The sequence below is a fragment of the Brevundimonas sp. UBA7506 genome (assembly GCF_002479495.1).
Lineage (GTDB): Bacteria > Pseudomonadota > Alphaproteobacteria > Caulobacterales > Caulobacteraceae > Brevundimonas.
The window spans coordinates 148,173-202,541 of record NZ_DLNQ01000008.1 but is presented as its reverse complement, the minus strand read 5'-3'; the positions used below and the strand labels follow the sequence as shown (position 1 = coordinate 202,541).

55 protein-coding genes (1 of these 55 cut by a window edge) are annotated in these 54,369 nt (G+C 68.7%); 20 read left to right on the top strand and 35 right to left on the bottom strand.

Going from position 1 to position 54,369, the window contains the following annotated elements; translation table 11 throughout:
- Positions 1–123: 123 nt before the first annotated feature.
- Complete coding sequence (locus B3K53_RS08440; protein WP_292083762.1) at positions 124–963, top strand: N-formylglutamate amidohydrolase; 840 nt, start codon at positions 124–126, stop codon at positions 961–963.
- A gap of 251 nt (positions 964–1,214) precedes the next feature.
- Here B3K53_RS08440 and B3K53_RS08435 read toward each other — a convergent pair whose 3' ends face one another.
- The gene (locus B3K53_RS08435) at positions 1,215–1,901 is read right to left on the bottom strand and encodes a DUF599 domain-containing protein (protein WP_292083761.1); all 687 of its coding nucleotides are present in this window, start codon (positions 1,899–1,901) and stop codon (positions 1,215–1,217) included.
- A gap of 137 nt (positions 1,902–2,038) precedes the next feature.
- Here B3K53_RS08435 and ppa point away from each other — a divergent pair, with 137 nt between their 5' ends.
- Complete coding sequence (ppa, locus tag B3K53_RS08430) at positions 2,039–2,596, top strand: inorganic diphosphatase (protein WP_292083760.1); 558 nt, start codon at positions 2,039–2,041, stop codon at positions 2,594–2,596.
- 267 nt (positions 2,597–2,863) lie between these two features.
- Here ppa and B3K53_RS08425 read toward each other — a convergent pair whose 3' ends face one another.
- Together B3K53_RS08425 and B3K53_RS08420 are read right to left on the bottom strand one after the other, a co-directional pair.
- Positions 2,864–3,535: a bifunctional 4-hydroxy-2-oxoglutarate aldolase/2-dehydro-3-deoxy-phosphogluconate aldolase gene (locus B3K53_RS08425; RefSeq protein ID WP_292083759.1), complete on the bottom strand. Its 672-nt coding sequence runs from the start codon at positions 3,533–3,535 to the stop codon at positions 2,864–2,866.
- 90 nt (positions 3,536–3,625) lie between these two features.
- Positions 3,626–4,456 (bottom strand): alpha/beta hydrolase, encoded by an 831-nt coding sequence (locus tag B3K53_RS08420; protein WP_292083758.1) that lies wholly within the window; start codon positions 4,454–4,456, stop codon positions 3,626–3,628.
- Positions 4,457–4,504: 48 nt separating this feature from the next.
- On the opposite strand from B3K53_RS08420, the gene B3K53_RS08415 reads away from it, so the two are divergent.
- Together B3K53_RS08415 and B3K53_RS08410 are read left to right on the top strand one after the other, a co-directional pair.
- Positions 4,505–4,762 (top strand): Lrp/AsnC ligand binding domain-containing protein, encoded by a 258-nt coding sequence (locus B3K53_RS08415; RefSeq protein WP_040347054.1) that lies wholly within the window; start codon positions 4,505–4,507, stop codon positions 4,760–4,762.
- On the top strand, positions 4,759–5,688 hold the full coding sequence (locus B3K53_RS08410) for a 2-hydroxyacid dehydrogenase (protein WP_292083757.1): 930 nt from the start codon (positions 4,759–4,761) through the stop codon (positions 5,686–5,688). The genes B3K53_RS08415 and B3K53_RS08410 overlap by 4 nt, the downstream gene beginning before the upstream one ends.
- On the opposite strand, the gene B3K53_RS08405 is transcribed toward B3K53_RS08410, so the two are convergent.
- Positions 5,672–6,196 (bottom strand): GNAT family acetyltransferase, encoded by a 525-nt coding sequence (locus tag B3K53_RS08405; protein ID WP_292083755.1) that lies wholly within the window; start codon positions 6,194–6,196, stop codon positions 5,672–5,674. The genes B3K53_RS08410 and B3K53_RS08405 overlap by 17 nt on opposite strands.
- 129 nt (positions 6,197–6,325) lie before the next feature.
- Here B3K53_RS08405 and B3K53_RS08400 point away from each other — a divergent pair, with 129 nt between their 5' ends.
- From B3K53_RS08400 to B3K53_RS08380, 5 genes are all read left to right on the top strand, one after another.
- Positions 6,326–7,510, top strand: a complete 1,185-nt coding sequence (locus B3K53_RS08400; RefSeq protein ID WP_292083754.1) for an acyl-CoA dehydrogenase family protein — start codon at positions 6,326–6,328, stop codon at positions 7,508–7,510.
- A gap of 4 nt (positions 7,511–7,514) precedes the next feature.
- The gene (locus B3K53_RS08395) at positions 7,515–8,633 is read left to right on the top strand and encodes an acyl-CoA dehydrogenase family protein (protein WP_292083753.1); all 1,119 of its coding nucleotides are present in this window, start codon (positions 7,515–7,517) and stop codon (positions 8,631–8,633) included.
- 74 nt (positions 8,634–8,707) lie between these two features.
- On the top strand, positions 8,708–9,154 hold the full coding sequence (locus B3K53_RS08390; protein ID WP_313101439.1) for an endonuclease domain-containing protein: 447 nt from the start codon (positions 8,708–8,710) through the stop codon (positions 9,152–9,154).
- Between the two features lie 45 nt (positions 9,155–9,199).
- Positions 9,200–10,507: a homogentisate 1,2-dioxygenase gene (gene hmgA / locus B3K53_RS08385; RefSeq protein ID WP_292083752.1), complete on the top strand. Its 1,308-nt coding sequence runs from the start codon at positions 9,200–9,202 to the stop codon at positions 10,505–10,507.
- On the top strand, positions 10,504–10,890 hold the full coding sequence (locus B3K53_RS08380) for a hypothetical protein (protein ID WP_292083751.1): 387 nt from the start codon (positions 10,504–10,506) through the stop codon (positions 10,888–10,890). The genes hmgA and B3K53_RS08380 overlap by 4 nt, the downstream gene beginning before the upstream one ends.
- 76 nt (positions 10,891–10,966) lie before the next feature.
- Here B3K53_RS08380 and B3K53_RS08375 read toward each other — a convergent pair whose 3' ends face one another.
- The 13 genes from B3K53_RS08375 to B3K53_RS08315 form a co-directional block, all read right to left on the bottom strand.
- On the bottom strand, positions 10,967–11,236 hold the full coding sequence (locus B3K53_RS08375; RefSeq protein ID WP_292083750.1) for a hypothetical protein: 270 nt from the start codon (positions 11,234–11,236) through the stop codon (positions 10,967–10,969).
- Between the two features lie 73 nt (positions 11,237–11,309).
- On the bottom strand, positions 11,310–12,278 hold the full coding sequence (gene glk / locus B3K53_RS08370; RefSeq protein WP_292083748.1) for a glucokinase: 969 nt from the start codon (positions 12,276–12,278) through the stop codon (positions 11,310–11,312).
- 30 nt (positions 12,279–12,308) lie between these two features.
- A complete protein-coding gene (gene edd, locus B3K53_RS08365) occupies positions 12,309–14,198 on the bottom strand; it encodes a phosphogluconate dehydratase (RefSeq protein WP_292083747.1) in 1,890 nt (629 codons plus the stop codon).
- Positions 14,198–14,905, bottom strand: coding sequence for a 6-phosphogluconolactonase (gene pgl / locus B3K53_RS08360; RefSeq protein ID WP_292083746.1), 708 nt, complete (start codon positions 14,903–14,905; stop codon positions 14,198–14,200). Before pgl ends, edd begins: the two co-directional genes overlap by 1 nt.
- 147 nt (positions 14,906–15,052) lie before the next feature.
- Positions 15,053–16,513, bottom strand: a complete 1,461-nt coding sequence (gene zwf / locus B3K53_RS08355; protein ID WP_292083745.1) for a glucose-6-phosphate dehydrogenase — start codon at positions 16,511–16,513, stop codon at positions 15,053–15,055.
- Positions 16,514–16,560: 47 nt separating this feature from the next.
- Positions 16,561–17,202 (bottom strand): bifunctional phosphoribosyl-AMP cyclohydrolase/phosphoribosyl-ATP diphosphatase HisIE, encoded by a 642-nt coding sequence (hisIE, locus tag B3K53_RS08350; protein WP_292083744.1) that lies wholly within the window; start codon positions 17,200–17,202, stop codon positions 16,561–16,563.
- Between the two features lie 148 nt (positions 17,203–17,350).
- On the bottom strand, positions 17,351–18,118 hold the full coding sequence (gene hisF, locus B3K53_RS08345) for an imidazole glycerol phosphate synthase subunit HisF (RefSeq protein WP_292083743.1): 768 nt from the start codon (positions 18,116–18,118) through the stop codon (positions 17,351–17,353).
- Positions 18,108–18,866, bottom strand: a complete 759-nt coding sequence (gene hisA, locus B3K53_RS08340) for a 1-(5-phosphoribosyl)-5-[(5-phosphoribosylamino)methylideneamino]imidazole-4-carboxamide isomerase (RefSeq protein ID WP_292083742.1) — start codon at positions 18,864–18,866, stop codon at positions 18,108–18,110. The genes hisF and hisA overlap by 11 nt, the downstream gene beginning before the upstream one ends.
- On the bottom strand, positions 18,863–19,465 hold the full coding sequence (gene hisH, locus B3K53_RS08335; RefSeq protein ID WP_292083741.1) for an imidazole glycerol phosphate synthase subunit HisH: 603 nt from the start codon (positions 19,463–19,465) through the stop codon (positions 18,863–18,865). Before hisH ends, hisA begins: the two co-directional genes overlap by 4 nt.
- Positions 19,466–19,631: 166 nt before the next feature.
- Positions 19,632–21,065: an imidazoleglycerol-phosphate dehydratase HisB gene (gene hisB / locus B3K53_RS08330; protein ID WP_292083740.1), complete on the bottom strand. Its 1,434-nt coding sequence runs from the start codon at positions 21,063–21,065 to the stop codon at positions 19,632–19,634.
- A gap of 175 nt (positions 21,066–21,240) precedes the next feature.
- Positions 21,241–22,548: a histidinol dehydrogenase gene (gene hisD / locus B3K53_RS08325; protein WP_292083739.1), complete on the bottom strand. Its 1,308-nt coding sequence runs from the start codon at positions 22,546–22,548 to the stop codon at positions 21,241–21,243.
- The gene (hisG, locus tag B3K53_RS08320; RefSeq protein ID WP_292083738.1) at positions 22,548–23,429 is read right to left on the bottom strand and encodes an ATP phosphoribosyltransferase; all 882 of its coding nucleotides are present in this window, start codon (positions 23,427–23,429) and stop codon (positions 22,548–22,550) included. The genes hisD and hisG overlap by 1 nt, the downstream gene beginning before the upstream one ends.
- A 9-nt stretch (positions 23,430–23,438) precedes the next feature.
- Positions 23,439–23,735: a YerC/YecD family TrpR-related protein gene (locus B3K53_RS08315; RefSeq protein ID WP_409515394.1), complete on the bottom strand. Its 297-nt coding sequence runs from the start codon at positions 23,733–23,735 to the stop codon at positions 23,439–23,441.
- Between the two features lie 98 nt (positions 23,736–23,833).
- Here B3K53_RS08315 and B3K53_RS08310 point away from each other — a divergent pair, with 98 nt between their 5' ends.
- The 3 genes from B3K53_RS08310 (at position 23,834) to B3K53_RS08300 (ending at position 28,214) form a co-directional block, all read left to right on the top strand.
- Positions 23,834–25,045 (top strand): NAD(P)/FAD-dependent oxidoreductase, encoded by a 1,212-nt coding sequence (locus B3K53_RS08310; RefSeq protein WP_292083736.1) that lies wholly within the window; start codon positions 23,834–23,836, stop codon positions 25,043–25,045.
- Positions 25,046–25,173: 128 nt separating this feature from the next.
- Positions 25,174–27,453, top strand: coding sequence for a TonB-dependent receptor (locus tag B3K53_RS08305; protein ID WP_292083735.1), 2,280 nt, complete (start codon positions 25,174–25,176; stop codon positions 27,451–27,453).
- Between the two features lie 83 nt (positions 27,454–27,536).
- Positions 27,537–28,214, top strand: coding sequence for a Fe2+-dependent dioxygenase (locus tag B3K53_RS08300; protein ID WP_292083734.1), 678 nt, complete (start codon positions 27,537–27,539; stop codon positions 28,212–28,214).
- Positions 28,215–28,385: 171 nt separating this feature from the next.
- Here the strand turns inward: B3K53_RS08300 and B3K53_RS08295 are convergent, their stop codons facing one another.
- The 8 genes from B3K53_RS08295 to B3K53_RS08260 all read right to left on the bottom strand — a co-directional run bounded on the left by B3K53_RS08295 (position 28,386) and on the right by B3K53_RS08260 (position 38,093).
- Positions 28,386–29,759 carry a sulfite reductase subunit alpha gene (locus tag B3K53_RS08295; RefSeq protein ID WP_292083733.1) on the bottom strand — a complete coding sequence of 458 codons (1,374 nt, stop codon included), beginning with the start codon at positions 29,757–29,759 and terminating at the stop codon, positions 28,386–28,388.
- Positions 29,760–29,761: 2 nt separating this feature from the next.
- A complete protein-coding gene (locus B3K53_RS08290; protein ID WP_292083732.1) occupies positions 29,762–30,868 on the bottom strand; it encodes an FAD:protein FMN transferase in 1,107 nt (368 codons plus the stop codon).
- Positions 30,838–31,632 carry a DUF4198 domain-containing protein gene (locus tag B3K53_RS08285; protein ID WP_292083731.1) on the bottom strand — a complete coding sequence of 265 codons (795 nt, stop codon included), beginning with the start codon at positions 31,630–31,632 and terminating at the stop codon, positions 30,838–30,840. The genes B3K53_RS08290 and B3K53_RS08285 overlap by 31 nt, the downstream gene beginning before the upstream one ends.
- 12 nt (positions 31,633–31,644) lie before the next feature.
- Positions 31,645–32,157: a DUF2271 domain-containing protein gene (locus B3K53_RS08280; RefSeq protein WP_292083730.1), complete on the bottom strand. Its 513-nt coding sequence runs from the start codon at positions 32,155–32,157 to the stop codon at positions 31,645–31,647.
- A gap of 13 nt (positions 32,158–32,170) precedes the next feature.
- A complete protein-coding gene (locus B3K53_RS08275; RefSeq protein ID WP_292083729.1) occupies positions 32,171–32,836 on the bottom strand; it encodes a PepSY-associated TM helix domain-containing protein in 666 nt (221 codons plus the stop codon).
- Between the two features lie 77 nt (positions 32,837–32,913).
- Positions 32,914–34,944 carry a TonB-dependent receptor gene (locus B3K53_RS08270; RefSeq protein ID WP_292083728.1) on the bottom strand — a complete coding sequence of 677 codons (2,031 nt, stop codon included), beginning with the start codon at positions 34,942–34,944 and terminating at the stop codon, positions 32,914–32,916.
- A 41-nt stretch (positions 34,945–34,985) separates the two neighbouring features.
- Positions 34,986–36,587 carry an ATP-binding protein gene (locus B3K53_RS08265; RefSeq protein ID WP_292083727.1) on the bottom strand — a complete coding sequence of 534 codons (1,602 nt, stop codon included), beginning with the start codon at positions 36,585–36,587 and terminating at the stop codon, positions 34,986–34,988.
- A gap of 117 nt (positions 36,588–36,704) precedes the next feature.
- Positions 36,705–38,093 carry a UDP-N-acetylmuramate--L-alanine ligase gene (locus tag B3K53_RS08260; RefSeq protein ID WP_292083725.1) on the bottom strand — a complete coding sequence of 463 codons (1,389 nt, stop codon included), beginning with the start codon at positions 38,091–38,093 and terminating at the stop codon, positions 36,705–36,707.
- Between the two features lie 80 nt (positions 38,094–38,173).
- On the opposite strand from B3K53_RS08260, the gene B3K53_RS08255 reads away from it, so the two are divergent.
- Entirely contained in the window at positions 38,174–39,013 is an 840-nt protein-coding gene (locus B3K53_RS08255; RefSeq protein WP_292083724.1) for an LD-carboxypeptidase, read from the top strand.
- Positions 39,014–39,016: 3 nt separating this feature from the next.
- On the opposite strand, the gene B3K53_RS08250 is transcribed toward B3K53_RS08255, so the two are convergent.
- Both B3K53_RS08250 and B3K53_RS08245 read right to left on the bottom strand, forming a co-directional pair.
- A complete protein-coding gene (locus B3K53_RS08250; RefSeq protein ID WP_292083722.1) occupies positions 39,017–39,499 on the bottom strand; it encodes a retropepsin-like aspartic protease family protein in 483 nt (160 codons plus the stop codon).
- Between the two features lie 128 nt (positions 39,500–39,627).
- Positions 39,628–39,855 (bottom strand): DUF1289 domain-containing protein, encoded by a 228-nt coding sequence (locus B3K53_RS08245; protein WP_292083721.1) that lies wholly within the window; start codon positions 39,853–39,855, stop codon positions 39,628–39,630.
- A 166-nt stretch (positions 39,856–40,021) separates the two neighbouring features.
- Here B3K53_RS08245 and B3K53_RS08240 point away from each other — a divergent pair, with 166 nt between their 5' ends.
- Complete coding sequence (locus tag B3K53_RS08240; RefSeq protein WP_292083720.1) at positions 40,022–40,180, top strand: hypothetical protein; 159 nt, start codon at positions 40,022–40,024, stop codon at positions 40,178–40,180.
- A 121-nt stretch (positions 40,181–40,301) separates the two neighbouring features.
- On the top strand, positions 40,302–41,099 hold the full coding sequence (locus B3K53_RS08235; protein WP_292083718.1) for a crotonase/enoyl-CoA hydratase family protein: 798 nt from the start codon (positions 40,302–40,304) through the stop codon (positions 41,097–41,099).
- A 196-nt stretch (positions 41,100–41,295) separates the two neighbouring features.
- Here the strand turns inward: B3K53_RS08235 and B3K53_RS08230 are convergent, their stop codons facing one another.
- From B3K53_RS08230 to B3K53_RS08220, 3 genes are read right to left on the bottom strand one after another with little or no spacing between them, the layout of a single operon-like run.
- On the bottom strand, positions 41,296–42,312 hold the full coding sequence (locus tag B3K53_RS08230) for an HlyD family secretion protein (protein WP_292083716.1): 1,017 nt from the start codon (positions 42,310–42,312) through the stop codon (positions 41,296–41,298).
- 24 nt (positions 42,313–42,336) lie between these two features.
- A complete protein-coding gene (locus tag B3K53_RS08225; protein WP_292083714.1) occupies positions 42,337–43,092 on the bottom strand; it encodes an ABC transporter ATP-binding protein in 756 nt (251 codons plus the stop codon).
- Positions 43,089–44,261: an ABC transporter permease gene (locus tag B3K53_RS08220; protein ID WP_292083713.1), complete on the bottom strand. Its 1,173-nt coding sequence runs from the start codon at positions 44,259–44,261 to the stop codon at positions 43,089–43,091. Before B3K53_RS08220 ends, B3K53_RS08225 begins: the two co-directional genes overlap by 4 nt.
- 193 nt (positions 44,262–44,454) lie before the next feature.
- Between B3K53_RS08220 and B3K53_RS08215 the strand changes: the two genes are divergently transcribed.
- The 3 genes from B3K53_RS08215 (at position 44,455) to B3K53_RS08205 (ending at position 49,475) form a co-directional block, all read left to right on the top strand.
- A complete protein-coding gene (locus B3K53_RS08215; RefSeq protein ID WP_292083712.1) occupies positions 44,455–46,548 on the top strand; it encodes a S46 family peptidase in 2,094 nt (697 codons plus the stop codon).
- Between the two features lie 294 nt (positions 46,549–46,842).
- The gene (locus tag B3K53_RS08210; RefSeq protein WP_292083711.1) at positions 46,843–48,951 is read left to right on the top strand and encodes a S46 family peptidase; all 2,109 of its coding nucleotides are present in this window, start codon (positions 46,843–46,845) and stop codon (positions 48,949–48,951) included.
- Positions 48,948–49,475 carry a GNAT family N-acetyltransferase gene (locus tag B3K53_RS08205; RefSeq protein WP_292083710.1) on the top strand — a complete coding sequence of 176 codons (528 nt, stop codon included), beginning with the start codon at positions 48,948–48,950 and terminating at the stop codon, positions 49,473–49,475. The genes B3K53_RS08210 and B3K53_RS08205 overlap by 4 nt, the downstream gene beginning before the upstream one ends.
- Positions 49,476–49,654: 179 nt before the next feature.
- Here B3K53_RS08205 and pgsA read toward each other — a convergent pair whose 3' ends face one another.
- The 5 genes from pgsA to B3K53_RS08180 form a co-directional block, all read right to left on the bottom strand.
- On the bottom strand, positions 49,655–50,287 hold the full coding sequence (gene pgsA / locus B3K53_RS08200; protein ID WP_292083709.1) for a CDP-diacylglycerol--glycerol-3-phosphate 3-phosphatidyltransferase: 633 nt from the start codon (positions 50,285–50,287) through the stop codon (positions 49,655–49,657).
- Between the two features lie 83 nt (positions 50,288–50,370).
- Entirely contained in the window at positions 50,371–50,985 is a 615-nt protein-coding gene (locus B3K53_RS08195; protein WP_292083708.1) for a carbonic anhydrase, read from the bottom strand.
- A 44-nt stretch (positions 50,986–51,029) separates the two neighbouring features.
- Positions 51,030–52,919, bottom strand: coding sequence for an excinuclease ABC subunit UvrC (gene uvrC, locus B3K53_RS08190; RefSeq protein ID WP_292083707.1), 1,890 nt, complete (start codon positions 52,917–52,919; stop codon positions 51,030–51,032).
- A gap of 16 nt (positions 52,920–52,935) precedes the next feature.
- On the bottom strand, positions 52,936–53,382 hold the full coding sequence (locus B3K53_RS08185) for a DMT family transporter (RefSeq protein ID WP_292083706.1): 447 nt from the start codon (positions 53,380–53,382) through the stop codon (positions 52,936–52,938).
- 9 nt (positions 53,383–53,391) lie between these two features.
- Positions 53,392–53,865: an NUDIX domain-containing protein gene (locus tag B3K53_RS08180; RefSeq protein ID WP_292083705.1), complete on the bottom strand. Its 474-nt coding sequence runs from the start codon at positions 53,863–53,865 to the stop codon at positions 53,392–53,394.
- A gap of 68 nt (positions 53,866–53,933) precedes the next feature.
- Here B3K53_RS08180 and B3K53_RS08175 point away from each other — a divergent pair, with 68 nt between their 5' ends.
- Both B3K53_RS08175 and B3K53_RS08170 read left to right on the top strand, forming a co-directional pair.
- Positions 53,934–54,221 carry a hypothetical protein gene (locus tag B3K53_RS08175; protein ID WP_292083704.1) on the top strand — a complete coding sequence of 96 codons (288 nt, stop codon included), beginning with the start codon at positions 53,934–53,936 and terminating at the stop codon, positions 54,219–54,221.
- Positions 54,222–54,356: 135 nt separating this feature from the next.
- Positions 54,357–54,369, top strand: the start of a protein-coding gene (locus B3K53_RS08170) for a dihydroneopterin aldolase (protein WP_292083703.1). The gene runs 401 nt beyond the window's last position; the window shows 13 of its 414 coding nt (coding positions 1–13); its start codon is at positions 54,357–54,359; its stop codon lies beyond the right edge, outside the window.

Sequence of the window (54,369 nt, the reverse complement as noted above, 5' to 3'; positions counted from 1 at the left end):
ATCTAGTCCTTGGAATATCAACGCGGAACCTAGGCGCCGATCTGTAAACTCGCGATGAAAATCCCGCTTGGGGCGAGCGCGTAGAGGGGCGCGGTCGGGGATAAAACAGTCTATGGCCAAGCCATGCGCCCCGCACTGACCGACGCGACCTTCGGCCTGACGCCTGCCCTGACGGGGCGGGCGACGCCTCTGGTGTTCGCCTCGCCCCATTCGGGCGCGGTCTATCCCGATGACATGCGTGCGGCCGAGGGCCTGTCCGAGGTTTCGCTGCGCAGCGCCGAGGACGCGGCGGTGGATCGGCTGCTGGACGCGAGCGCGGCGGCGGGGGCGGTCCTGATCGCGGGACGAATCGGCCGGGCCTATGTCGATCTGAACCGGGCGCCCGACGACCTCGATCCGGCCCTGATCCTGGATTGTCCCGAGAGGGCGCCGCCAGGGCTGAAGACCCTGGCCGGCTACGGCGTCGTGCCGCGTCTGGCGGGCGACGGGACGCCGCTCTACGACCGTCGCCTGACGCTGGAGGAGGCGAGGGGGCGCATCGCGCGGGTCCACGCCCCCTATCACGCCGCTCTGGGCGAGCTGATGCAGGCCGCGCATGACCGCCATGGACGGGCGGTGCTGATCGACTGGCATTCCATGCCTGCGCGGGCCACGGGGCCGAACGGACCGGACGTGGTGCTGGGCGACCGCCACGGGACCAGCTGCGCGGCGGGGCTGACGCGGCGTCTGCGGGGGCTGTTCGAGGCTCTGGGCTGGCGGGTGGCCCTGAACCGACCCTATGCGGGCGGCTATGCGACCCAGATCTGGGGGCGGCCGGACGAGGGTTTCGAGGCGATCCAGATCGAATTGAACCGGCGGCTTTACTGGGACGAGGCGGCGGGCGCGCCGTCGGTCGGCTGGGGTCGCTGCCAGTCGGGGCTGAACCGGGTGATCGCCGCCCTGGGCGCGGACTTCGCCGCCTGAGCCCGTCTCCAGACCAAAAAAAAGCCGCGCCCGGGGGCGCGGCATGAAAAGTCTATAGGGAGGAAACGCCCAGGAAGGGCATGACGCCCGGAGGCGTCGAAAGCCAAGTTAGGTTGCAGCGCACAAAATTTCAAGGTCCGATTATCCTTGTGCGATCACAGGCTGTTACGAAAATCCCTTTCGTCGTTACGCGACGGAAGGTCGGGCGACGACACGAATCGTTCGCGGCTGCAATAAGACCAAAGTCGGGCCTAGCTGCGTTCCAGCAGCCGTCTGGCCGTTCGCACGGCGCGCGCCGCCGGCGACCCGGCCTGGCGCCAGACCAGCAGGCCGAAGGCCGAGATCACGCCCAGAGCCAGCCAAAGCGGGCCGAACAGCCAGGCCGCCGCCGCCAGGGCGAAGTAGTAGCCGCGCACCCCTTGGCTGAAGCCGCCCAGCGCCGGGTTCAGCACTTGGGCCACGGCGTGGCCATAGGCGACCCGGTCGGTCTCGGTGTGGATCTCGGGCGCCGCGCCGATCAGGGCCAGGGCGTAGTTCATCTGGCGCAGCGACCAGATGAAGTCGAGGAAGCCGCGCGCCAGACAGACCAGAACCAGGGCCAGCTTGGCCTCCAGGATCTTCACCGGCACCGCCTCGGCGCCGACGGCGGCGAAGCCCTTCAGCGCGTTCTCGCCGCCGAACAGGATGCCGGCCACCGCTGCGATCAGCAGCAGGTTGGTTGAGGCGAAGAAGGAGGCGGAGTTGATCGAATGGCCCATCAGCTGGCTGTCGATCAGCCGAATCTCGCGATGGGTCATGGCTGTCATCCAGCTGTCGCGGACGATCAGCATGTCGTCGTTCAGCGACCCGCTGCGCCGTGCGATCAGCCCCAGGATCGGACCATAGCCGAGCCAGGCGACGAAGAAGAGGAACAGCGCGATCCAGTCGAACGGGGTCATGTCCTGTTGATGCCTTCAGTTCGGGCCATGGAGCAAGGGTGATCGCCCGCAAACAGCCCCTGAAGCTTGCTGTTCGGCGACGCAGAGCTTATCACGCGCCCCAATCTCCCCGTTCGCACCTGCAATAAGAGCGTAACATGAACATCGAAGCCATTCCGGTCGGCCCGAATGCGCCGTGGGACATCAACGTCATCATCGAGATCCCGCAAGGCGGCCTGCCGGTGAAGTACGAGATGGACAAGGAATCGGGCGCCCTGTTCGTCGACCGCTTCCTGCACACCGCCATGTACTATCCGGGCAACTACGGCTTCGTGCCGCACACCCTGTCGGACGACGGCGACCCCTGCGACGTCATCGTGCTGAACCCGACCCCGGTGGTGCCGGGCTGCGTCATCCGCTCGCGCCCCATCGGCGTGCTGAAGATGGTCGATGAAGCCGGCGGCGACGAAAAAATCCTGGCCGTGCCGGTCGACAAGCTGAACCCCTACTACACCGAGGTTTCCAGCTACCGTCAGCTGCCCGCCATCCTGATCGAGCAGATCGAGCACTTCTTCACCCGTTACAAGGATCTGGAGAAGGGCAAGTCGGTCACGGTCAAGGGTTGGGGCGACGCCGGCGAGGCCGCCGAGCTGATCGCCATCGGCATGAAGGCCCACCAGGACAAGCTGGCCAAGGCCGCCGCCGAAGCCGCCTGAGGCGACGGAGCGTCTGAATAGAAGAGGCCCCGCTGGTTCGACCGGCGGGGCCTTTCTTTTAGGGCGCTATCGCTCGCCGCGCGGCGGCTCGCTGCTTGAGCGCGATTTCTCCCTCCCCTTCATGGGGAGGGTGGCTGAGCCCGCAGGGCGAAGCCGGGTGGGGGCGGCAGGCAAATCAGCCGCCGCGCCCAGGTTCGCCACGCCCTCCCCACCCGGTCTCCGCTTTGCGTCGACCACCCTCCCCATGAAGGGGAGGGAGAGGCGTTGCTACTTGTTTCGGAACGCCGCGATGGCCTCGACGGTCTGGCGCACCTTGGCCTCGATGCCGGCCCAGTCCCTGGCCTGGATGGCCGCGTCGGTGATCAGCTTCGACCCCATGCCCGCCGCCACGATGCCCGAGCCGAACCACTTGGCGATGGAGGCCTCGTCGGGATCGACCCCGCCGGTCGGCATGATCTTGGTCCAGGGCATGGGGCCCAGCACCGCCTTGACGAAGTCCGGCCCGCCGACCGAGGCGCCGGGGAAGAGCTTCACGATCTCGCAGCCAAGGCTCTGCGCCTCCGAAATGTCGCGCACCGAGCCGCAGCCCGGCGAATAGGCGACCTGACGGCGGTTGCAGACCTGGGCCACCTCGGGAACCAGACAGGGGCTGATGACGAAACGCGCGCCCGACGCCAGATAGAGAGCCGCCGTCGGCGCATCCAGGATCGAGCCGACGCCCATGATGATGTCGGGATCAGTCTGGGCGAACTGCTTCGACAGGGCGGTGAAGGTCTCCCAGGCGAAGTCGCCGCGGTTGGTGAACTCGACGGCCTTCGCCCCGCCGCGGGCGCAGGCGCGGATCACCTCGGCGCAGATCTCCGGGTCGGCGTGATAGAAGACCGGGACGACGCCCTGGGTTTCGAGGGCGGTCAGCACGCTGAGGCGGTCGTGTCGCATGGGGTCTCCTTCAGGCCTTGAGGCCCGCAGATCGGCGGTTCCCGGCGCCCCCGTCAAGTGACACCGGGATCAACACTGGTAAGCGCCGCCTTATTCCGTCGTGGCCAGGGTCGCCAGCCGCTTGACCATGTGGCTGTCCTTGTCGGCCAGCGGGTCCAGCATGGTGAAGTGGTCCAGCCCATCCAGCACCTCGACATGGGTGTCGGCGCCCTTGCCGCCCCACTCGGCGGCCATGTGGCGGCTCTGGCGGATGAACTCGTTGCTCTCGGCCCCGCCGACCCAGCAGTCCAGCGTCCGCCCGCCCGGCGCTCCGCCGTTCGGCGCGGGCCAGTGGATCGGCGACAGGGCCCGCGCCGTCATGGCGTCCAGGCCCAGAGCCTCGTTCAGCGAGGTGTGGATCAGTGGCTCGATGTCGAACACGCCCGAGATCGCCAGCGCCGCCCGCGCCCGGCCCTCGGACAGCATGCAGGCCGCCATATGCCCGCCGACCGAATGACCAAAGACCAGGGGGCGTTTGCCGGTGCGGTCGCGCACCAGTTCGGTGGCACGACGCATCTGGCTGATGATGGCGCCGACCTTGACCGTCGGGGCCAGGTCATAGCCCGGAATGACCACGCTGATCCCGTGATCCAGCAGAGCAGGGGCGACCCAGGCGAACCAGGCCCGGTCCAGCGCCTGCCAGTAGCCGCCGTGGATGAAGACGGCGGTCGGCGCACCCGCGCCGGCGTCGAACCACTCCATCCTTTGCCGTTCGCTGGGACCGTATTCGACGGTTTCCGGTCTCAGGGCGTCGATGACGCGGGCCGAATCTTCTCGCCATCGTTTCAGGATCGCCGGGTGTCCCGGCACCCGTTCCCGATTGTTGTACGCCGCCTCGTAATCGACTGGAGGGGCCGTCAGTGTCGCCGGAGCCTTACCCATGCCGTTTCCATCCGCTATGCACCTCCGCTTGAACGGGAGGTTCCGACCATGATGACCGCCATTTTCGTCTTCATCAAATGCGAGTTGGGCTACGCCAACGACGTCGCCGCCGATCTGGTCGACAACGTTGAAAACGTGTCGGAAGTTTACTCGACCTCGGGTCAGCACGACCTGCTGGCCAAGTTCCAGCTGCCCAAGGACGCCGACATCGGCACCTTCGTCACCAAGCAGGTCCAGACGCGGCCGCACATCCGCGACACCTTCACCGTCATCACCTTCTCGCCCTTCCTGCCTTCGAAGAAATGACCGGCCTGGTCCTTCTGGCGCCGGGCCTGCCCGACAGCCTGCTGACGCCGCTGCGCGCCTCCGGCCTGACGCTTCAGACGCTGGAGGGCGCCCCCACCCCGGAACAAGCCGAGGCGGCGACCGCCTATGTGGTCTTCGGCGGCAGTCCGGCCTCCGCCGACCTGATCGATTCCCTGCCGAACCTGAAGATCATCGCTGTCCACGGCGTCGGCTATGACGGGGTGGACGTCGAGCACGCCCGTTCTCGCGACGTGGTCGTGAGCAACACCCCCGACGTCCTGACCGAGGACGTGGCCGATCTGGCCCTGGCCCTGACGCTGAACACCCTGCGCGCCCTGCCGACGGTCGAGCATCACCTGCGCAGCGGCCGCTGGGCGGCCGGCGAGCGTGCGCCCCTGACCCGCCGGGCCAGCGGTCGGCGTTACGGCATTCTCGGCCTCGGCCGCATCGGCGCCGCCATCGCACGACGGCTGGAGCCGCTGGGCGGATCGATCGCCTATCACAGCCGCCGTCCGGTGGCGGGCGCCCCCTACGCCTATCACGACAGCGCCCGGTCGCTGGCCGAGGCCGTGGACGTTCTGATCATCGCCACGCCGGGCGGGCCGACGACCGACAAACTGGTCGACGCCGAGGTTCTGGCCGCCCTCGGTCCCGACGGCGTCCTGGTCAATATCGCGCGCGGCGGGGTGGTGGACGAAGAGGCCCTGATCGCCGCCCTGACCGAGGATCGCCTGTTCGGCACCGGCCTCGACGTCTTCGCCCGTGAACCCCGCGTGCCTCAGGCCCTGCTGGACCATCCGCGCTGCGTCCTGACCCCCCATGTCGGCTCGGCAACGGTGGAGACCCGCGCCGCCATGGCCGGGCTGGTGGTCGAGAACCTGCTGGCCGTCCTGTCGGGCCGGCCTGCGATCACGCCGGTGGTTTGACGGCGGTCCTGCGCCGGGCGGCCTTGGCGGCGTCGGCCCGATCCGCCGCCTCGTCCTCGACCCCGACCTTTTCTTCCACCGCGGCCGAGAAGCGCTGAAAGGCGCCCAGGCCCACCAGCACGATCACCGCCGCCACCAGCAGGGCGGTCGGATAGATCAGCAGGGTCACGTCCTCGCGCGCCGTCTTGAACACCACCACCAGGGCTTCCAGAAAGACGGCGATGACGATGGTCGACAGGAACTTGGTCAGGCTGCGGCGGGCCTCGGCGGCGCTGCGCTTTTCCTTCTCGCGCTGGACCTCTTCCTCGAACAGGTACTTGGCCACGTCGAAGACGGCGATGGCGACGATGACATAGCCCAGCACGTCCAGCAGGGCGTCCACGCCCGAATGGTCGGGGCTGGCCACGGCGCGCGGGGCCTCGTCCATCCCCAGAAACACCAGGCCGAGCGCCAGGAGCAGCAGCAACAGGCTGGCGCCGCCGAAGACAATGCGGGTCAACAGGGTCATGGAACGGGCTCCCTCAGGTTTGAAGCAACGCTCGAACAGCCAAGGTGTTTCCGTCTCCAAGAGACCGTAGCCAATCGCAACGGATTGCTGTTAGCGTGGCGTCAGGGAAACGCAGCAAGGGCACGCTAGATGGCCGATCTGGAGACGTTCCGCGCCGAGACGCGCGCCTGGCTGGAAGCCAACTGTCCGCCTGAGGTGCGCGGGCCGCGCGACGGCGACGAGGACTATGTCTGGGGCGGCCGCAACGCCGTCTTCAAGACCCCGGCCCACAAGCTCTGGCTGGACCGGATGGCCGAACGCGGCTGGACCGCGCCGGAATGGCCCAGCGCCTACGGCGGCGGCGGGCTGAACCGCGAGGAGGCCAAGGTGCTGGCCTCCGAGATGCGCCGCATCAAGGCGCAGATGCCCCTGGCCAGCTTCGGCATCTGGATGCTGGGTCCGGCGCTTCTGGCCTTCGGCACCGAGGAGCAGAAGCAGCGCTTCCTGCCGCCCATCGTGCGCGGCGAAATTCGCTGGTGTCAGGGCTATTCCGAGCCGGGCTCCGGCTCCGACCTGGCCTCGATCCAAACCCGCGCCGAGGATCGCGGCGACCACTGGATTGTCAACGGCCAGAAGGTCTGGACCTCCTACGCCGACAAGGCCGACTGGATCTTCTGTCTGGTCCGCACCGACCCCGAGGCGCCCAAGCATCTGGGCATCAGCTTCGTCCTGTTCGACATGGCGACGCCGGGGGTCAGCACCCGCCCCATCACCCTGATCAGCGGCAAGTCGCCCTTCTGCGAGACCTTCTTCGACGACGTGCGCGTCGAGAAGGAGAACCTGGTCGGGACGCTGAACCGCGGTTGGGACGTGGCCAAGGCCCTTCTGGCCCATGAGCGCACCATGATCGGCGCCATGGGCGATGTCGGCGTCGGCCGACCCCTTGGCCAGGTGGCGACAGATGCGCTCGGCGTGGACGAGGCCGGGCGGCTGGATGAGCCGCTCTTGCGCGCCCGCATCGCCGATTACGACATCGACGCCGCCGCCTTCCGTCTGGCGATGGAGCGGGTGGGGGATCAGGTGAAGGCCAAGCAGGCCCATCCGGCCATCGCCTCCATGCTGAAATATTACGGCTCCGAACTGAACAAGCGCCGCCACGAACTGGTCATGGCGGCGGGCGGCGCGGACGCCCTGGAATGGGAGGGCGAACGCTCGAAGGACGGCACCGCCGCCCGCGACTGGCTGCGCACCAAGGCCAACTCCATCGAAGGCGGCACCAGCGAGATCCAGCTGAACATCATCGCCAAACACCTGCTGCAACTGCCGGGAGCCTGAGCCCATGCCCCTGATCCTGACCGAAGAGCAGACCATGCTTCAGGACGCCGCCGACGGCTTCCTGAACGAACACGCCCCCATCAATCATCTGCGCCAGCTGCGCGACAGCCGCGACCCCGACGGCGTCTCGCGCGACCTGTGGCGGGCCTTCGGCGAGATGGGCTTCGCGGGCGTCGTCATCCCCGAAGAAGACGGCGGCTCCGGCCTCGGCGCGGTCGAGGCGGGCGTGATCGCCGAAAGCCTGGGCCGCACCCTGACGCCCTCGCCCTTCATGGGCTCGTCGGTGCTGGCCGCGACGGTGCTGAAGGCGGCGGGTTCGGACTCGCAGAAAGCATGGCTGGGTCGGATCGCGGCGGGCGAGGCCGTCCTCAGCCTCGCCGTCGACGAAGGCCCCAAGCACGCGCCGGCGAAGATCACGACGCGCGCCGAACGCGCCGGCAACGGCTTCAAACTGAACGGCGCCAAGGGCTTCGTGCTGGACGGCCACATCGCCGACGCCCTGATCATCGCCGCTCAGACTGACGACGGCCTGACCCTCTTCCTGATCGACCCGCAGACCCCGGGCGTCGCCGTTGAGCGCACCGTCATGGTCGACGCCCACAACGCCGCGCGCGTCACCCTGACGGATGTGATGGTGGACGCCGACGCCGTCCTCGGCGCCGTGGGCGAGGGGCAGGGGCCGCTGGACACCGCCTTGATCCTGGGCCGGGCCTGCGCCGCCGCCTCCCTGGTCGGGGCCGGCGATCAGGCCTTCAGGATCACGCTGGACTACCTCAAGACCCGCCAGCAGTTCGGCAAGCTGATCGGCGAGTTCCAGGCCCTGCAGCACCGCGCCGCCCACCTCTTCACCGAACTGGAGCTGGCCAAGGCCGCAAGCCTGGCCGCCCTGCAAGCCATCGACGCGGGCCGCCCCGACGCCGAGCAGGCCGCAGGCATCGCCAAGGCCAAGGCTGGCCGGGTCGCCGAACTGGCGGTGCAGGAGGCGGTCCAGATGCACGGCGGCGTCGGCATGACCGACGAGTTCGACGTCGGCCTTTTCATGAAGCGCGTCCGCGTCCTCAACGAACTGCTAGGCGACGCCGGCTTCCACGCCGAACGCCTGGCGCGGGCGCAGGGGTTCTGACTTCCTTCTCCCCTTGAGGGAGAAGGTGGCCTGCGGAGCAGGTCGGATGAGGGGTGTCAGCGCAGAGGCTCGCCATGGAAAAACCGTCCGACCGAAACCGCGCCTTCGCTCGTCGTTCGCGCGGGGCGATGACCGACGCCGAGACCGAACTCTGGCGGTTGCTGCGCGACCGGCGACTGCACAGCATCAAGTTTCGACGCCAGGTCCCCATCGGCCCGTATGTGGCGGACTTCGCCTGTCATGCGTTGAAGTTGATTGTCGAGGCCGACGGCGGTGTCCATCGTCTGCGGGACGAAGTAGACGCGAACCGGGACGCCTGGTTGGCCGAGGCGGGCTATACGGTTCTGCGGTTCGACAACTCCATGATCCTGAGGAACCCCAACCTCGTGTTCGACGCGGTGCGCCGACATGTCGAAGGGCGCCGCTCACACCCCTCATCCGTCTCGCTGCGCGAGCCACCTTCTCCCTCAAGGGGAGAAGGGGAGTTTGATCCAGAACAAGGCTGGACGGGGCCGGGGTGACGCATCGGTCGCGCCCGGCTAAACCTCCCGCAAGGGAGAAACCACATGACGCGATCCAACGCGCCCGCCTATCAGACCGGCTTCGCCAACCACTTCGCCACCGAGGCCGTCGAGGGCGCGCTGCCGGTCGGCCGCAACTCGCCGCAGCGTCCAGCCCTGGGCCTCTATGCCGAGCAGTTGTCGGGCGCGGCCTTCACCGCCCCGCGCGACCATAATCTGCGCAGCTGGCTCTACCGTCTGCGGCCCTCGGCGCAACATGGACCTTATCAGCCGTTCGAGCAGGGCCGCGTCCGTTCCGGCCCCTTCACCGAGACTCCGCCCAATCCCAACCGCATGCGCTGGGACCCGCTGACCATGCCCGATCAGCCGACCGACTGGGTCGAGGGCCTGACCACCTACGGCGGCAATGGCGACGCCGATTCCGGGACGGGGGTGGGCATCCACCTCTATGTCGCCAACCGCTCGATGGTCGATCGCGTCTTCTATTCCGCCGACGGCGAGCTGCTGATCGTGCCGCAGCAGGGGAGCCACCGCTTCGTCACCGAGATGGGCGTCATCGAGGCGGCGCCGGGCCACGTGGTCGTCATCCCGCGCGGCGTCCGCTTCCGCGTCGAGGTGGATGGCCCCAATGGCAGCGAAGTGCGCGGCTATGTCTGCGAGAACTACGGCGCGCCCTTCCGCCTGCCGGACCTCGGCCCCATCGGCTCCAACGGCCTGGCCAATCCGCGTGACTTCGAGACCCCCGTCGCCTGGTTCGAGGACGTGGATCGTCCGACCCAGTGCGTGCAGAAATACGGCGGCCTGCTGTGGGCCACGACCTTCGATCACAGCCCGCTGGACGTGGTCGGCTGGCACGGCAACTACGCCCCCTATCGCTATGACACCGCGCGCTTCAACACCATTGGCACGGTCAGCTTCGATCACCCGGACCCGTCGATCTTCACCGTCCTGACCTCGCATTCGGACACGCCCGGCACGGCCAACTGCGACTTCGTCATCTTCCCGCCGCGCTGGATGGTGGCCGAGGACACCTTCCGTCCGCCCTGGTTCCACCGCAACGTCATGAGCGAGTTCATGGGGCTGATCTTCGGCGAATACGACGCCAAGGCGGGCGGCTTCGCCCCCGGCGGGGCCTCCCTGCACAACCGCATGAGCGGCCACGGCCCGGATCAGGCCAGCTGGAACGGGGCCACAAAGGCCGAGCTCAAGCCGATGAAGATCGAGAACACCCTGGCCTTCATGTTCGAGACGCGGATGCCGATCCGCACCACGGCCTGGGCCGAACAGACGCCCCTGATGCAGCTCGACTACGACGACTGCTGGACCGGGTTTGAAAAAGGACAGATCGCATGAAGCTGAAAGGCCTTCTCTTCGCCGCCGGTTTGGCCCTGGCCGCCTGTACGCCGACCCCTGCGCCGCAGCCGGTCGTGCCGACCGCCGAGGCGCCGGAGCCGCCGCCGACCATGAGCATCAGCACTTCGTCCTGCTCGTCGCGGGGCGGCGAGATGCGGCAGGTCGGTCGAGCCCAGACCTGGCAGTGCGTGGTCAAATACGCTGACGCCGGCAAGCGCTGCACCGACGCCTCGCAGTGCGAGGGTCAGTGCGAGATCGCAGGCAACAGCGGCCTTGCCCCCGGCGCCCGCGCGGTCGGTCAATGTCAGGTCGACAGCAACCGCTTCGGCTGCCGCACCACCGTCAAGGACGGCAAGGCCGAGGCGACGCTCTGCATCGACTGATGTCGGCGAAGACAAACACGGCGCATGAAAAAGCCCCCGTCGCGATCGCGGCGGGGGCTTAGTCGTTGCGGTCGGCTTAGTGGGCCGGCGCCGGCGGGGTGGTGCTCGGCGAGGTGTTCGGCGTGTTCGAGGTGGTCATGCCGCCGTCGGCGTTGCCGGCCTGCTGCTCGATGCGGTCGGCTTCGGCGTTCAGGGCCTGTTCCTGGGCTTCGTTCGGGGTCGCGGCGGCCTGGGCTTCCAGAGCGTCAGCCTTTTGCTCGGCGGCCTTGTCGGCGGCGCTTTCACCGCAGGCGGCCAGACCGGCGACGGCGACGATGGAAGCGGCGGCGAGAACGAGTTTACGCATGGTGTTCCTCCAAGTGATTGAACCGGACCAACGCCTCGGCCTCACTATCGGTTCACGCCGCCGTGATCATTTTTCAACCGGCCTCCTTGAAGGCCACCCGCGCCGCACCCAGAAGCGCCGCCTGCTTGTGCAGGATCACCTTGGTCGGGATGGCCTGCATATAGGGCTGGAACCGGCCCTTGCGCTCAAACCGTTCGCGGAAGGGGCTGGCCTTGAGGAAGGGCAGGATGCGCGGGGCTATGCCCCCGGCGATATAGATTCCGCCGCGCGCGCCCATGGTCAGGGCCACGTCTCCGGCCACGGCCCCGAGGATGGCGCAGAACCGCGCCAGGGTGGCGCCGCAGGGGCTGTTCATGTCCTCCAGCGCGGCTTGGGTGATCTCGGCCGGGTCGTCGATATGGGTTTCGCGCCCGTCGATCTCGGCGAGGGCGCGATGCATGTTCAGCAGGCCCGGTCCGCAGATCAGGCGCTCGATCGACACCCGGTCGTAGCGTCGACGCAGGATGCGCAGGATCTCGTCCTCGACCGCGTCGCCGGGCGCGAAACAGGCGTGGCCGCCCTCGCTGGGCAGGGCGATCTCGCGACCGTGGCTGTCGCGCGCCAGGGCCGAGACGCCGAAGCCGGTGCCGGGACCGAGCACGGCGATGGCGGCTTCATGCTGGCCTTCCGTCGGACCGCCCAGCGCCGCCAACTGGTCTTCCGGCACGACGGGGGCGCCCCAGGCCAGGGCCTCGAAGTCGTTGATCAGCCTGACCGGGTTCAGGCTCAGGGTCTGAAGCTCGCCCTCCGACACCCGCCACGGCGAATTGGTCAGATCGATGGCCCCGTCGGTCACCGGTCCGGCCACGGCGATGACCCCGCCCGACGGCTTGACGTCGCAACCGTCGAGAAAGGCCTTCACCCCGCCGAGGAAGGTCGGATGCTCAGAGGCCGGGAAGCTCTGGTGATGCTCCAGCTCCGGGCGGCCGTCGATCATGCGGGCCAGGGCGAAGCGGGCGTTGGTGCCGCCGACGTCTCCGACGAGAAGAATCTTGTCGTTCATGGGCGGTCTCCTGGTGATCAATGATGCGGATCAGGCGTCCACCGTCCGGTCCACGATATTGGGATTGGGCGGCGTGTCGGTGTGGCCGTCGGCGCCTATGGGAACAGTAAAGCAGACCGTCGCTCCCTGTTCCGCCGTGGTCACGACCTGGCGGAAGGCGCCGAACAGTTCGCGGCCATAACCCCAGGAAGCGCCCTCGGCGTGGGCCTGCGATCGCCGCGCCGCCGGGCGCGCCTTCAGATCGATCCCGCCGACGGTGGTCAGCATCCCGGCTTCGGGGTCCAGACGGATGATGTCGCCGTCCTTGACGTGGGCCAGAGGACCGCCCGCCAGGGCCTCGGGCGAGACGTGGATGGCGGCGGGGGTCTTGCCGCTGGCGCCGGACATGCGGCCGTCGGTGACGAAGGCGACCTTGAAGCCCTTGTCCTGCAAGACGCCCAGCGCCGGCGACAGGGAGTGCAGTTCCGGCATGCCGTTGGCCTTTGGCCCCTGGAAGCGCAGCACCACCACCACGTCGCGGTTCAGCTTGCCGTCCTTGAAGGCCTGCAGGGCGTCTTCCTGGGTCTCGAACACGGCGGCGGGGGCCTCGACGATGCGGTTCTCGGGCTTGACCGCCGAGATCTTGATCACCGCCCGGCCGAGGTCGCCCTGTACCAGCCTCAGGCCCCCCTCGCGGTCGAAGGGATCGGAGGCGGGACGCAGGATGTCGCGGTCCAGGCTTTCGGCGACCCCGTCGCGCCAGACCAGTTCGCCGTCCACCAGCGACGGCTCCTGGAAATAGGCCTCCAGGCCGTGACCCATGATGGTCACGACGTCCGTGTGCAGATTGCCCGCCTGCGCCAGTTCGCGCGTGACGAAGGCCACGCCGCCCGCCGCCTGGAAGGCGTTCACGTCGGCCGAGCCGTTGGGATAGACCCGCGCCAGCAGCGGCGTCACCGAGGACAGCTGGTCCATGTCGGTCCAGTCGATCAGCACCCCGGCGGCGCGCGCCATGGCGACCAGATGGATGGCGTGGTTGGTCGAGCCGCCGGTGGCCAGCAGGGCCACGATCATGTTGACGATCGACTTCTCGCTGATGACGTCGGCCATGCGGCCTTCGCCTGACCGGGCCAGCTCGACCGCGCGCTTCGCCGCCGCCGCCGTCAGGGCGTCGCGCAGGCCGGTGTCGGGGTGGACGAAGGCGGTCGAGGGCATGTGCAGGCCCGCGATCTCCATCATCATCTGGTTGGAGTTGGCCGTGCCGTAGAAGGTGCAGGTGCCGGGCGAGTGGTAGCTGCCGATCTCGCTTTGCAGCAGGGTGGTGCGGTCCACCAGGCCTTGGGCGTATTCGGCCCGGACGCGGGCCTTCTCGGCATTGGGAATGCCCGAGGGCATGGGCCCCGCAGGCGCGAACACGACCGGCAGATGGCCGAAGGCCAGCGCCCCCATGAAGAGGCCCGGCACGATCTTGTCGCAGACGCCCAGCATCATGGCGGCGTCAAAGGCGTCGTGGGTGAGGGCCACGCCCGTCGCCATGGCGATGGCGTCGCGGCTGAACAGCGACAACTCCATGCCGGGGCGGCCCTGGGTGACGCCGTCGCACATGGCCGGGGTGCCGCCCGCCACCTGGGCCGTGGCGCCCACCTCGCGCACCGCCTTGCGGATCACGTCGGGGAAGCGCTCGAACGGCTGATGCGCCGACAGCATGTCGTTGTAGGCGGTGACCACCCCGACATTGGGCTTCGATCCGTCCATGGCCGTCAGCTTGTCGGCGATGGTCTGGCCGGCAAACGCATGGGCCCAGTTGGCGCAGGACAGCTTGGCGCGCCCGGCGCCGCTGTCGCGAGCGGCGTCCATGCGACGCAGATAGTCGGCGCGGGTGGCGCGGCTGCGTTCGACGATGCGGGCGGTGACCTCGGCCACCACGGCGTTCAGGGCCATCAGACGGCCTCCGTCCAAAGCACTTCGAGGGGAACCCCGGCCGCGATCATGGCGGCGATGGGATGGATGCGCGGATCGCCCGCCGCCTCGCGCTCGAACACGGCGCGCTTCTTCGCTCCGGTCAGGGCCAGCACCACCCGTCCGGCCTCGGCCAGATAGGGCAGGTTGATCGACAGGCGTTCCTGCGGCGGCGCCATGCCGTCGCGGCCCGGCGGCACGCCATAGACGGCGGGCTTAAGGTCCGGCGTCAGCAGGGTCTTCAGCGTCGGGCTTTCGGGGAACATGGAACAGATGTGCCCGTCCTCGCCCATGCCCAGCAGGACGGCGTCCAGGCGACCGCCCTCAGCCGCCAGCGCTTTCGACGCCTCGGCGGCGGCGCGATCCACGGTGACCGAGGGGGCGTAGAGCGGCAGGAAACGCGCGGATGCGGCTAGGCCGTTCAGCAGGGTCCGCTTCATCAGCGCCGCGTTCGAGTCTGGAGAGGTCTCGGGCACATAGCGCTCGTCCACCAGCGTCGCCGTGACCTTCGACCAGTCCAGATCGGCTTCGGCCAATCGGGCGTAGATGGGCGAAGGGGTCGACCCGCCCGCGCCCGCGAAGACCGCACGACCCTCGGCGGCGACCCCCTTGGCCAGGGCTCCGCCCAGCCGCGCGGCGGCGGCCTCGGCCCAGGCGGCGGCGTCGGGGAAGGCTTCGATCGTGGTCATCAGATCCTCCCGCTCATCCCCGCGGAGGCGGGGACCCAGTGAGAGCCGCACGCACGACTCTTGAATCGAAACGGCGAGAGGCTCTTGCCGATGCGGACGGGGCCAAAGGACTGGGTCCCCGCTTCCGCGGGGATGAGCGGATGGTGATCATTCATCGCGCGTGTTCCACTTGCGCCCGGTCCGCGACAGCAGCAGGTCCGCCGCCTCCGGGCCCCAGGTTCCGGCCTCATAGGCCCGCGGCTTGAAGCCCGCGCCTTCCCAGGCCTCGGACACCTCGTCCACCCACTTCCACGCCTGCTCGGCCTCGTCGCGGCGCACGAACAGGGTGCTGTCGCCGTGCATGGCGTCCAGCAGCAGGCGCTCATAGGCGATGCGGCGACGCGGCGGCGCGGCGCCCTTGCCGTCCACGCCCCAGGACAGGCTCATCTTGATCGGCTGCAGCTGCATCCGCTGATCCAGCCCGGGCTTCTTGTTCATCACCGACAGCGAGATGTCTTCCTCGGGCTGCAACTCGATGACCAGGCGGTTGTCATAGATGTCGCCGCGCTCGCCGTGGCCGAAGATGGAGTGCGGCACGGGCTTGAACTGGATGACGATCTCGGTGCGCTTCTCGGGCAGGCGCTTGCCGGTGCGCATGAAGAAGGGCACGCCCGCCCAGCGCCAGTTGTCGATGTCGGCGCGGATGGCGACGAAGGTCTCGGTGTCCGACGCCTGGCCGCGCTCTTCCTGATAGGCCTTGGCCGGCTTGCCCTCGCTGGTCCCGGCTACGTACTGGCCGCGCACGGTGACGCGCTCGGCTTCTTCCGGCGTGATGGGGCGAAGGCTGCGCAGCACCTTGACCTTCTCGTTGCGCACCGAGTCCGGGTCGAGGTCGCTGGGCGGCTCCATGGCCACCAGGCACAGCAGCTGCAGCATGTGGTTCTGCAACATGTCCCGCAGGGCGCCGTACTCGTCGTAATAGGGCCAGCGGTCGCCGACCCCGACCGTCTCGCCGACCGTGATCTGGACGTGGTCGACCGTGAGGTTGTTCCACAGAGGCTCGAAGATGGTGTTGCCGAACCGCAGGGCGATCAGGTTCTGCACTGTCTCCTTGCCCAGGTAGTGGTCGATGCGGAACACCTGCCGCTCGTCAAAGGCGTGGGCCACGGCGTCGTCGATCTCGAGGAAGCTTTCCAGATCGCGTCCGACCGGCTTTTCCAGCACGATACGGCAGTTCTTCTCGGCCAGACCCGCCGCCTTCATCGCCGTGACGATGCGGCCATACAGGGACGGCGACACCGCCAGGAAGGAGGTCGTCTCGCCGTCGCCCGCCTTGGCCTTCAGCCCCCTCAGGCTCTCGGGATCGGTGGCGTCCACGGCCAGATAGTCGAGGCGTGATTTCATCCGCGCCCAGCTGGCTTCGTCCCAGGCGTCGTCGGCCTCGGCCTTGGCCTTCACCGCCTCATGGACCTTGGCCACATAGGCCTCGGCGCTTTCGGCCGAACGGGCCGCACCGATGATCTTCAGCCCCTCGGGCAGCAGGCCGTCGTGGTCGAGGAAATAGAGCGAAGGCAACAGCATCCGCATGGCGAGGTCGCCGCCTCCGCCGAACAGAATGAGAGCCGCCATGCGCGCTTTTCCTCCGTGGCCCCGGCCTGCGGGGGTTGTCCTAAGGTCTAGCTATCGTCCTTGGCCGGTTGCGCGCGGCGCGCCAAGACGTCGAGGACGTCCTGAAACACCATGTTACGCGCATGGAGCAGGACCAGCAGGTGATAGATCAAATCCGCCGACTCGCTGGCGAGTTCCGCCTCGTCGCCCGCCGCCCCGGCCAGGGCCGTCTCCACGCCCTCTTCGCCGACCTTCTGCGCGGCGCGTTTGGGGCCCTGGGCGATCAGGCGGGCGGTCCAGCTGTCATTGGGATCGGCCTGGGCGCGGACATGAATGGTGCGCTCCAGACGACCGATGCGGCCCAGCCCCGGCGCGTCCTCGTCGCCGAAGCAGCTGATCCGGTTCAGGTGGCAGGCGTTGCCGACGGGGCGGACCTTCACCACCACGGCGTCGCCGTCGCAATCTGGCGTCACCGACACCACATTCAGGAAGTCGCCCGAGGTCTCGCCCTTCCTCCACCGCCCGCCGCGTGAGCGCGAGAAGAAGGTGGCCTGTCCGCTGTCCAGCGTCTCGCGCAGCGCCGCCTCGTCCATATAGGCCAGGGTCAGCACCTGCAGGGTGTCAGCGTCCTGAACCACGGCGGGGATCAGGCCGTCGCCCTTCTTGAAGTCCAGTTGGGCGAAGTCGATCTTGGAAATATCGAGGGTCATGCGTTTGATCCGCTCATCCCCGCGGAGGCGGGGACCCAGGTTTGAGCCATCGGACGGACGGCGGCCTTGTTCGCGAAACCCAAGGCGTGGCGTTCGTCGCCAAAGCACTGGGTCCCCGCCTCCGCGGGGATGAGCGGAAGGAGGCAGGTCATATCCTCACCTCCACCCCGACCTGATCGAGGTAATGCTTGAGATCGGGAATCGCGATCGCGCCGGAGTGGAAGACGCTGGCGGCCAGGGCCCCCGACACGTCCGCCTGCTGGAACACGTCGCGGAAATGTTCGACCGCCCCGGCCCCGCCCGAGGCGACCAGCGGAATGGTCAGCCGCCGCCGCGCCTCGGCCAGTTGGGCGATGTCATAGCCGCGCCGCACCCCGTCCTGATCGATGCAGTTCAGCACGATCTCCCCGGCGCCGAGACCTTGCGCCTCGACGATCCAGTCCATGGTCAGCTTGCCGGCGCCGCGTCGGGCGTTCGGATCGCCGGTGTATTTGTGCACCCGCCACTCGCCGTCCTGAAAGGCGCTGTCGACGCCGACGACGACGCATTGCCGGCCCAGCCGCTGGGCCATCTCGCCGATCAGGTCGGGGCGCTCCAGGGCGGGGGAGTTGATCGACACCTTGTCAGCCCCATGATCCAGACAGCGCGCCGCCTGTTCCACCGTGCGGATGCCGCCCGCGACGCAGAAAGGGATGTCCAGCAGCCGGGCGATGTCCTGCACCCAGCCATAGTCCAGCGTCCGCCCCTCGGGGCTGGCCGTGATGTCGTAGAAGACCAGTTCGTCGGCGCCCTGATCGCGATAGCGCGCGGCCAGTTCGGCGGCGTCGCCCATGTCGACGTGCCCCTCGAAGCGCACGCCCTTGACCACCCGCCCGTCCTTGACGTCCAGGCAGGGGATGATGCGCCTAGCGGTCATTGGCCGACACGGGGGCCATGTTCGCGGCCTGGATGGCCTCGGCCACGGTGAAGCGACCGGCATAGAGGGCGCGGCCGGTAATGGCCCCGGCGCAGCCTATGGCCTTGGCGGTGATCAGGTCGTCCAGGCTGGCGATCCCGCCCGAGGCCTGAATCTCCAGCTCGGGGCGCCGTGCGATGGCCTCGGACAAAAGCTCCCGGTTCAGACCGGTCAGGGCGCCGTCGCGCTCGACGTCCGTGATCAGGATATGGCGCAGCATTCCAGCCGGATAGCGATCCAGCACGCTCCACAGATCCACGCCCGACGACTGGGTCCAGCCCTTCAGGGCGGGCACGGGCAGGCCGTTCTCGCTTCTGACGTCCAGGGCCAGGGCGATGGCCTCGGGGCCGAATTGCTCCAGCCATTTCAGCACCTGATCCGTGTCGGTGACGGCCAGCGACCCGACGACGACGCGGGCGATCCCGGCCCCCAGCAGGTGCTCGATATCCCTCTCCGAACGGACGCCGCCGCCGGACTGGACCTTGATGTCCACGGCCCGGGCCATGTCGCCGATCAGCTCATACTGGCGCGCTTCGCCCGCCTTGGCCCCGTCCAGGTCGATGACGTGGATCCACTCGGCCCCCTCGGCGGTAAAGGCGGCCATCCGGTTGGCGGGATGGGCGTCGTAGCGGGTCACGTGATTGAAATCGCCGTGCAACAGGCGAACCGCATGGCCGTCGATCAGGTCAATGGCGGGATAGATGATCACGCGGGCAGCTCCAGGAAGTTCTTCAAGATACGCGCACCAGCCTTGGCCGACCGTTCCGGGTGGAACTGACAGCCCCAGCGGTTGCCCATGTTGACCACGGCGGGCACAGCCAGACCATAGTCGGCGGCCGCGATCGTCGCCGGACCGTCGGGGCAGACGAAGCCGTGGACGAAATAGGCCCAGTCGCCGTCCTTGATCCCCTCCAGTAACGGATCGGGACGACGGATGGTCAGCCGGCTCCAGCCCATGTGCGGCGAGGGTCGCGACGGCGCGGGCGCAATGGCCTCGACGCGGCCGGGGATCAGCCCCAGCAGGTCGGCGCCCCCATCCTCGGCGCTGGTCTCGAACAGCAGTTGCTGGCCCAGGCAGACGCCCAGCAGAGGCCGCTTGAACCGTCGCAGCGGCTCGACCAGCCCCAGGGCGTTCAACCGCTGCATGGCGTAACCCGCCGCCCCGACGCCGGGCAGGATGACCCGCTCGGCTTCATCGAGGTCCGCCGGGTCGGCGGTGATCCGCACCCGCGCGCCCAGCCGCTCCAGCGCGAACCGCACCGAGGCGACATTGCCCGAGCCGTAACCGATGAGAGTGACGTTGCTCATGAGCCGGTTCCGATCCTCCCCTGTCGCAAGGCGACGGGGGAGGGGGACCATGCGCAGCATGGTGGAGGGGGCGAGATCGGGGCGCGGCGCACGGGGTTTGCCCCCTCCACCGCTGCGCGGTCCCCCTCCCCCGCTCCGCAGGGGAGGATCAAGGCTGCGGCGCCCATCACAGCACCCCCTTGGTGCTCGGCACCACGTCGCCCTCGACGCGGATGGCTTGCCTCAGCGCCCTGCCCAGGGCCTTGAACACGGCCTCGGTCTTGTGGTGGTCGTCGTCGCCGGTGACCGTGACATGGATGGCCGCGCCGAGGTTCTCGGCCAGCGAGCGGATGACGTGGGCCGTCAGATCGGTGCGGTAGTCGCCGATGAAGGGGGTGGCGAAGGTCCCCTCGAACACCGGATAGGGACGGCCCGACAGGTCGATGGAGACCGCCGCATTGGCCTCGTCCATCGGCAGGACGAAGCCATAGCGGGCGATGCCCTTCCTCTCGCCCAGCGCCTGTTTCAGCGCCTGGCCCAGGGCGATGGCGCTGTCCTCAATGGTGTGGTGCGGATCGGTGTGCAGGTCGCCCTCGCACGACAGGCGGATCGAGAACCCGCCGTGCGCCGCCACCTGTTCGATCATGTGGTCGAAGAAGCCGACCCCGGTTTCGATCTTCACCGGCCCGGCGCTGTCCAGATCGACGGCGCAGACGATGCGCGTCTCTTTCGTATCGCGCACGGCCTGTCCGACGCGGGTGCGACGGACTTTTGGAGCGGCGGCGCCGAGGGCCACCAGCAGCCGGTCGTTGACCTCGGGCTTCAGGGAGACGGGCAGGCGCACCCGCTCGCCGGCTTCATCGGCGTCGAGACCAAAGCGTCGCAGGTCGGCGATGACCGCCGCCGGATCGGACGGCCGGGCGATGATCACCGGCCCGACCCCGGCCTCCAGCGGCATCAGCCGCGACAGGGCCTCGACCACACGGGCGCGCTCGCGGCGCACGCTGCTGATGCGCTCGGCGGTCTCGATCATCCGCGACGGGTCCAGGGCCTGAAGCGCCAGCCGCACCGAGACCTCGGGCAGGGCGTAGGGCTCCATCACGTCCGCCAGCCGGGCCAGGGTCTGAGCCTGCGCCACCGCCGCGCCCACCCGCGCCCCGGCCAGGCCATAGGCCAGGGACAGGCTGCGCAGCACGATCAGGTTGGCGTGGTCCTTCACCGCGCTGGCGGCGGATGCGACTTCCGCGAACTCGACCAGACCCTCGTCCACCACCAGCAGAGCCGGGGCCACCCGCTCGGCCATCTCGGCCACGGCCTCGGGCGAACCGAGGGCGCGGATGACCACGGCGGCGGTCTCGGCGTCGTCTGCAGGCCGGGCGTAGAGCGCCGCCAGCCCCAGATAGGGTTCGGCCTCGGGCGCCTGCACCTTCAAGCCGTCGCGGGCGGCCAGTCGCCAGACCAGCTCCAGCCCGTGCGTCAGGCCGCGCACCGGCAGCACCTGTTCGGCGGCGACGCCGTAGAGGTCGGCCATTCGGGCGCCGAGCGCGGTCGGGTCGGCCGGATAGCGGTCCAGACCCTCGCCGCCGGACACCAGAGGCGGATAGGGGGCGGGCAGGCTCACTTGCGATCCTCCCCTGCAAAGCGGGGGAGGGGGGCCATGCGCAGCATGGTGGAGGGGGCGGAAACGGACATGACGGCGGGTCGGGCTTCAAGCGGGCGCGACCAGAGCCGCCCCCTCCACCGCCTGCGGCGGTCCCCCTCCCCCGTAGGACGGGGGAGGATCAAGCGAGAGGCGCTCATCCTTCCGTCCTCAGGTCTGCTGCCCGCGCGTGGGCCTCCAGCCCCTCCATCCGCGCCAGACGCGCGGCGACAGGGGCCAGGGCGGCGGCGCCCATCTGCGTCACTGTCTGCACCGACATGGTGGTCATGAAGCTGGCGGTGGTGATGCCGCCCAGGGTCCGCGCCCCGCCGTCGGTCGGCAGGACGTGGCTGGGTCCGGCGGCGTAGTCGCCGAGCGTCTCGGCCGCCCATTGCCCCACAAAGACGGCCCCTGCGGCGGTGATCTTGTCGACCAGCCGTTCAGCCTCCTCGGCCTGAATCGACAGGTGCTCGGGGCCATAGAGGTTGGCCACTTCACAAGCCTGAGCCATGTCGGCCACGCGGATGGCGCGGGCCTGCTCCAGCGAGGCGCGGGCCACGGCGGCGCGGGGCAGGGTCTCCACCTGACGCTCGACCTCGGCGACGATCTCGGTCAGGGCCGTGCCGCTGTCGGACACCAGGATGACTTGCGCGTCGGCGTCGTGCTCGGCCTGGCTCAGCAGGTCGGCGGCGACGATTTCGAAGTCGGCGTCGCGGTCGGCGATGACCAGCAGTTCCGACGGTCCCGCCGGCATGTCCTGGGCCGGACCGCCCGGCAGCGATGAGGCGTAACGCTTGGCCTCGGCCACATAGGCGTTGCCGGGGCCGAACAGCTTGTCGACCGGGTCGATGACGCCGTCGTCCAGCTCGACGCCAAACGTCAGGGCCGCAATCGCCTGCGCCCCGCCCAGCAGCCATAGCTCGTCCAGCCCGGCTTCTGCGGCGGCGACGATCATGGCCGGGTGGACCGATCCATCTTTCGAGGGAGGCGTGACGGCGACGCGTCGCCCAACCCCCGCCACGCCCGCCGGAATGGCCAGCATCAGCAGGGAGGAAAACAGCGGCGCCGTGCCGCCGGGCACATAGAGACCCGCCGAGCCGATGGGCCGCCAGACCAGCTTGGACTTCACGCCCGGCGTGGTCTCGATGAAGGCGGTGTCCTCGGGCCGGGTCGCGGCGTGGAAGACGCGGACGTTGTCGGCGGCGACCCGCAGGGCGCGGGCGGCCGCGGGCGGCAGATCGGCGCGGGCCTCGGCGGCGGCCTTTTCGGTAATCGCCACCCGGCGCGGCGCGGCGCCGTCCAGCTTGATCGCCCAGTCGGTCACGGCCTGTCCGCCGCGCGCCTGCACGTCGTCGAAGATCTCGCGCACCACGCTGGTGACGAAACCCTCGGTGCGCTGCTGCGGACGGGCCAGCGCGACCCGGCGCTCAACGGCGTCCAGCTTGTTCCAGTCGATACGCTTCATCACATCATCTTCTCGATCGGCAGGACCAGGATGGCCGAGGCCCCCGCCGCCTTGAGCTTCTCCAGCGTCTCCCAGAAGACGGCTTCCTGACAGACGGCGTGGACGGCCACGGCGTCGTCGCGGCCCGACAGGGGCATGACGGTCGGCGATCCGGCGCCGGGCAGGATGGCGGTGATCTCCGCCAGGGCCGAGCGCGGCGCGTTCAGCATGACGTACTTGGCGCCTTGCGAGGACACCACGCCCGCCATCCGCTCGATGATGCTGTCCAGCAGGTGCTGCAGCCCGGCCTCGGGCGGGGTCGGCGACTTGATCAGCACCGCCTGACTGTCCAGCACGGTCTCCTTGGCCATCAGGCCGTTGGCCTCCAGCGTCGCCCCGGTCGAGACCAGATCACAGATGGCCGAGGCCAGCTTCAGCCGCGGGGCCACCTCGACCGCGCCGCGCATGGTGACGATGTCGGCGCCGACGCCGTTCTCATCCAGAAAACGACGCAGGATCTTGGGATAGGAGGTGGCGATGCGCAGCCCCTCCAGCGACGACGGCCCGGCATAGTCCAGCGTCGGCGGCACGGCGATCTTCAGCGTGCAGCGGCCAAAGCCCAGGGGCATGACCACCTCGGCGTTCGGTCCGCCGTTCCTGACCTCTTCCAGCACGTTCTCGCCGACGATGCCGAGGTCGCAGACCCCGTCCGCCACGAAGGTCGGGATGTCGTCGTCGCGCACCCGCAGCAGGTCGATCGGATAGTTCTCAATCCGGTACAGCAGGTCGTTGTTGCCCTTGACGACGCGCAGACCCGCGTCGCGGACCAGGTCGAGGCTGCGTTCGGCCAGGCGGCCGGATTTCTGGACGGCGATGCGAAGCCGCCCCTGCACGGTGCTCATGATCTCAACTCAGGCTTTCAGTCTGTCCAGCACCAGGCGATAGCCCTGGTGCGGCATGTCCTTCAGGGAGCGCGCGACGCGCACCACGGTGGTCGGGCTGGCCGAGGCCTCCACCGCGATCTCGCGATAGGTCTTGTCCCCGCCGTCCAGCAGCCGGGCCACCTGCCACCGTTCGCCAAAGGCGCGCAGCTCGGCGGGGGTGCAGAGGTCGGACAGAAAGGCGTCGGCCTCCGCCCGCGTCTGCAGCGAAAGCAGGGCGTCCAGCAGGGCGGTCTTGGCGGCGTCGGCGCTCATGGCGCGTTCCATTATGCTGTAACAATGGAACGGTCAACCCGCATCTTTTCACCGTCGCGAGCGGGCGGCGGGAGTAGCCGCTAGGCTCGTTCCGTCCTATCTGCGGTCTCATGACCAAGGTTCTGATTATCGGCGCGGGACACGCGGGGGGCTCGGCGGCGGCGCTGCTGAGACAATATGGCTTTCACGGCGAGATCGTCCTGGCGGGCGAGGAGGCGGCGGCGCCCTATCAGCGGCCGCCTCTGTCCAAGGCCTGGCTGAAGGGGGAGGCGGGTCTGGAGGACCTGCTGCTGCGCCCCGAGAGCTTCTACGCCGAACAAAACATCGACCTGCGCACCGGGGTCACGGCGACGGCTGTCGACGCGGCGGCCAAGACCGTGACCTTCGCCGACGGCGTGGTCGAACCCTATGACATTCTGATCCTGGCCACCGGTTCGATGGCCCGCAAGCTGGCCATTCCCGGCGCCGACCGGCCCGACCTGCTGGAGCTGCGCACCCTTGAGGACGCCGAACGGCTGAAGGCCGCGCTGGCTCCCGGCCAGCGGCTGGCCGTGGTCGGCGGCGGCTATGTGGGCCTTGAGGCGGCGGCCTCGGCTCGCGCCCTCGGCGCCGAGGCGGTGGTGATCGAGCGCATGGACCGGGTGCTGGCTCGCGTGGCGTCGGAAACCCTCTCGGCCTTCTTCACTGACCTGCATCGCCAGCACGGCGTCGAGATCATGACCGAGGCCGAGGTCTCGGGCTTTGAGGACGACGGCGTCCGGCTGGCCGACGGCACGCTGATCACGGCCGACGCCGTCCTGGTCGGCGTCGGCGCCCTGGCGCGCGAGGCCCTGGCGCGCACCGCCGGTCTGGCCTGCGAGAACGGCGTGGTGGTGGACGAGAACGCCCGCACCAGCGACCCCGCCATCTACGCCATCGGCGACGTCACCCACCGCCCCATCCCGGTCCACGGCGGACGGATGCACCGTCTGGAGAGCGTGCCCAACGCCCTGGAGCAGGCCAAGCAGGCCGCCGCCGCCATTGTCGGCCGCGCGGCCCCGGCGCCCGAGACGCCGTGGTTCTGGTCCGACCAGTATGACGTCAAGCTTCAGATCGCGGGCCTGCCCTTCGACGCCGACCGTCAGGTGGTGCGCGGCGATCCGGCGACGGGCAGCTTCGCCGTCTTCCACCTGAACGGCGACCGTATCGTCTGCGTCGAGGCGGTCAATGCGCCCGCCGACTTCATGGGCGGGCGCCTGCTGATCGGCAAGGCGACGCCGGTGGATGCGGCCCTGCTGGCCGACCCCGCCATCTCGATCAAGGCGGTGGCCAAACCGGACTGAGGGCGCCGTCATGACGACGGTGTGACATCCCTGCCGCAATTGCGATTTAGTCGCAGGAGTCAGATTGTCGCAGGGTTGGAATCTGATATTGCGACCGGATCGCATTATCAATGACTGGTTCCTCCCCCATGTCCGACGCTCGTTCCTCTGCCCTCAAGGCGCTTCTGTTCGCTTCCAGCGCCGCCGGCATGCTGTGCGCCTCGCCCGTTCTGGCGGGCGACGAAGCCTCGATCGCCGCCCCGAATGAAGCGGCGGACATCACGCAAGACGCCACGACCCTGAGCGCCGTCGACGTGCACGGCCAGCGCGTGAAGCGCGAGCCCAAGGACCCGCAGTTCGTCGCCCCCCTGGTCGACACGCCGCGCTCGGTCACCGTGATCCCGCAGCAGATCATCGAGCAGACCGCCGCCACCTCGCTGCAAGATATTTTGCGCACCTCGCCGGGCATCACCTTCGGCGCCGGCGAAGGCGGCCAGCCCCTGGCCGACCGTCCCTTCATCCGCGGCCAGGCCTCAGGCAACAACATCTTCGTCGACGGCATCCGCGACACCGGCGGCCAGCAGCGCGAAGTCTTCAACCTGGAGCAGGTCGAGGTCATCAAGGGGCCGGACTCGGTCTATTCGGGCCGCGGCTCGGGCGGCGGCAGCATCAACCTGGGCTCCAAGACCCCGCGCCTCAGCGACTTCACCAACGCCTCGATCGGCGCCGGCACGGATTCCTATGTGCGCGGTACGGTGGACTTCAACCGCCAGCTTTCGCAAACGGCGGCCCTGCGACTGAACCTGATGGTCGGTCAGGGCGACATCGCCGGTCGCGATGCGGTCGACTTCGACAAGTGGGGCGTCGGCGCCTCGTTCGCCGTCGGCCTCGGCACGGACACGACCCTGACGGCCAGCTACTATCACCTCGACAGCGATCAGATGCCTGACTACGGCATCCCGCTCTACACCAAGCTGGCGGGCGCCACGGGCCCGCGTCCGGACGCTTCGGGCGTTCTGGATGTCCCCTATGACAGCTTCTACGGCCTGAAGGCGCGCGACTATCTGACCAATACGGTCGACTCGTTCACGGTCACGCTGGAGCGCCAGCTGACCGAGAACCTGAAAATCCGCAACGTCACCCGCTACGCCGAGACCCTGAATGACTATGTCGTCACCAACCCGGGCGACGGCGGTACGGCGCAGCAGATCAACGGCGTCTGGTGGATGAAGCGTGGTCTGAAGTCGCGCTGGAACCCTGCCGACACCCTGGCCAACGTCACGGACCTGACGGGCACGTTCCAGACGGGCGGTCTGAAGCACAGCTTCAACCTGGGCCTCGAACTGTCGTCCGAGAAGAACGACAACGCCTCCTACACCGTCACGACGCTCACCGGCACGGCCTGCCCGGCGCCCCTGACCGGTCTGGACTGCACCCAGGTCTATAATCCGAACCCCAGCGACCCCTGGACGGGTACGAAAACGCGCGGTCTGGTCAGCTCGACCGATACCCAGTCGACCGGGATCTACGCCTTTGACTCGATCAGCTTCGGCGAGAAGTTCATCGTCAATCTGGGCCTGCGCTGGGACGACTACTCGGTCGACGCCACCAACGCCTCGGGCACGGTGACGGCGCCGGTCTACACCTCGGTCCGCTCGGACTGGGACTTCGTCAACTATCAGATCGGCGCGGTCTACAAGCCGACCGCCAACACCAGCATCTACGCCTCCTACGCCACCTCCTCGACGCCCCCGACCATTTCGGCCGGCGATCAGAACGGCGGCACGGGCACGGGCACGGGCAACCTGGCCACGACCCTGCTGGATCCGGAAGAGACCGACAGCTTCGAGATCGGCGCCAAGGCCAACCTGTTCGGCGACCGCCTGGCGCTCAGCGGCGCCCTGTTCAAGACCGTGCGCAAGAACGCTCAGATCCAGGTGTCCGCAGGCGTCTATGAGCAGGCCGGCGAGGCCGAGGTTCAGGGTCTGGAACTCGGCGTCTCGGGCAATGTCACCGATAAGTGGCAGGTCTTCGGCGGCTACACCTGGATGGATTCTGAGCTGACCGAGGGCGCCTACAACAACGTCAACGTCGGCGATTCCCTGGCCAATACGCCGGAACACACCGCCAGCCTGTTCACGACCTATCGCGTCATGCCCAAGCTGAGCCTGGGCGGCGGCGTCTATTATGTCGGCAAGTCGTTCGGCGGCAATCAGGGCGGCGCCGGCGGCGGCGGCAACCGCATCTACGCCCCGGCCTACACTCGCGTGGACCTCTTCGCCTCCTACGACGTCACCGACCGCGCTTCGCTGCAACTGAACGTTCAGAACGCGGGCGATGAGGAATACATCATCCGCACCAACGGCGTTCACCACGCCGACGTGGCCCCGGCCCGTTCCGCCATCCTGACGCTGAACGTCCGCTACTAAGCGCTCGCGTTTCGCGCCATCATGTCGGCCCCGTCGTTCATCTGAGCGGCGGGGCTGATGCGTTTCCAGACGGTGAGAGAGCCATGCTGCTGCATATCCCCGACGTCTTCACCAAGGCCGAGGTCGCCGCCCTGCGCCGGACCCTGGACGCCGGCCCCTGGGCCGACGGCAACATGACCTCGGGCCATCAGTCGGCCACCGCCAAGAAGAACCTTCAGTTGCCCGAGGACAGCGCGGCGGCGCGCGAAGTCTCGGCCCTGATCGTTCAGGCCCTGAACGCCAACCCGATGTTCGTTTCGGCGGCCCTGCCGCACACGATCTTTCCGCCTTTGTTCAACCGCTATGAGGGCGGCGGCGAGTTCGGCGTCCACGTCGACAACGCCATTCGCCAGAGAGGCGATCTGCGTATCCGCAGCGACCTCTCGGCCACCCTCTTCCTGTCCGAGCCCGAGGACTATGACGGCGGCGAACTGATCATCGAGGAGTTGTACGGCGCCCAGTCAGTCAAGCTGCCCGCCGGCGACCTGGTCCTCTATCCGTCCAAGAGCCTGCACCGCGTCACGCCCGTCACGCGCGGCGCCCGCGTCTCCAGCTTCATGTGGCTGCAAAGCCTGGTCCGCGACGACGCCGACCGGGAAAGCCTGTTCCGGTTGGACGTGGCGACCCAGCGGGTGAATCTGGACAAGGGGCCGAAGGATCAGGCGGTGATCGAACTGACCGGCCTCTATCACAACCTGCTGCGCCGCTGGTCGGAGGTCTGACGCTGCGCCTCTCCCTCCCCTTCATGGGGAGGGTGGTCGCGAAGCGACCGGGTGGGGAGGGTGCGGCGACATGAAATGCGGCGCTTGAATTGCCGAGCGCCCCCACCCGTCTTCGCCCTTCGGGCTCAGCCACCCTCCCCATGAAGGGGAGGGAGAGCCGTTGCGCTCTATTCAGTAAACGTCGCGCCGATACCGCCCGTTGTCCGTCAGCCGCATCAGCCGCTCCTCGCCCAGCGCCGCCTCCAGCGCCGCGTGGACGCCCTTGGACATGCCTTCCAGGCTGCCGCAAACATAGACATAGGCCCCGCGATCGACCCAGTCGGCCATCGGCCGGGCGTGTTCCGCCACCAGCGACTGGACGTAGCGGTTCTCGCCCCCGTCGCGCGAGAAGGCGCGGTCCAGCCGGGTCAGAACCCCCGACGCCAGCCAGGCCTGCAGGTCGGCGTCATAAAGCGCGTCGTGCGCCCGCGTCCGCTCGCCGAACAACAGCCAGGCGCCGCCGGTCGCCTCGTGCCGCGCCCGCGCCTTCAGATGCCCGCGCAGCCCCGCGATCCCGGTGCCGTTGCCGATCAGGATGATGGGGGCTTCCGGCGGCGGGGCGTGGAAGCCGCGGTTGGCGCGCACCCGCATGGCGATCTCGTCGCCGACCCGGGCGTCCTGCGTCAACCAGCCCGAAGCCAGACCCGGCGTCCCGTCCGGGCGCGTCATCAGGCGGATGCAGAACTCGACCCGTCCGTCCGAGGGCAGGGAGGCGACCGAATATTCGCGGCTGGCCGGCTGTTCGCCGTCGCGCGCGGGCAGGCCCACCTCGGCGATGTCGCCCGCCGCCCAGTCGGGCGCGTGGTCGATGGGCTCGAAGGCCAGATGATAAGCCTCGCCGCCGGGGCTGTCCGCGTTGAGCAGGGACCGCTCGACCAGACGCCAGCGGTCATAGGCGGGCGGGGTCCAGTCCGGCGCGGCGGTCGAGCCGGTGATCTGGTTCAGCTGATGCTGCCAGTGGCGGATGGCGCCCGCGTCGCCGTTGTCGACCTCGACCCGGTCGAACAGGGTCTGGGCGCCGCTGCCGTCCAGCCAGTCGCCGACCGCGTGGCCGAAGCTGCAATAGGCGTCATAGGAGCGGTCGCCGAGGGCCAGCAGGCCATAGGACAGATGCGACAGGTCAGCCTCGGCCGTCATCACCTGCCGCACGAAGCGGGCGGCGCTGTCGGGGGCGTCGCCCTCGCCGGTGGTCGAGGCGATCACCAGCAGGCGCCGCGCGCCCTTCAGCGTCTCCAGATCCAGATCGGCGAACGACAGGGGCCTTGCGCCCACGCCGCCGTCGCCCAGCGCCCGCGCCGTCATCCAGGCCAGCTCCTCGCCAAAGCCGGTCTGGCTGGCGAAGGCGATCAGCACGGCGTCGTCGCCCGCCGCTTCGGCCAAGGCCCGCGCCTGTTCGACGGCCTTCGCGGCGGCGGCCCGCACGCGCCAGACGGTCAGGCCGACCAGGCCCAGCCACAGGATCAAAGCGACGCCGGCCCACAGCCAGCGGGACAGGTCGGCGGTCACGGTCAGGCTTCTTCTTCGTCCATCATGGCGGCGAAGGCGGGCGTCATCCGCTCGACCAGGCCGCGCGGCGTCCGCTCGATGAAGTGCGCAGCGATCTGCATGGCCTCGGCGAACTCCGGCCCGTCATAGGGGCCCAGGACGGTCAGGGCGGTGGCGAAGGCGTCGGCGCGCATGGCCGAGGCGTCGAACACCGTCACCTGCGCCAGGCCATTGTCCACCGGCCGCCCGGTCGAACCGTCGAGGGTGTGCGGATAGAGGCGCTCTTCATGCACGAAGGCGCGACGCCAGTCGCCCGAGGTGGCGACCGCCACGTCGAACAGGGCGGCGACCGTCTGCGGCGCGGGCGATCCCGGCACGGTCTCGATCTCGACCCACCAGGGCTGGGCGTCCGGCTTAACGCCGCGTCCCAGAAGTTCGCCGCCGATCTCAACCAGATGCGAGGTCGCGCCCATCCCGGTCAGTCGCGCCGACACCCGGTCCACGGCGTGACCCTTGGCGATGCCCGAGAAGTCCAGCTTCATGCCGCCGGTCTGCACCGCCGCCTGGGCGTCGCGGTTCAGCCGCAGCTTCTGCCAGCCGGACACGGCCAGCGCCGCCTCGACTTCTTCACTGGACGGCAAGGGATTGAGCGGATCGCGCGGTCCCGGCGGGCCAAAGCCCCACAGGTCGACCAGAGTCCCAAGGGTCGGATCGACCGCGCCGTTGACGTCGTCGGCCAGATCCAGAGAGGCGTTCAGCAGGGCCCAGAAGTCGTCCGACAACTGCCACGTCCCGGCGGGCGCGTTGTTGAAACGGCTGATCTCGCTGTCCGGCGTCCAGGGGCTGAACAGGGCGATGATGCGCGCCAGCTCCTCCTCGATCGCCGCCTGAAACGCGTCCTGCGCCACGCCCATCGGCGGGACAAGACGCACCGACCAGGTGGTGCCCATGCTTTCCCCCGACAGCGACCAGATCAGGTCGCTGGGCGGCCGCTCCGGCGCGCGGGCGCTCGGCGGGATCAGGACGCGCGTGTGCTGACGGCCGTCAACCGCCGCTCCGAGCAGGAGCGGCGGCGGGGTCGAGCTGGAGCTTTTCGAGGTCAGGGCAGGACTTCCAGCGCGCCGTTCCACGAGGCGTTCGAGCCGGGCTGGCCGTTCACGCCTGCCGTGCGCACCGAAGCGCCCAGCCAATAGAGACCGGCTTCCGGCCAGGTCACGCTGAAGGCGCCGTCCGCGCCGGTCTTGACCGTGATCTCTTCGGGATTGTTGCGGTAGCGGGTGCCCCCGCGCGCGATGGTCACCTCGACATTGGCGGCGGGCTGGCCGTCCTTCAGCAGCTTGAAGGTGGCGGCTTCGCCGGCGGCCAGATCGTTCGGGTGGGTGACCGGGGCCAGTTCCAGACCCTTGCCGACGATGGCCAGGTCGGTCGGCTCGCCCAGGGTCACAAAGGTCTCGGTGCGGCTGTCGGTGCGCACGGCCTCGACGTCGGTGGCGTCGGCGGGGATGGCGGTGGCGAAGTCAGCCTCCGTCCCGCGCCAGCGCTTCTGCTCGCCGCCCTGCTTGTAGCTGGCCATGAAGCCCGAACCGACATTGGCGACGCGGTAGGTGCCGGGCTTCGACAGGTGCAGGTCGAAGCTGGAGCGGTACTTGGCCTGCATGACGTTCTCGGCCTGGGCGGTCGAGCCGTCCGGGGCGGTGATGGTCAGACCGGCCAGACGCATGGCGGCGTGATCGGGGATGAAGACCCCGTTCGACATCCCGGCGTCGAAACCGACCCAGGCGTCATTGCCCGACAGCACGGTCGAGGTCGGGGCCAGCCAGGCGCGGTGCGCCTGGGCCGAGAGCGGGGCGGCCAGAACGGCGGCCAGAGACAGGAAGGCGAGGGTCTTTTTCATGATCAGGTCCTCTTAGCGGGTCACGGCGACGCGAACGGCGCCCAGTTCGGTGGAGCCGGTTCCGGCGGCGGTGTTGGCGCCGCCCCAGCGGAAGGGCACGCGGACGACCTCGCGGCCGCCCAGTTCGCGGGCCGCCTCGACGACGATGTTGTACTGCCCGGCGGGCAGGTTGCGCAGGCGGGCGGCGGGCACGGTCACGGCGTGACGGCCGGGGGCCTTGGTCGGGCCGGACACGCCGTCGGCGGGCATGGCCATGGCGCGGCCGCCCTTGCGCCACCAGGTGCGCAGGTCCTTCAGCCAGTCCTTGCCGTCGCCCTCGTTGTTGCGGGTCTGCTGGTACCAGACGGCCAGGGTCTGGGCCGTCGTCTGGTCCGGCTTCTCGATCCACACGGCGACGTAGGGCCGATGATAGGAGGCGCTGGCGATGCGCGGCAGCTCGACGCTGACGCTCAGGTCGGCGGCGCTGGCGACGGCGGGCGCGGCGGCGAGGCCGGCGGCGGTCAGGACGAGAGGGAGCTTACGCATGGGGAGGAACTCGTCAGTGGATGAAGAGGAGGGCGATAACGACGGGAATGAGCAGACCCAGGGCCACGATGGGCCAGGTCGAGGGACGGCCGCGGGCGTGCAGCCACAGCAGGGCCAGACCGGTGACGGAAAAGATCACGCAGGCCACGGCGAAGACGTCGATGAACCAGTACCAGACCTTTCCGGCGTTCCGACCCTTGTGCAGGTCGTTCAGGTAAGCGATCGCGCCGCGCGTGGTCTTCTCGTGCACGGCCTCGCCGGTTGAACGGTCGATGGTCAGCCATCCGTCGCCGCCGGGCGCAGCCAGGGCGACATAGATCTCGTCCGCCGTGGTCTCGGTCGGCTTGCCGTCCACCTGCACCTTGAAGGAGTCGGCGGCCCAGCGCGCCACGGGGGCGGGGACCGGGTCGGTGGTTTCCTCGGGGAAGTCGGCCAGCCGCGCCAGCAGGGGGGCGGGCAGGGTGGCCGTCGCCTCCTTCGTCACCGGCTCGGCCGGGATCTGGGCGGCGTGGTTGAGGGTGATGCCGGTCGCCGCGAACAGGATCATGCCGACCAGGCTGACCGCCGCCGAGATCCAGTGCCAGCTGTGCAATTGCTTCAGCCAGAACGACCGCTTGGCGTTCAGCGCCGCCTTCGGTTTCACGGCGGTCTTGGCGGGATTTGCAGCGGCTTCACTCACAGACAGGGCTTTGCCATATTCTGCGAACGATTTGCAATACCGTTTAGGCGTCGGAATGTCGCGGGGCGAATCGTCGTTCAGTAAGTCAGCCGCACTCCGGCGCTGAGCGAGCGCGGCGGGCCGAAGCCTTCGACGCCGGTTCCCGTTTCCGAGACCTCGACCTCGGCGTCGAACAGATTGTCGGCGGCCAGCCACAGCGAGGCCCTCTGATTGACCCGCCAGTCGGCCCGCAGGTCCGCCGTCACGGCGGCGCCCAGAACCCGGCTGTTCAGGTCGTCCTCGAAGCGCCTGCTCTCATAGCGGGCGCGGGCGCTCAGGCTCAGGCGGTCGCCGGCGCGCCAGTCGACCCCCGCCGTGGCGCTCCAGATCGGGGCCTGGGCCGGGCGCAGGCCGGTCAGTTGCGGCGCGGCCGACCCGCCGTCCACGCGGGCGTCGGTGACGGACAGGGCGGCGGTCAGGTCCAGTCCGCCGCGCAAGGCTTGCCGGGCGCTGATCTCGACGCCCGTGGCCTCGATGGTCCCGGCGTTCCGGCGTTGGCGCAGCACGCCCCCCGCCGGGACAAAGCCCGCGCGGGGGAAGGTTGCGGGGCCTTCGCCCACGGTGACGTTGACGATGGCGTCCTCGATGCGGTTCCAGAACAGGGTGGCGCCCAGGGCCGAAATCGGTCCCTCGAAGGCCAGCCCGGCCTCGATCCCCTGCAGGGTTTCAGGGACCAGCGCCGCATTGGCCTCGGTCAGGTCGTTGCCGACGCGGAAGGGCCGGTGCAGTTCGTTCAACGTGGCCGGCCGGAAGCCGGAATAGGCCGCCGCCCGCGCCGCCCAGCCGCCGCCGATCATGCGCCGCGCCGCCAGACGGGCGCTGACCACCTCGCCCGAGCGTTCGGGATCTTTCTCGTCCAGCGTCGCCGCCCCGGTGGCCAGATCGCGCTCCAGCCGCCGCCCGTTCTGGTTCTTCCAGCCGTCCAGCCGCAGTCCGCCCGCGAACAGCCAAGGCCCGGTCTCCCACGAGCCCTCGCCGTAAATCCCGGCCACCGACGTCTCGCCCCCGGCGATGCGGTCGCGGGTGAAGGCCTCGGCCATGTAGCGGAAGCGCTCGTGCGTCTCGCCCTCGTTGAAGCGGGCGTCGGCGCCCACCTCCCACTCCAGGCGTCCGCCGCCGACCGACCGCTCGGCCCGGCGCAGGGCGGCGTTCAGGCCCCAGCCGGTCGCGGGCGTCTCGTACTGGTTATTGGCGGGCGTGGTCGTGGCCCGATCCGCCGCCACGGCGACCGAGGTGTTGGCCAGATCGCTCTCGCGCCGCCAGGCCTGCAGCCGCCAGCCGTAGTCGCCCTCGGTCGGACGTTTGGCCGCCGTGGCCGACAGGACATGGCCGCTGGCCGTGGCCCGCGCCCCCGCCAGACCAGAACCGCGATCCTCCTCATAGGCCGCCGCCCGTAGCGACAGGGCGGCCTCGCCGATTGGCACATCGGCCCGCAGGGCCGCGCTCTTCGCTTCCAGATCCAGCCGCGCGTCCGCCGCCCCGGCCGTCGGCCCGCGCACGGGGACATAGCCGTCGCTGGTCTCATAAAGGACCGACCCCGTCAGCCGCGCCGGCCCCGCATCCACCCCGCCCGACCCCGCCAGCCGCGCCCCGCCGCGCTCGGCGAGCGAGGTGTCCAGCACCCCGCCGCGCTCGCGCTCCCTCAACTGGATGACGCCCGTCAGCGCCCCCGCGCCATAGGGACCGGCCCCGGCGCCGCGCACGATGTCGAGGCTCTCGACGCTCTCGGTTGGAACCTGCGACCAGATCACCCAGCCGCCGAAGGGATCGTTCAACGGCGCCCCGTCCAGAGTCACCAGCGTCCGTCCCGCCCCCGACGGGGCTATGGCCCTCAGGCTGATGCCCTGGGTCGTCGGATTGGCGGCCAGACTGGAGGTGCGCCGGAACAGGGAGACGGCGGGAACCGTCGCCAGGGCCTCGTCCAGCCGCGTCGCGCTCGACAGCGTCTCCTCGCCCAGCCGGATCACCGAAAAGGCCGCCTCGCCCGCCGCCGGGGGCAGGCGGGCGGCGGTGACGATCACCTCGTCCAGCGTAGTGGTCGGGGCGGCGGGGGGCGTGTCCTGAAGCATCAGGCGGGACCATAGCCCAGGCCCGCGACGCTGGCGCGCCCTTAGGCCGCTTCGGCCACCGCATGACGCGACAGGGCCAGTCGGATGGCGTTCAGCAGGGCGTCGGGCTGGATCGGCTTTTGCGCCACCCCGTCCATGCCCGCCGCCAGATACTCGGCCTCGTCGCGCGGGTCGGCGTTGGCGGTCAGGGCCAGGATGGGCACGACGGAGGCCGCGCCGGGCAGGGCGCGGATGGCCCGCGTCGCCGTCACACCGTCCATCACCGGCATCTTCACGTCCATCAGGATCAGGTCGAAGGGGGCGATCATCGCCCGCTCCAGCGCCTGACGCCCGTCCTCGGCGGTCTCATGGGTGCAGCCGAACAACTCCAGCACCTTGCCCGCGACGAAGCGGTTGGCGGCGTTGTCGTCGACCACCAGGACGTGCAGGGTTTCGTGCGCGGTCGGGGCGGCGGTCCGGTCCTCAAGGCTGCGCGCATCAGCCTCGGCCAGCGGCAGGTGCAGGTCAAAGCGGAAACGCGCCCCGCCGGCGGGCGAGCGCTCCAGCGCCAGCGTCCCCTCCATCCGCTCGACGATCTGGCGGCAGATGGCCAGGCCCAACCCCGCGCCGGCGCCCTGTCGGCCCGCCTCGCCGGTGTTGAACGGCTCGAAGATGGCGGTCGCCGCCTCGTCGCTGATCCCCGGCCCGCTGTCGTCGACCACGGCGTCCAGCCGCACCCGGCCGTCGTCCAGTCGCGTGCTGAGGCTGACCTCGACCGCGCCCCGGGTGGTGAACTTCAGCGCATTGCCGATCAGGTTGTTGAGCAACTGCTTCAGCCGCATCTCGTCGCCGACGACCCAGCGCGCGGCGGCCGTGTCCGTCGTCACCGTCAGGCGCAGGTTCTTCTCCTCCGCGCGCGGTCGCCACAGGGCCGACAGGTCGGCGGCCACCGCGTTGAGATCCAGCGGCGCCGGCTCCAGCGTCAGGATGCCCGCCTCGGCCCGCGACATGTCCAGGGCGTCGGTCAGCAGCCGCAGCAGGCTGTTCCCTGAATCCAGAATGGTGCGGACATAGGGGCGCAGCGAGGTCTGCGTCAGTTCACGCTCCATCAGGGCGGCCACCCCAAGCACCCCGTTCAGCGGGGTGCGAATCTCGTGGCTCATCACCGCCAGGAATTCGGACTTGGCCCGGCTGGAGGCGCGAGCCTCGGCCTCGGCACGGACCAGGTTCTGGGCCAGCTGGCTCATGGCCTCGGCCCGGCGCTTGTGGATGGCCACCCCCGCCTGAAGAACATGAAGCCCCGCCCCGACCCCGACATAGCGTCCGCGCGACACGACGATGAAGCCCTTCAGCAGGGCCCCCAGCCCCGCTGCATCCATGTTCTGGAACAGGACATCGGCCGAAGCGTCGGCCTCAACCAGCAGAGGCTTCGGCTCCATCAGGGCCGAGACCGGGCGGCGGGCATAGAGGGCGCGGCCGAACTCGGCGGCCATCTTCAGGGTGAAGGCGTTTCGCTCGATCAGACCTATGGGGCGACCGTCCGCGTCCACCACGGCGATGACCAGGGTGTCGGGCTCGGCCTGAAACCGGTCGAAGGCCTCGGCGCCGGGCGCCTCGGGCGCCATGGGCGGCGCCGTCTCGACGAAGTCTCCGATCCTGGCCATCCCGACGCCCCTTCCGCGTTTTGCGAGAGCGCAGTTAGGCGGGCGGCGCTTAACAGCCGATTTGCCGAAAGTGAATGTTTTACAAGGGCAATTTGACGATTGCTCCGGGCGCTGAGCTTAAAGTCGAGCCAGCAGCTCCGCCGCGAAGCTGGACAGGCTGTCGTCGCGCGCCCCCATGACCACCACCCGGTCGCCGGGCTGGGCCATCTCCACGATCCGGTCGCCGCAGTCGGCGCGCGTCGCCAAGGCCTCGGCCCGACGCCCCTCGGCGCGGACGCCGGCGGCGATGTCTTCGGAGCCCACGCTGCGGTCGGTGGTGCCGCCGTAATAGACCGGCTCGGGCATCAGCAGGACGTCGTGCTCGCGCATCAAGCCGGCGAAGCCTTCGATGAACTCTTGCCGCATCAGCTTCAGCGGGCCGAAGCCGTGCGGCTGGAACAGGATCAGCAGCCGCCCGTCAAAGGCGTGCAGGGTCTTCAGGGTGGCGGCGATCTTGTCGGGGTTGTGGGCGAAGTCGTCGATGACGGTGACGCCGCTCTGCGTCCCCACCACCTCCAGCCGTCGCCGAATGCCGGCGAAGGTCTCAAGCGCCGCGACCGCATCCTCAATCGACACGCCCAGCGCCTTGACCGCGCCGAGCGCCGCCAGCGCATTGGCGACATTGTGCGCGCCTGGGACGTTCAGCACGACCGGACGCGGGGGCTCGCCGCGCAGCCGCAGCTCGAAGCTCATGCCGGTGGGCAGGGGCGCCAGATCATGCGCCGACAGGTCCGCCTCTTCCTCGCCGAGCGCGAAGGTGACGGCCTTGCCGGTCGGCAGCGTTTGCGCCAGCGCCGCCGTCTCGGGATTGTCGAGGTTCAACACCGCCGTCGTCGCCCGGCCGACGAAGCCGCCGAACAGGTCGCGCAACTCCTCCATCGACTTGTGGTCCAGCGAGATGTTGGAGACGACCGCCACCGTCGGATCGTAGCGGGCGATGGAGCCGTCGCTCTCGTCCACCTCGGCCACGAACAGGTCGGGACCGCCGACCAGTGCGCTGGCGAAGGGATGGTCGGCGTCGGCGAAGTTCTTCATCACCGCGCCGTTGACCACGGTGGGCTGGCGGCCCGCCTGATCCAGGATCCAGGCCACCATGCCGGTGATGGTCGATTTGCCGCTGGTGCCCGCCACGCCGATCGAGGTCGGGGCCGCGTTGAACAGTTCGCTCAGCAGCTGGGGGCGGGTCTTGATCGTCGCGCCGACGCGTTTGGCCGCGCCGATGTCGGGCACCGTGTCCTCGACCGCCCCGGTGGCCACGACGATCTGATCGGGGCTGGTCACGCCCGATCCGTCCTGCGGGTGCAGGGCGACGCCGTGCGCGCGCAGCCAGTCGAACTTGTCCGGCGTGCGGCCCTGATCCAGCGCCCGGTCGGAACCGGCGATGCGGTTGCCCTGCGCCTGAACGATCATGGCCAGGGGCAGCATGCCGGACCCGCCGACGCCGCAGAAGAAATAGTCTTTGTTCATCGGCTTGATTTTGACGCGCGAAACCGGGGAATGTCCGGCGGCCTGACTAGCACGGGCGACGCCGGAGGCCAGCCCCATCCATGAAGCCTGAACCGTTCAAGATCGGGGTTGTGAACGCCAGCTCGCGTCTGGATCCCGCCCGCGGGGAGGCGATCCAGGCCTGGATGGATCAGGCCTATCCGGGCGGCGCGGTGCAGTTGGTCTTCCATCCTATGGCGTTCGAGACGCACGGCCACTTTGGTGGCGATGACGCCGTCCGCGCCGACGCCTTCGTCGAGTTCGCCAATGATCCGCGTCTCGGCGCCGTCTGGTTCGCGCGTGGCGGCTACGGTTCGTGCCGCATCGCCGAGGCGGTCCTGCCGCAGCTGACGGAGGTGGCGCGCAAGAAACGCTACCTCGGCTATTCCGACGCGGGCAGCCTGCTGGCCCTGCTCTACAAGGCGGGCTTTCCTCATGTGGCCCACGGGCCGATGGCCTCGGACGGGGCGCGGCATGACGCGACGGGGCGCCGGGCGGTGGATTGGCTGGTCAGCGGCGACCGCGCTTCGCTGGAGCCGTCCCTGCTGGACGATCCACGCCCGGCCGTCGCCTTCAATCTGACCATTCTCAACGAACTGGTCGGCACGGCGCTGGAGCCGGACCTGACCGGCCACGTCATCATGCTGGAAGAGGTGTCCGAGGCCCTCTATCGCGTCGACCGGATGATGTTTCACCTGACGGGCCAGGCCTCGATCCGTCGTGCCGCAGGCATTCGCCTGGGCCGGGTCTCGGACGTCACGCCCAATGATCCGGACTTCGGCCTGACGCCGGAAGAGATCGTTCGCTATTGGTGCGAGCGTTCGGGCATTCCCTACCTGGGAACCGCCGACATCGGCCACGACCCGGACAACAAGGTGGTCCCGTTCGGGGCGAGCCGCTGAGGACTAGCCCTTGAAGGTCAGGCCTTCGGGCCGGGCCTCGAAGCCGGACAGCCGGCCCAGATAGCTCATGCCCAGCAGGGACGCGGGCATGTCGCCATCGACCACCAGGGCCTCGACCGAAGTCAGACGCACCCCCGCCACCGCCAGCGAGGGCAGGACGACTGGCGCGGCCTTCACGGGACCGGATGCGGTGTTCAGGGTGCGGGTGAAGTCCCCGGCGACGACGCTGACGCCGGCCTTTTCCGCGTCGGCGCGGCTCAGGGTCACGACGCTGGCGCCGGTGTCGACCAGCATCCGCATGGGGCGGCCGTCGACCATGGCCTCGGCCCAGTAGTGACCGTCGGCCGAGCGCGCGACCGAAGGCGCTGCAATCGCCGCCTGGGCCTCGCCCGCGCCGTCCATCCAGCGCAGGGCGCCCGCGCAGGCCAGGGAGGTGGCCAGGGCGGCGGCGAAGACGACGGCAGAGCGCGGGTCGATGCGGATCATGACCCTAGTGTGCCGCAAGGGTCTTGGCAGGCGGTGAAGCGATACGGCGAACGAAAGGTTTATGGTGGAACCGCGTTACGCTCCGCTTCAATCCTCCCCTGCGCAGCGGGGGAGGATTGATCGCGCGGCTACGCGCCCAGCAGAGCCGGATCGATCAAGCTTTTGCGCCCCTCCAGCTCATCCATGATCTTCGTCCGTTCCCCGTCGCTCATCCGGCTCCAGGTCGCGATTTCGGGCAGGGTGCGAAAGCAGCCCAGGCACAGACCCGACGCCCCGTCCACGGTGCAGACCATGACGCAGGGCGTAGCGATCGCACGCGGCGGCCGGGCAGGAGAGGGGGCGGCTTGCTGGCTCATGATTTTGTGACGTTCAAACTACAATAAGTCCGACTTCGGACCAAAATCTTGACTTTTTAACCAAGCGGAGCTATCTAGGCTGCTGACGCGAAACGACTATGACGGTGAGATTCCCGAAAAGCACGACGCGTCTTCTTTCATCGTTCAGCGAAAGGAGACGCCAAAAATGAACGACAAGGAGCGCAACCTCCAGCACGCCATGATGTCCTTCGCCCTCTGGGGCGGGATGCTGGTGAACACGAAGCAGATGAACAACGCGAACAACCGCGTGGTCAGTCATCCTTCCAACTTCGTGCCCATAACGATCAAACGGCCGCGCGCGTAGTCGCGAGACCGAACGATCCAACCGCAAGCCCCGGTCAGAACGACCGGGGTTTTTCAATTCCGCTCTTGCCTTGGCGCGTCGCCCCGCTGAAACCGGCGGCAGCATCAAAGGGAGCATCGCCATGGGTCTGATCGTCGAGGAGCGCAAAGGCGCGGTCATGGTCTGGACCCTGACCCGGCCCGACCGGTTGAACGCCCTGCCGGATCTGGAAGACGGCGAGGCCTTCGCGACGGCCTGCGAGACGGTCAACGCCGACCCGTCGATCCGCTGCGTGGTCATGACGGGGGCGGGGCGCGCATTCTCGGCGGGCGGCGACCTCAAGGCCATGAAGGACCGCCGCGACCTGTTCGAGGGTTCGGGCGCCGCCATCCGCGAGCGCTATCGCCGCGTCGTCCACCGCATCGTCCGCTCGCTCTACGGGCTCGAGGTTCCGCTGATCGCCGCCGTCAATGGTCCGGCCATGGGGCTGGGCTGCGATATCGCCGGCCTGGGCGACATCCGTATCGCCTCGGACCGCGCCAGCTTCGGCGTGCCCTTCATGAAGCTGGGCATCATTCCGGGCGACGGCGGATCCTGGCTGCTGCCGCGCAACGTGGGCTATGTCCGCGCCGCCGAGATGCTGTTCACCGCCCGCGCCATCGACGCCGAGACGGCGGCTGAATGGGGTCTGGTCAACCGCGTGGTCCCGCATGAGACCCTGATGGACGAGGCCATGGCCACCGCCGCCCAGATCGCGGCTCAACCGCCCCAAGCCCTGCGCATGGCCAAGAGCCTGCTGCGTCAGGGCCGCGACATGAATTTTGATCAGATGCTCGAACTGTCCGCCGCCATGCAGGCCTTGGCCCATCTGACCGAGGACCACATCGAGGGCGTGACGGCGGTGCTGGAGAAGCGGCCGGGGGAATTTACGGGGGGCTGATCCTTCAAGCTCCGCTCATCCCCGCGGAAGCGGGGACCCAGTCCTTTGGCCGCAAGCGCGAGGGCTTGGGTAACCCACGGGGCTGTTGAAACTCTCACTGGGTCCCCGCTTCCGCGGGGATGAGCGGGAGAGAGAGCTGCAGCCAACAAAAAAGGGGCCCCTCGCGAGGCCCCTTTTCCGTCTCTAGCCGTCAGCCTCAGCGGCGGGCGGGCGTCTGCATCGAGCGGTTGGCGGGGACGCCGGCGACGCTGGTGTCGCGTTTGGCCCCGGCGGTTTCACCCGGCTTCATGAACTTGACCAGGACGCGCTGGCCGATCAGCAGGGGGGCGTCGTTGACGGCCACGACCACCTCGACGACGCGCTCGTCCGAACGCTGCGAGGGATCGTCCGAGGCCAGTTTGCGGGCGCCGAAGACGGCGGCGCGGCGCAGGACCTTGCCGACATAGACCTTCGAGGGGTCGCCTTCCGGGGTGATCTCGACAGCCTGATCGGCGGTGATGTTCGGAATGTCGGCCTCGACGATTTCGGCGCGGGCGATGCGCGGGGCGTCGGGTTCCAGGTCGAACATGTTCGACACGTTCAGGGTCGAGGCGCCGGCGCCGGGGTTGGCGTAACGGCGCACGATGCGGCCCTCAGCGGGCGAGCGGATGACGGTCAGCTCGACGTCATAGGCGGCCTGGTCGCGGCGGGCGCGGGCGGTCTGGACCGCCGACTGGGCCGAGCCGAGACGGGCCTGGGCCTGGGCGATGGCGTCGCGGGCCTGATCCAGCTTCTGGGCGGCGACGAAGTTGCTGTCCTTCAGCCGCGCCAGGCGGTCGTATTCGCGCTGGGCGGTGGCGATGTCGACGTTGATCAGACGCAACTGGCTTTCGGCCTCGGACAGGTTGGCGGCGGCGGTTTGCAGGGCCAGGCGCGGTTCGTCGTCTTCCTGACGCGCCAGGATCTGACCGGCGGTGACGCGGTCGCCTTCCTGGACCAGGACTTCACGCACGACGCCGCCGCGACGGGCCGCGATCTGGATGATGCCGCCTTCGATGTCGACCTTGCCGTTGGCGATGGCCGCATAGGGGCTCTCGACCTTCTTCTCGGCGGCGGCCGCGGCTTCGGCCTTCTTGGCGGCCTGGGCCTTCTGGAACATGCCGAAGCCGATGATCAGCACGATCAGGGCGACGAGGCCGATCCAGAGCCATTTGTTTTTCAGGAAAGCGGGCATGGAGGTGTCCTTGAGGATCGGTGTCTAGTGCGAGGCCAGAACGGCGTCGGGATTGGGAATGCGGCGCTGGTCGTCGATGATCACGCCGTCTTCGATGTGGATGACCCGGTCGGCCCAGGCTTCCAGGCGCGGGTCGTGGGTTACGCAGATGACCGCCGCGCCGTGTTCGGTGGCGGCCCGGCGCAGCAGCTTGATCACCACCTGACCGTTCTCGCCGTCCAGAGCCGAGGTCGGTTCGTCCGCGAACAGGATCTGCGGGTCCTTGGCCAGGGCGCGGGCGATGGCGACGCGCTGCTTCTCGCCGCCGGACAGGGCGGCCGGGCGTTGATGCAGGCGATGGCCCAGACCGACTTCTTCCAGGGCGAGCGTGGCGCGCTTGCGGGCCTGGTCCGGGGTCAGCCCCTGGAACTTCAGCACCGTCGTCACCTGTTGCAGGGCGCTGAGCGACGGGAACAGGTTGAAGCCCTGAAAGATGAAGCCGCAGTGATCCAGGCGGAACTTGTCCAGTCGGCCCGACGACAGCTTCCACATGTCGTCCACGTCCAGGGCGTCCACTCGGCCTTCTTCGGGACGCAGCAGGCCGGACAGGGCGGCGATCAGGGTCGACTTGCCCGAACCGGAGGGCCCCATGACCATGGTCAGGTCGCCGTGGCGGGCGTCGAAGTTCACGCCCTTCAAGACCTCGACATAGTTCTTGCCGGACTTGAAGCGCTTGATCAGACCCTTGGCCTCGATGGCGAACTCGCCATGCTTGCCTTGAACTTTCGTATGCATGTTCATCGCAGCAGGTCCGCAGGTTGGCTCTTCTTCAGGATGCCCATCGAGAGGAAGCCCGAGAGCATGGAGATGGCGATCAGACCGCCGCCCACCACGATCAGCAGCGGCAGGGGCAGGGCGATGATGACCGCCTTGGACATGGCGAACAGCGACAGCAGCCAGGTCAGGCCGATGGCGGCGGCGACGCCGACGCAGCCGACCCAGAAGCTCAGCTCCATGACGATGCGGCGCAGGCTTCCCATGCCGACGCCCAGGGCGCGCAGCGAGGCGAACTCCTTGATGTTGGCCATGATGGCTCCGCGCAGGGTCTGCCAGGTGATGGCGACGCCGATGATGATGCCCAGCACCACGCAACCGCCGATGATGATGACCAGAATGCCTTCCTCGAACATGGCGCCGGCGTTGGCGTCGGCCAGTTCCTGACGGGTCCAGGCCTTCCACTGGCCGTTGCCCATCTTGTTCAGTTCGGCGACGACGGCCGGGGCCTGGGCGGGGTCCTTGATCTTGATCATCAGCGGGCCGACGCGCGGGCCGGTGTCGGCCTGACCCAGCATCCGCAGGGTGTCGCGCGACATGACCACGCCGGGCTGCATCATGTTGGGATAGCCGCGCGTCACGCCGACGACGGTGACGGTCTGACCATTGTACAGGGCCTTGTCGCCCAGCTTGACGCCCAGGGTGGTCAGGGCCGTCTCGTCGATGGCCACGGTGTAGGGCTGACGCAGGGCGTCGACCAGTTCCTGGGAATAGTCGGTCGGAATGGTGACCGAGCCCGGCGTCGTGTCGATGATGCTGGACTGGACGAACTTCTGACGCGGCGCGCCCTGCTTGGCGCGGTCGGCCTGGGACATGGTCGGGTCGACGTTCTTGACCGACTGGAAGCTGCCGCCGGCGCCGTCCAGGGGCTGCACCTCGACCACGGCCGGGTGGTTGTAGGCCAGCGGGATGAAGCGGCGCGGCACGCCTGACGGCCCGTTGATCAGGCTCTTCGCCCCGGGCTGCAGGATCATGATGTCGGCGCTCGAGCGCTCGATCTGGGCGGTGAAGCCCTTGCCGATGCCGATGAAGACACCGGTCATGGCCAGCACGAGCAGACCCGAAAGGGCCAGCGCCATGACGGCGGCCATATAACGTCGCCACTCAAAGAGCAGCGTGGATAGCGCGAGTGACATGACGCGTCTCAAACCCCTGACTTGCAGTGTTATCTGACGGGGCGCCGGGCCGGGGCCAAGTTAAATCGGGGTAAGGCTTCGGCTTCCCCCCGACGCGCGGCGGGACTATGGGGGCTTGAGGCCCGTCCACGGACGGCGCTAGTTACACAATAACAGACGCGAGGCGCCGGGCCTTGCGCTCGGGAGAGCCTGAATGTCGCTTCGTCGCACCTTTTCCTTCACCGCCTCGCTGGCGGCCCTGGGCGTAGCCGCCGCCGTCACCGGCGCGACCGCCACCCCGGCCCGCGCCGACGAGGGCATGTGGACCTTCGACAACTTCCCGATCCAGACGGTCAACGACAAGTACGGCACCCGCATCGACCAGTCGTGGCTGGACCGCGTCCGTAACGCCGCCGTGCGCCTGCAGGGCTGCTCGGCCTCCTTCGTCTCGGGCGAAGGCCTGATCCTGACCAACCACCACTGCGTCATCTCCTGCGTTCAGGACCTGTCCACGGCCCAGAACGACTACGTCAAGAACGGCTGGATGCCGGCCACGCGTGAGGAAGAGAAGAAGTGCCCCGGCCAGACCGCCGAGGTCCTGACCGACATCACCGACGTCACCGAGCGCGTCCTCGGCGCCGGCGCCGGCCTGGAAGGCGCGGCCTTCGTCGCCGCCCGCTCGGCCGAGATCGACAAGATCCAGAAGGAAGCCTGCGGCGACGACCGCAAGCTGACCTGCCAGGTCATCAGCTTCTACCGCGGCGGCAAGTACGCCCTGTACAAGTTCCGCAAGTATGAGGACGTGCGTCTGGCCTTCGCGCCGGAGTTCCAGGCGGCCTTCTTCGGCGGCGACCCGGACAACTTCAACTTCCCGCGCTACGCCCTCGATGCGGCCTTCCTGCGCGCCTATGAAGATGGCAAGCCGGTCTCGACCCCGAACCATCTGAAGTGGAACCCGGAGGCTCCGGCCGAGGGTGAAGTCACCTTCGTCGCCGGCAACCCCGGCACCACCCAGCGCCTGCTGACCATCAGCCAGCTGGAGCGCCTGCGCGACCAGCAGATCCCGGTCACCCTGATCCAGGGTTCGGAACTGCGCGGCCGTCTGGTCGAATACTCGACCCAGGGCGACGAGGAGAAGCGCGTCGCGCTGGATCCGATCTTCGGTCTCGAGAACAGCTTCAAGGTCTATTACGGCCAGCAGGGCGCCCTGACCGACCCGGCCTTCATGGGCAAGAAGCGCGCCGAGGAGACCGAGCTGCGTCAACGCGTCGCCGCCGATCCGGCTCTGGCCGAGCGCATCGGCGATCCCTGGACGGATCTGGAAAAGGTCCAGACGACGGCCCGCGACCTCTACTTGCCCTACCGTCAGCTGGAAGGGAACGCCGGCGGCGGTTCGACACTCTACTCCTACGCGCGCGCCATCGTTCGCGCCTCCAAGGAACGCGCCAAGCCGGTCGCCGAGCGTCGCGCCGGCTACGCCGACAGCGACATTGCCGCCCTGGGCCGTCGTCTGGCCTCGGAAGCGCCGATCGCCAAGGGCGTCGAGGAAATCCAGCTGTCCTTCTGGCTGTCCAAGACCCGCGAATACCTGACCGTCGACAACGCCAATGTGAAGTCGATGCTGGGCCGCGAAAATCCCGAGGGCATCGCCGCCAAGCTGGTCGAGACCAAGCTGATCGACCCGGCCTTCCGCGCTCAAGCGCTTGCGATGACGCCGGAGCAACTGGCCGCCTCGGGCGACCCGATGATCGCCTTCGTCCTGGCCAATGACGACGCCGCCCAGGCCGTCCGCACCCAGTGGGACGCCGGGGTCAACGGCCCGACCGCCCGCGCCGCCGAAAAGGTCGCCCAGGCCCGCTTCGCCGTCTACGGCGACAACCTCTACCCTGACGCGACCTTCAGCCTGCGCCTGTCCTATGGTCAGGTGAAGGGCTGGACCTATCGCGGCGTGACCGTGCCGTCCTTCACCTTCATGGGTGGTCTGTACGAGCGCGCCACCGGCGCCGAGCCGTTCAACGCGGCCGCCCGCTTCGTCGACGCCGAGAGCCGCATCAACAAGAACGTCGTCTATGACTTCGTCTCGACCAACGACATCATCGGCGGCAACTCCGGCTCGCCGGTGATCAACGCCAAGGGTGAAGTGATCGGCGCCGCCTTCGACGGCAACATCCACTCCCTGGGCGGCTCGTTCGGCTACGATGGCGAGCTGAACCGCACGGTGACGGTCTCGACCGCCGCCGTCACCGAGGCCCTGCGCAACGTCTACAATCAGCCGCGCCTGCTGCGCGAACTGGGCGTGCGTCGCTAAAACTACAAAGACCCTTCTCCCCCTGCGGGAGAAGGTGTCATGCGCAGCATGACGGATGAGGGGTGTCGATGGCGCGGTCTGTTTTTCAGGCTCGCCGCCGGCCCCCTTTTTCGTACCCTCGCGCTGACACCCCTCATCCGAGCGCCTTTGGCGCCCGCCTTCTCCCTCAAGGGGAGAAGGAATTACGCCCCGGTCTGACGCATCGACCTGCTAGGTTCCTTCCAGCCGATTTCAGACTATTCAGACGAATTGGACTCTGTTTTTTCTGACCGGGGTCCGAACCAGGAGTTCTCCATGCGTCACATGTTCTTCGCTTCGGCCGCCGTCCTGGCCTTCGCCGCTGCTTCGTCGGTCGCTTCTTCGGCTCGGGCCGAAGAAGGCATGTGGACCTACGACAACTTCCCCATCGCCCGCGCCAACCAGACCCTGGGCACCTCGATCGATCAGGGCTGGCTCGACAAGGTGCGCCTGTCCTCGGTCAAGTTCGGCGGCTGCTCGGCGGGCGTCATCTCGGGCGAGGGCCTGGTGATGACCAACAACCACTGCGTCGCCACCTGCGTCGCCAACCTGTCCACGCCGCAGCTGCAATACGCCGAGACCGGCTTCACGCCCAGGAGCCGCGAGGAAGAGCTGAAATGCCCCGGCGGTTCGGCTGAAATCCTGACGGACATCACCGACGTCACCGAGCGCGTGCAGAAGGCGGGCGAGGGTCTGGACGGCCAGGCCTTCACCCAGGCCCGCGAGGCTGAGGCCGGCCGCATCGAAACCGAGGCTTGCGGTAGTGATCCCAAGATCCGCTGCCAGGTCGTCAGCCTGTATCGCGGCGGCCAATTCAAGCTCTACAAGTTCCGCAAATACTCCGACGTGCGTCTGGCCTGGGCGCCGGAAGACCGCGCCGCGACCTTCGGCGGCGACCTGGACAACTTCTCCTTCCCGCGCTTCGCCATCGATGCCGCCTTCATCCGCCTGTACGAAGGCGGCAAGCCCGCCGCGACCCCGACCCACTTCACCTGGAACCCGAACAAGCCGACCGAGGGCGAGCCCGTCTTCATCACCGGCAACCCCGGTTCGACCCAGCGCTTGCTGACCCAGGCCCAGCTGATGACCATCCGCGACGTGGTCCTGCCGATGGACCAGCTCATTGCGTCTGAACTGCGCGGCCGCCTGATCCGCTACTCGGAAGAGGGCGAGGAACAGGCCTTCATCGCCATGGACCCCATCGTCGGCGTCGAGAACACCTACAAGCGCGGCCGCGGCCGCATGGCCGCCCTGATCGACCCGGCCTTCATGGCCGCCAAGGCCGAGGCCGAGGCCGACTTCCGCGCCCGCGCCGCCGGCGGCGCCACCGATCCGTGGGCGACGCTGGACGCGGTTCAGCCCCTGGCCCGCGAGCTCTACGCCCCCATGGCCCTGCTGGAAGGCGGCACCGGCATGGGCACCACCTCGGTGGCGGGCGGCTCGCCCCTGTTCAGCTGGGCACGGGCCATCGTGCGCGGCGCCCAAGAGCGCGCCAAGCCGTCGGATCAGCGTCTGGGCGAGTTCGCCGACAGCCGCTTGCCGGGCGTCCAGTCGGCCCTGTTCGCCGAGCGCCCGACCTACCCGGAGCTGGAGCAGATCCGTCTGGAGTGGTGGCTGTCCAAGACCCGTGAATGGCTGACGGTCGACAGCCCCTATGTCCGCACCCTGCTGGGCAAGGAAAGCCCGGAGGCCCTGTCGGCCCGCCTGATCACCGGCACCAAGCTGGCTGATCCGGCCGTGCGTCGCGCACTGTGGGAAGGCGGTCTGCCCGCCGTCCAGGCCTCGACCGACCCGCTGATCCAGTATGTCCTGGCCATCGACGCCGACGCCCGCGCCGTGCGCAAGAACTGGGATGACCAGGTCAAGGCCCCGACCGACCGCGCCTCGGAACAACTGGCCGCCGCCCGCTTCGCCGCCTATGGCGACGCCGTCTATCCCGACGCCACCGGGACGCTCCGGCTGACCTACGGCCGGGTCGAAGGCACGGACGTGCCGGGCCAGCGCATCGGCGCCTTCACCACCTTCGCCGGTCTGTGGGACCGTGCGACCGGCGCCGAGCCCTTCAACGTCGCGCCCAAGCTCCTGGCCGCCAAGGACCGCATCGACCCCAACGCGGTGATGAACATGGCCGTGTCGTCGGACACCATCGGCGGCTCGTCGGGTTCGCCCGCCGTCAACGCCAAGGGCGAGATCATCGGCGCCAACTTCGACTCCACCGTCCTGACCCAGCGCAACGCCTATGGCTATGATCGCAACGTCAACCGCAGCGTCATCGTCACCACCCAGGCCGTGACCACCGCCCTGCGCGATGTCTACGGCATGGATCACCTGATCCAGGAACTGGGCGTGGCCCCGAAGGCCGCGCCGCGTCGGACGCGCCGTTGATCGCCCCGACCTTCCGGCCCGCCACATCTTCGGATGTGGCGGCGCTGCATCGTCTGATCGAAAGCGCCTATCGCGGCGACAGCGCCCGGGCCGGCTGGACCCACGAGGCCGACCTGCTGGGCGGCCAGCGCACCGATGAGGCGGAGCTGCGCGACATCCTCGCCGACGCCAGCCGGGTCATCCTGTTGGCCGAGGTGGACGGCGTTCTGACCGGCTGCGTCCAGGTGGCGGATCAGGGCCAGGGCCTGGCCTATCTCGGCCTGCTGACCGTCGATCCGACCCGTCAGGCGGGCGGTCTGGGCCGTCTGCTGATCGACGCCGCCGAGGCCGAGGCCCGCAGCCGTTTCGGCGCGACCCGCATGGAGATGACCGTCATCCGCCAGCGGTCCGAACTGATCGCCTGGTACGAACGCCGGGGCTACGCCCTGACCGGCGAGACCCGGCCATTCCCCCTGGACGACGAGCGCTTCGGCCTGCCGCAGACGCGGGACCTTGAGTTCGTGGTCATGGAAAAGGCGCTCTGACTCCCTTCTCCCCTTGAGGGAGAAGGTGGGCGCCGCAGGCGCTCGGATGAGGGGTGTGAGCGCCGCGGTTACGAAAAAGGGGCGCTGGCGACGGGGCTGAACATCAACCCGCGCCGCCGACACCCCTCATCCGTCAGGCTCCGCCTGTCACCTTCTGCCTCAAGGGGAGAAGGAGAATCTCACAGATCCCGCATCTGTTTCTGGGCGGCGTTGAAATACTGCCAGCCGGTCCAAAGGGTGATCAGGGCGGCCAGCCAGATCAGGGTGTCCGAGAACAGCTGGAAGGCGGGCAGGTAGTCGAAGGGCAGGCCCCAGCCGTCCCAGTTGCGGGCGAACAGCTGGCAGCCCAGGGCCACCATCTGCAGGGTGGTCTTCCACTTGGCGGCCAGGGTGACGGGCAGGTTGATGCGCCCAGCCATGGTCTCGCGCAGGGCCGAGACGGCGAACTCGCGGAACAGGATCAGGCCGCAGGGAATGATGATCTGCTGCACCGAACCCGAGGTCAGCACGCCCAGGATGGCGCCCGTGACCAGGATCTTGTCGGCGATGGGGTCCAGGATGGCCCCCCAGCGGGTCTCGGCGTGCCAGCGTCGCGCCAGATAGCCGTCGATCCAGTCCGTCGAGGCGGCGATGACGAAGATCCAGAAGCCCGTCCGATACATGGCGAACTGGTCGTCGGGGCTCAGCATGGCCGAGACGAAGGGGAAGCCGCTGGTGGCGCCGGCCAGCAGCAGGAACATGACCACCCCCGCCGCCAGACGGATGCCGGTCAGGATGTTCGGGATCGGGTTGGCTTTGTGGGCAGGGGTCATCATCACGTCCATTGCAACGCCTGCGGTGTGGCATGGTTCGCGGCGCGATGCGAGGGCGACGACCTGTCGCCCTCGGCCGAGGCTCAGTCCAGGCGCTCGAAGCGCTTGGCGCCGGTCAGCTTGGTCAGGATGCCGGCGGCGATGCCGAAGTGCAGGCCGCTGAGGCGCAGTTCGCCCGCCGCTTCCTTCTCGGCGATCCAGGGGAAGGTGCGCAGGTTGTCCAGCGACAGGCGGACCACGGCCTCTTCGGCCACGGTTTCCTGCTCGTCGGCGGCCACGCCCTCAATGGCGGCGCTGACGGCGGGCACGCCCTGGGCGACCCAGGGGGCGACGAAGTCCTGGCAGTTGGACGGGGCGCCGTTGCGCATGGCGTTGACCCCGCCGCACGAGGCGTGGCCCATGACCACCACGTGCTGGACCTTCAGCACGTTGACGCCGAACTCCAGCGCCGCCGAGACGCCGTGCAGCTTGCCGTCCGGCTCATAGGGCGGGACCAGGTTGGCGACGTTGCGCACCACGAACAGCTCGCCTGGGGCGGTGTCGAAGATCAGGGCCGGGTCGGCGCGGCTGTCGGAACAGGCCACGACCAGGGTGTGCGGCTTCTGCCCGTTCGCGGCCAGGGCCTCGTACTCGGCGCGTTCGGACGGCCACCGGTTCTGGCGGAAGCGGTGATAGCCCTTGATCAGTTCATTGGTCATGAGCGCCTTCCTAGACCCGCAGCGGTTTCCGGCTCAAGTCCTGATCAGGACTTGTGGAAGAAACCGTGGATGCGCTCGGCCAGGGCCTGATTGACGCCGGGGACCTTGACCAGGTCGGCGACCGAGGCGCGCGATACCCCCTTGGCCGAGCCGAAGGCGTGCAGCAGGGCCTTCTTGCGCGAGGGGCCGACGCCCTCGATCTCGTCCAGCGGGTTCTTGCTGATGTCCATCGAGCGACGCTTGGCGTGGGCGCCGTTGGCGAAGCGGTGGGCCTCGTCGCGCAGGCGCTGGATGTAATAGAGGGCCGGGCTCTTCATCGGCAGCATGAAGGGCGGCTTGCCGGGCATGAAGAAATGCTCCTTGCCCGCGTCCCGGTCCGGTCCCTTGGCCACGCCGACGGCGGTGATGTCGTCGACGCCCAGGTCGGCCAGCACCGCCAGCACCTCGGCCAGTTGCCCCGCGCCGCCGTCGATCAGCAGCAGATCGGGCCGCTCGACGACCTCGCCGGCCTCTTCGTCCTTGACCATCTTGCCGAAGCGGCGGCGCATGACCTCGCGCATCATGCCGTAGTCGTCGCCGGGGGTCAGGTCGTCGCCGCGGATGTTGAACTTGCGGTACTGGTTCTTGCGGAAGCCCTCGGGCCCCGCGACGATCATCCCGCCGACCGCATTGGTCCCCTGGATGTGGGCGTTGTCATAGACCTCGATCCGCTCGGGGCGGGCGTCCAGGCCGAAGGCCTCGCAGACCTCGTCCAGAATCTTCGATGTGGCGGAATTCTCGGCCATCTTGCGACCGAGGGCCTCGCGGGCGTTGGTCAGGGCGTAGTCGACGACGGCCAGCTTCTCGCCGCGCTGGGGGCGGGCGATCTCGACCTTGCGGCCCGACTTCAGGGTGAAGGCCTCTTGCAGCAGCTCCAGCTCGTGCGGGCGGACGTTGGACAGGATCTGACGCGGGATCGGCTTGTCCTCGTAGAACTGGGCCAGGAAGGCGCCGAGGATTTCGGGATCGGTGTCCGACTTGTCGATGCGCGGGAAGTAGGCGCGGCCGCCCCAGTTCTGGCCCGCGCGATAGAAGAAGACCTGGACGCAGGCCTGGCCGCCCTCGGAATGCAGGGCCATGACGTCGGCCTCGGCGTCGCCCGCGCCCTCGGCGTTGAGGCCCGATTCCATGGCGATGGCCGACAGGGCGCGGATGCGGTCGCGCACCCGGGCGGCGTGTTCGAACTCCATCTCGTCCGAGGCCGTCTGCATTTCCTCCGACAGGCGGGCGATGACGGCGCGCGACTTGCCGCGCAGGAAGGCCTCGGCCTCCTTCACCAGATCGCCGTAGTCCTCCAGGCTGATCAGACCGGTGCAGGGGGCCGAGCAGCGCTTGATCTGATGCAGCATGCAGGGTCGGGTGCGGGTCTCATAGACGCTGTCGGAACAGGTGCGCAGCAGAAAGGCCTTCTGCAGGGTGTTCAGCGTCCGGTTCACCGCCCAGGTCGAGGCGAAGGGGCCGAAATAGGCGCCGGGCGTCGTGTGGGCGCCGCGATGCTTCCTCACCTGGGGCGCGCGGTGGTCGCGCCGGATCATGATCTCGGCGAAGGACTTGTCGTCCTTCAAAAGGACGTTGAAGCGGGGTTTCAGCCGCTTGATGTAGCCCGCTTCGAGGATCAGGGCCTCTGTTTCGGTGGTGGTGACCACCAACTCCATCGAGCGGGTCAGCGACACCATCAGGCCGATGCGCTGGGTGTGGAAACGCCCTTGCGCGTACTGGACGATGCGCTTCTTCAGCGACTTGGCCTTGCCGACATAGAGGCAGTCGCCGTCCTCGCCGTACATGCGATAGACGCCGGGCTTGTCCGGGGCGCGGCGCGCCTCGTCGGCGATCAGGGCCGTGGCCTGAAGCGGCAGGGGCTCGGTCGCGGCGGTGTCGATCGTCTCGTCGGTCATTGGGGCGGATATAGGCTCAGGAGCGGCGAACCAGAACCACGCCGCCGATCACCAGGGCGACCCCGGCGATGCGGCCCAGGCTCAGCGGCTGCTTTTCGACCCCCAGGGCGCCGAAGTGGTCGAGGGCGAGACTGAGCAGAAGCTGGCCGGCGATCATGACGGTGATGGTGGTCGCCACCCCGAGACGCGGCACGCCCCAGGCGGCGGAAATGACGAAGGCGCAGCCGTAGAAGCCGCCCATCCACGCCCACCAGGGCAGGGCCTTCATCGCCCCGACGTCCGGCCGCGTCTGCACGATCATGGCCAGCACGCCCAGAGCCACCGTGCCGACGGCGAAGGAGATGAAGGCGGCGTTCAGCGGCGAGCCGACCGCTGTCACCAGCCGGGCGTTGGTCGGTCCCTGCAAGGCCGTGGCGGCGCCCGCCAGCAGCAAGGTCAGAAAGACGAGGATCGGTGTCTGCATGGGCGGACCCTACCAGTTCGGATCGGCGGGCGCGTCGCCGAAGATCTCGGCCAGGCGGTCGCGGGTGGCGCGGGTCGTGTCCTCGGGCAAGGCGTCGGGGGCGAACCAGCCGATCTCGGCGATCTCGCCGTGGCTGGTGCGCTCGGTCAGGTCGAAGGCGTCGATGGCGAAGACCAGGACGTGATCGCCGGGAAAGAAGCGTTCGTTGGAATGGGCGGAAATCAGCCGGGGTTCCGAGCGGGCGATCAGCCCCGCTTCTTCACGCAATTCGCGGACCACGGCGGCCTGGGTCGTCTCGCCCCGGTCCACGCCCCCGCCGGGCAGCCACCAGCCGTGCAGATAGGTGTGCTTGACCAGCAGCACCCGGCCTTCGCCATCCGTCGCCACCCCGCGCACGCCCAGCGTCATGCCCCGGCTCATCCGCGAGACGGCGAAGAAAAGCGGCCGGGTGAAGGGCTCGATTCGGGTGCGCCAGGTGGTCATGGGGCGACGATGTCATGGTTCGCTTTTCAACCCTAGCCGGACGGCGGCGTTGATGAGAGGTTCCGGTCATGTCGCCGCCCGACTTCTCCGATCCTGAAAGCAAGCTGAGGCTGAGGTTGACCCGGCCTCCCCGGTTCGTTTCTGCCTATGGTCGATTTGTCATCAACCTCGCCCGCGTCATGCTCGGCTTCATGGCGCTGTCTTTGGTTTGGATGACCGGCGTCGAGATTCTGGATGCTGGTTTCCGCTGGGCGCTTATCGGTCAGGCGCTTGGCATGCTCGTCATCATGGCGGGATTTTTCCTGGTCTTTGAACTGTTCGCCCGGGTCTGGAAGTGGATGGATAAGCGAGGCTAAAGGCTCCGGCTTGAACCAAGGGTCGCGGCGCTCTATGCGAAGCTTTGAACAGGAGCCTTCCCATGCTGGCCATCGCCATCATCTTCACCTTCATCGCCGTCATCGCCGCCGTGAACTTCTACGAGTTCGGCCGGGTTGACTGAATCGG

What these genes read in the sequence shown, in the direction of transcription:
- B3K53_RS08440 (WP_292083762.1), top strand. Translation starts at nt 124, where the DNA reads ATGCGCCCCGCACTGACCGACGCGACCTTCGGCCTGACGCCTGCCCTG.
- B3K53_RS08435 (WP_292083761.1), bottom strand. Translation starts at nt 1,901, where the DNA reads ATGACCCCGTTCGACTGGATCGCGCTGTTCCTCTTCTTCGTCGCCTGG.
- ppa (WP_292083760.1), top strand. Translation starts at nt 2,039, where the DNA reads ATGAACATCGAAGCCATTCCGGTCGGCCCGAATGCGCCGTGGGACATC.
- B3K53_RS08425 (WP_292083759.1), bottom strand. Translation starts at nt 3,535, where the DNA reads ATGCGACACGACCGCCTCAGCGTGCTGACCGCCCTCGAAACCCAGGGC.
- B3K53_RS08420 (WP_292083758.1), bottom strand. Translation starts at nt 4,456, where the DNA reads ATGGGTAAGGCTCCGGCGACACTGACGGCCCCTCCAGTCGATTACGAG.
- B3K53_RS08415 (WP_040347054.1), top strand. Translation starts at nt 4,505, where the DNA reads ATGATGACCGCCATTTTCGTCTTCATCAAATGCGAGTTGGGCTACGCC.
- B3K53_RS08410 (WP_292083757.1), top strand. Translation starts at nt 4,759, where the DNA reads ATGACCGGCCTGGTCCTTCTGGCGCCGGGCCTGCCCGACAGCCTGCTG.
- B3K53_RS08405 (WP_292083755.1), bottom strand. Translation starts at nt 6,196, where the DNA reads ATGACCCTGTTGACCCGCATTGTCTTCGGCGGCGCCAGCCTGTTGCTG.
- B3K53_RS08400 (WP_292083754.1), top strand. Translation starts at nt 6,326, where the DNA reads ATGGCCGATCTGGAGACGTTCCGCGCCGAGACGCGCGCCTGGCTGGAA.
- B3K53_RS08395 (WP_292083753.1), top strand. Translation starts at nt 7,515, where the DNA reads ATGCCCCTGATCCTGACCGAAGAGCAGACCATGCTTCAGGACGCCGCC.
- B3K53_RS08390 (WP_313101439.1), top strand. Translation starts at nt 8,708, where the DNA reads ATGGAAAAACCGTCCGACCGAAACCGCGCCTTCGCTCGTCGTTCGCGC.
- hmgA (WP_292083752.1), top strand. Translation starts at nt 9,200, where the DNA reads ATGACGCGATCCAACGCGCCCGCCTATCAGACCGGCTTCGCCAACCAC.
- B3K53_RS08380 (WP_292083751.1), top strand. Translation starts at nt 10,504, where the DNA reads ATGAAGCTGAAAGGCCTTCTCTTCGCCGCCGGTTTGGCCCTGGCCGCC.
- B3K53_RS08375 (WP_292083750.1), bottom strand. Translation starts at nt 11,236, where the DNA reads ATGCGTAAACTCGTTCTCGCCGCCGCTTCCATCGTCGCCGTCGCCGGT.
- glk (WP_292083748.1), bottom strand. Translation starts at nt 12,278, where the DNA reads ATGAACGACAAGATTCTTCTCGTCGGAGACGTCGGCGGCACCAACGCC.
- edd (WP_292083747.1), bottom strand. Translation starts at nt 14,198, where the DNA reads ATGGCCCTGAACGCCGTGGTGGCCGAGGTCACCGCCCGCATCGTCGAA.
- pgl (WP_292083746.1), bottom strand. Translation starts at nt 14,905, where the DNA reads ATGACCACGATCGAAGCCTTCCCCGACGCCGCCGCCTGGGCCGAGGCC.
- zwf (WP_292083745.1), bottom strand. Translation starts at nt 16,513, where the DNA reads ATGGCGGCTCTCATTCTGTTCGGCGGAGGCGGCGACCTCGCCATGCGG.
- hisIE (WP_292083744.1), bottom strand. Translation starts at nt 17,202, where the DNA reads ATGACCCTCGATATTTCCAAGATCGACTTCGCCCAACTGGACTTCAAG.
- hisF (WP_292083743.1), bottom strand. Translation starts at nt 18,118, where the DNA reads ATGACCGCTAGGCGCATCATCCCCTGCCTGGACGTCAAGGACGGGCGG.
- hisH (WP_292083741.1), bottom strand. Translation starts at nt 19,465, where the DNA reads ATGAGCAACGTCACTCTCATCGGTTACGGCTCGGGCAATGTCGCCTCG.
- hisD (WP_292083739.1), bottom strand. Translation starts at nt 22,548, where the DNA reads ATGAAGCGTATCGACTGGAACAAGCTGGACGCCGTTGAGCGCCGGGTC.
- hisG (WP_292083738.1), bottom strand. Translation starts at nt 23,429, where the DNA reads ATGAGCACCGTGCAGGGGCGGCTTCGCATCGCCGTCCAGAAATCCGGC.
- B3K53_RS08315 (WP_409515394.1), bottom strand. Translation starts at nt 23,735, where the DNA reads ATGGAACGCGCCATGAGCGCCGACGCCGCCAAGACCGCCCTGCTGGAC.
- B3K53_RS08310 (WP_292083736.1), top strand. Translation starts at nt 23,834, where the DNA reads ATGACCAAGGTTCTGATTATCGGCGCGGGACACGCGGGGGGCTCGGCG.
- B3K53_RS08305 (WP_292083735.1), top strand. Translation starts at nt 25,174, where the DNA reads ATGTCCGACGCTCGTTCCTCTGCCCTCAAGGCGCTTCTGTTCGCTTCC.
- B3K53_RS08300 (WP_292083734.1), top strand. Translation starts at nt 27,537, where the DNA reads ATGCTGCTGCATATCCCCGACGTCTTCACCAAGGCCGAGGTCGCCGCC.
- B3K53_RS08285 (WP_292083731.1), bottom strand. Translation starts at nt 31,632, where the DNA reads ATGAAAAAGACCCTCGCCTTCCTGTCTCTGGCCGCCGTTCTGGCCGCC.
- B3K53_RS08280 (WP_292083730.1), bottom strand. Translation starts at nt 32,157, where the DNA reads ATGCGTAAGCTCCCTCTCGTCCTGACCGCCGCCGGCCTCGCCGCCGCG.
- B3K53_RS08270 (WP_292083728.1), bottom strand. Translation starts at nt 34,944, where the DNA reads ATGCTTCAGGACACGCCCCCCGCCGCCCCGACCACTACGCTGGACGAG.
- B3K53_RS08265 (WP_292083727.1), bottom strand. Translation starts at nt 36,587, where the DNA reads ATGGCCAGGATCGGAGACTTCGTCGAGACGGCGCCGCCCATGGCGCCC.
- B3K53_RS08260 (WP_292083725.1), bottom strand. Translation starts at nt 38,093, where the DNA reads ATGAACAAAGACTATTTCTTCTGCGGCGTCGGCGGGTCCGGCATGCTG.
- B3K53_RS08255 (WP_292083724.1), top strand. Translation starts at nt 38,174, where the DNA reads ATGAAGCCTGAACCGTTCAAGATCGGGGTTGTGAACGCCAGCTCGCGT.
- B3K53_RS08250 (WP_292083722.1), bottom strand. Translation starts at nt 39,499, where the DNA reads ATGATCCGCATCGACCCGCGCTCTGCCGTCGTCTTCGCCGCCGCCCTG.
- B3K53_RS08245 (WP_292083721.1), bottom strand. Translation starts at nt 39,855, where the DNA reads ATGAGCCAGCAAGCCGCCCCCTCTCCTGCCCGGCCGCCGCGTGCGATC.
- B3K53_RS08240 (WP_292083720.1), top strand. Translation starts at nt 40,022, where the DNA reads ATGAACGACAAGGAGCGCAACCTCCAGCACGCCATGATGTCCTTCGCC.
- B3K53_RS08235 (WP_292083718.1), top strand. Translation starts at nt 40,302, where the DNA reads ATGGGTCTGATCGTCGAGGAGCGCAAAGGCGCGGTCATGGTCTGGACC.
- B3K53_RS08230 (WP_292083716.1), bottom strand. Translation starts at nt 42,312, where the DNA reads ATGCCCGCTTTCCTGAAAAACAAATGGCTCTGGATCGGCCTCGTCGCC.
- B3K53_RS08225 (WP_292083714.1), bottom strand. Translation starts at nt 43,092, where the DNA reads ATGAACATGCATACGAAAGTTCAAGGCAAGCATGGCGAGTTCGCCATC.
- B3K53_RS08220 (WP_292083713.1), bottom strand. Translation starts at nt 44,261, where the DNA reads ATGTCACTCGCGCTATCCACGCTGCTCTTTGAGTGGCGACGTTATATG.
- B3K53_RS08215 (WP_292083712.1), top strand. Translation starts at nt 44,455, where the DNA reads ATGTCGCTTCGTCGCACCTTTTCCTTCACCGCCTCGCTGGCGGCCCTG.
- B3K53_RS08210 (WP_292083711.1), top strand. Translation starts at nt 46,843, where the DNA reads ATGCGTCACATGTTCTTCGCTTCGGCCGCCGTCCTGGCCTTCGCCGCT.
- pgsA (WP_292083709.1), bottom strand. Translation starts at nt 50,287, where the DNA reads ATGACCCCTGCCCACAAAGCCAACCCGATCCCGAACATCCTGACCGGC.
- B3K53_RS08195 (WP_292083708.1), bottom strand. Translation starts at nt 50,985, where the DNA reads ATGACCAATGAACTGATCAAGGGCTATCACCGCTTCCGCCAGAACCGG.
- uvrC (WP_292083707.1), bottom strand. Translation starts at nt 52,919, where the DNA reads ATGACCGACGAGACGATCGACACCGCCGCGACCGAGCCCCTGCCGCTT.
- B3K53_RS08185 (WP_292083706.1), bottom strand. Translation starts at nt 53,382, where the DNA reads ATGCAGACACCGATCCTCGTCTTTCTGACCTTGCTGCTGGCGGGCGCC.
- B3K53_RS08180 (WP_292083705.1), bottom strand. Translation starts at nt 53,865, where the DNA reads ATGACCACCTGGCGCACCCGAATCGAGCCCTTCACCCGGCCGCTTTTC.
- B3K53_RS08175 (WP_292083704.1), top strand. Translation starts at nt 53,934, where the DNA reads ATGTCGCCGCCCGACTTCTCCGATCCTGAAAGCAAGCTGAGGCTGAGG.